Source organism: Pelomonas sp. Root1237 (assembly GCF_001425055.1).
Classification (GTDB): domain Bacteria; phylum Pseudomonadota; class Gammaproteobacteria; order Burkholderiales; family Burkholderiaceae_C; genus Pelomonas.
This window is the reverse complement of record NZ_LMDK01000001.1, coordinates 316,954-374,624: the sequence shown is the minus strand read 5'-3', so window position 1 is coordinate 374,624 and position 57,671 is coordinate 316,954. Positions and strand designations below refer to the sequence as shown.

Genomic DNA, 57,671 nt, shown 5'->3' with positions numbered 1-57,671 from the left:
CAGCTGGCTGCTCATGGCTGGCGCAGTATGGATGCTGTTGAAGCGATTTGACGCCACCAAGGCCTGTCGCCTCTGGGGCCTGCTCGCGTTTTCAGTGATGTCGCCCATCTATGGCGGCGGCTGGGTATTCAGCTACGGCGAGCCATTTGTCACCGCGCGCAGCTTTGCCGAACCCTTGCTGCTCTGGAGTTTGGTGGCATTGCTGGCGAATCAAAAAGGCGCTGCCTTGGCATTGCAAATGTTGGCAGTGGTGTTTCATCCACTGATGACATTGCCCATCCTGGCGTTGAGCTGGTGCTATCTCGCCGCGGCCGACCGCCGCTGGTTGTGGCTTCTCTGTGCGATTCCCATCGCCCCCATACTGAGCGTGGCAGGCGTCTCTCCGTGGAATGGATTGCTGAAGGCCTATGACCCGTACTGGTGGTCGTTGGTAGACACAGGCAACAGTGAGGTGGCTCTGGGCAACTGGACGCTCGCCGATGGTTTTACCGTTGTGCTGGATCTCGGCGTCCTCGTCTCTTCAGCCCGGCTTCGCCCTTCCGATGCCTGGACACGACTGCTTTTTGCAGTCGTCATCACGACTGTGGGATTGCTGAGCCTCGCAGCGTTCGGGGTGGATGCCTGGCATTCGGTGCTTCTTACACAGTTGCAGGTCTGGCGTGCACATTGGATTGCCCACCTGATGGCCATGGCGCTGGCGCCGTGGTTGATTGCCAGACTTTGGCAACTTGGGGGGCTTTGGAAAGCAAGTTCCTGCGCCCTCGCACTTGCATTGCTCAACTCGCATATCGGAACCTCTCACGGTGGCGCAACGCTGCTGCTTTGGGCGCTAACCTCGGCGGCGGCATGGCGCTTGCGCCACGTCTCGCGCACCACGATTGTTCTGTCATGCTCAACCATCCTGCTTTGCACCATAGGCCTGTCCGTCTACCAACTGGACGACTTGCTGCAACAACAGGCTTGGCAGTTTCCCAATGCCGGCTGGGGCGATCGATTCATCAAGTTTGCGGCCTTCCCAACGGTGGTCGCGCCGTGCTTTGCAGCCTTGCTGTTCGTGGCAAGCAGGCGGCAGTCAGGAGCACTGCTCGCGGCAAGCGCCAGCGCTTTGCTGGTACTCGCATCGTTGATGAGCTGGGATCAAAGGCCCGACCTCGTGAGGGCCGTTGAATCACCTCCGACGTCCGTCCATCCCTTCAACGCGCACATCCCCATACAAGCAACCGTCTACTGGCCAAACCAACTGGTTCCGGTGTGGGGGCTGCTTGAGCGATCCAGCCATTACTCCCAGCAGCAAGGGGCGGGCGTGCTATTCAACCGAGATACCGCGTTGATATACGGACCTCGCCGGGAGGCATATCGTTTGATCGACGAGGATCGCAAGAAATGCAGGGCTGGTGCCGTGCTAGGCAGGGATCGTGTCGCTCTCTCTTACTGCGACATGCCCACGGAACAACGACTGGTGACCCTGTGCCTTCAACCAGACGCACCCGATTTTCTTGTCCTCATGAATCGACTCAAGCCGCAGCCTCTTGCCACTTGGCAACCGCCAGCTCAACGGGACCTGCCGCAAACCTACGTGCTCTACACCTGCTCTCAGCTGACTGCTCACCAAGCCTGACATGCCCCCGACATTGCGAGAGCTTCTGATCTATTCAGTGGCCAGTGCTGCGGCGCTGGTGCTGGACACCTCGGTGTTCACATTGAGCTTGCACGCGGGCATCAATGTGCCCATCTCCGCGTGCCTGGGGTTCAGTCTGGGCCTCATGTTGGTCTACACCCTCAGTACACGGCATGCATTTACCCAGCATCGCCTTAGCAACCGCAGCAACGAGTTCTGGTTGTTTGCAATGATCGGCATGGCAGGCCTGCTGCTGACCGAAGTGCTGCTGTGGTTCCTGGTCCAGCGGCTCGGACTTTTTCCGTTGCCGGCGAAGCTCGCCACGGCTTGCGTCGTCTTCTTGTTCAACTTCGTAACGCGCAAGGCATTGTTGTTCACGGCCCGCAGTGCGGCATTCAGCGCGCCGCAATGACACAGCCTCGCACCCTCATCATCGGCGCCGGCCCCGCGGGCCTCACCGCAGGCCTGGAGCTGCTGCGCGCTGGCTACCCCCAGGTCACCATCCTCGAAGCCACCGACGCCATCGGCGGAATTTCCAAGACGGTCAACTACAAGGGCAACCGCATCGACATCGGCGGGCACCGCTTCTTCTCCAAGTCCGACTGGGTGATGGATTGGTGGCGCGACGTGCTGCCGGTGGCCAGGCCTGAAAACGGCGGCGATGCACTGCTGGCCTACCAGGGCCAGCAGCGCCTGCTGGGCAGCCACCAGGCCACGGCTAGCGAAGCGGACGAAACGGTGATGCTGATCCGCAGCCGCCAGTCGCGCATCTATTTCGGCGGCAAGTTCTTCGACTACCCGCTCAAGCCCGGCATGGGGCTGGTGCGCAACATGGGCCTGGCGCGCTGCCTGCAGTTCGCCGGCAGCTACATGGCCGCCGCAGCCCGCCCGATCCGGCCTGAAAAGACGCTGGAAGACTTCTTCATCAACCGCTTCGGGCGTCAGCTCTATCTGCAGTTCTTCAAGGACTACACCGAGAAGGTCTGGGGCGTGCCCTGCCGCGACATCAGCGCCGACTGGGGTGCACAGCGCATCAAGAGCCTGTCCATCGGCAGCGCCGCCAAGCAGGCGCTCAAGAAGATCGTCACCGGCACCACCGACACCCAGCACACCTCGCTGATCGAGAGCTTCCTCTACCCCAAGTACGGCCCCGGCCAGATGTGGGAAACGGCTGCGGCCGAGTTCGAGCGCTGCGGTGGCCGGCTGCTGCGCGGCTGGACGGTCGACGAGATTCACCGCCAGGACAGCAAGGTCGAGCGTGTCGTCGCCCGCGACGCAGCCGGCGAACATCAAAGCTTCGACGCCAGTGCGGTCGTCTCGACGATGCCCATCCGCGAACTCGCCCAGGCCCTGCGCCCTGCGCCCGATGCGCCGGCCCTGGCCATTGCTTCTGGCCTCGAGTACCGCGACTTCATCACCGTCGGCTTGCTCTACCGCCGCATGAGCCCCAAGGTAGCAGGCAAGGCACGCCATGTGAGCGACAACTGGATCTATATCCAAGAGCCTGGCGTCAAGGTCGGCCGCGTGCAGGTCTTCAACAACTGGAGCCCCTATATGGTGGCCGACCCGGAAACCGTCTGGCTCGGCCTGGAGTTCTTCGCCCGCGATGACGATTCGCTGTGGGCCATGAGCGAGGAGGCCCTCAAGGCGCTGGCCGTGCGCGAGATGCAGCTACTGGGCCTGGCCGACGAGGCCGAACTGCTGGACGCCACCGTGCTGCGCCAGCCGAAGGCCTATCCAGGCTATTTCGGCGCCGCCTTCCAGCGCTTCGATGAACTGCGTGGCTGGCTGGACGGGCTGGACAACCTCTACCTGTGCGGCCGCAACGGCATGCACCGCTACAACAACCAGGACCACTCCATGCTGTCCGCGCGCCTGGCCGCGCAGGCCATCCTCAACGGCGGCGCCTGCCGCGATGCGATCTGGGCCGTCAACATCGACGACGACTATCACGAGGAAGCGCCGACGAAGAACTGAGGCTGGCCCATGCCATCATCCGCGCCCATGTCGTCCCAGAGCACCCCCTTCGCTGAGGCCCCCGCCACGCCACTCGGCCTCGTTCTCGCCGCCGCCCTGCCACCGCTGCTGGCCTTCAACCAGACGCCCGCAGCCACGCTTTACAACCAGTTGCTGGCGCTTGCCGGCTGGGGTCTGGTCCTGGTGCTGTGGGCTCCTGCCACGCCAGGCTGGCGCGCCGGGCTGAAAAGCCCCGCTGCCATGGCGCTGGCGCTGCTGCTGGCCGCGCCGATGAGCTCCGTCGTGTGGCGTGCCCTGCCGCTGTCGCTGGGCCTGGGCGCCACGGCCATCATCGGTGCCGGCCTGGCCGTACTGCTGGTGGCGCAAGGGCTGTCGACCCAGTCCCGCCAACTCGCCGCCGAAGCCTTCTGCTGGGGACTGCTGATCACGGGTCTGTTGACGGTCGCAGTCTGCATCGTGCAGGTCTTCCTCCCGGCGGGCGCCGACGGCAACTTCATCGCTCGTTCAGGCGTGGTGGGCAGCGCGGTAGGCAATCTGCGCCAGCCCAACCACCTGGCCAGCCTGATGATGTGGTCGTCCATCGCTGCCGTCTTCATCACGGAAAAGCGCGGCTGGCGGCCGGCGCTGGCGCCACTGCTGTTTGCCTTTGTCTTCACCATCGTGCTCAGCGCCTCTCGCACCGGCTATGTCGGCATCGCGCTGCTGGCCTTATGGGGCGTGGTGGATCGCAGCCTTTCGCGCAGCGCAAGACTGTGTCTGCTGGCCACGCCGTTGATGCTGGGCGTCAGCTGGTGGGGCATGTCGTTGTGGTCGGCCGAAAGCGGCCATGCCTTCCGCGCCGCTTCGCGGCTGTCGGAGGGTGCCGGCTCGCCGTCGCGGCTGGCCATCCTGCGCGACGCCTGGGCGCTGACAACGGCCAACCCGCTGCTGGGTGTTGGCTGGGGGGAGTTCAACTTCGCATGGAGCCTGACGCCATTCCCGGACCGCCCCATCGCCTTCTTCGACCACACGCACAACATCGCGTCGCAGCTCGCCGTCGAGCTGGGCCTGCCCTGGGCCGGCGCGGTGCTGCTGCTGCTGGCCTGGGCGCTGTGGAAGGCGTGGCGCAGCCCCTCCGAGAAGGCAGAAGACACGCCGCTGCGCCGCATGGCACTGATGATCGTGCTGACCATCGCCTTGCACAGCCTGGTCGAGTACCCGCTCTGGTACGCCTATTTCCTGCTGCCGGCCTGCTTTGCACTTGGCCTCGCTCTCCCTGCCGAAGCGCCGGCCAAGCCGGCGGGCGCCACGCCCTGGCGGATGATCGGCGGCCTGCTGATCGCCGGCAGCGCCTTCGCGGTGTGGGACTACCAGCGCGTCGTCGCCATCTACATGCCCAGCGAGGATGCCATGCCGCTGGGCGCTCGCATCGCCGATGGCCAGCGCTCGCTGTTCTTCAGCCACCAGGCGGACTACGCGGCCGCCACCAGCCAACCCCCCGGGCCGTTCGCGCTGGAGGCTGCACGCCGCACGGCCTTCAACCTCATTGACGCACGACTGCTGATGCACTGGTCGCAGTCGCTGGAAAAGACCGGCGACGTGCAAGGCGCGCGCTTCCTTGCCGACCGCCTGCGTGAGTTCCGCAACCCGACCGGGGACAACTGGTTCGCCGCCTGCGAGAACACGGCCTCGGCACCCGCCATGTCGCAATGCCTGCCGGCTTCAGCCGTCATCGATTGGCGGACACTGCGTTGAGAGACAAGGGGCCCGTGACCTTTGCGTCAGGCGATCGCGCCATCCGTTGCTTGGTTGTCGCGACATTGACGCTGGCATGTGCCGCACCGGTCATTACCCGGCTGTCGCGCATGGAGGGCATGCCGTTCGAGAGCTATCCCATCTACGAGCGGCTGTTTGCCTTCAATGACGTCTGGCAGTCACTGGCGATGCTCGCTGCACTGGCGGTGGCGCTGGCCTCGCAGCCGCTGCGCGAGATGGCATCGCGTTTGGCGGCGTGGATGAGTGAACGCCCGGTGCGGACCTCGCTGCTGTGTTTTCTTGGTCTGGCCTTGGGCGCCCAGTTGGTCTATCGAGCCCATCCGCTGTCGATGGACGAGTACGTGCCCTGGATGCAGGCCCACGCGCTGGCCAAAGGACAGGGTGCGCTGCACTACCCACCAGCGCTGCTTGATGCCATCGTGCCGCTGGAGTTCCAGGGTTCCTTCGTTCTCGTCGACCACGCCAGCGGCGCTGCCACATCGGTCTACTGGCCTGGTTTGGCTTTGCTGTTGACGCCGCTGGTGGCACTTGACCTCGGCTGGTGCCTGAATCCCGCCTTCGGCGCATTGACCCTGCTGCTGCTGCACCATCTCGCCCGTGATGCAGCCGGTGATGCACGAGCCGGTGGCTGGGCAATGTTGACAGCCTTGGCCTCGCCACAGTTCGTCGTGAACGCGATGTCCTGGTATGCGATGCCGGGCGAGCTGGCGCTGAATCTGCTTTTCCTGTGGTTGTTGTTGCAGCCACGACGTCGCGCCGCCTTCGCCGCAGGGTTCGTTGGCGGTTTGTGCCTGGTCATGCACAACCCCGTGCCGCATGCCTTGATGGCTGCACCCTGTCTTGTCTGGCTGGCTATGGACCGCAGCCGCTGGACGCGGCTGCTAGGGGTACTGGTGGGCTATTTGCCGCTGGGGGTAGGCCTGGGCCTGGGTTGGTGGCTGCTGAAGTCAGGCTTCGGCGACATCGTGACACACGCCGCAGCGCCCCACGGGCTGCTGGAAGTTTTCGGCCGCGTCCTCGTCTGGCCCGATTCGACGCTGCTAACAGCACGTTGGCAGGCCATCTGGAAGATGTGGATCTGGGCCAGTCCGGGCCTGCTGTTGCTGCCACTGATGCCACGGGCACGCCCGCTCGCGGAGCGCCTGCTACTCGTTGCCTTCGTGCTGACCTTCGCCTTCTATCTGTTCGTGCGCTTCGATCAGGGCCACGGCTGGGGCTTTCGCTACATGCATCCGGTCTGGGGTGCGCTGCCCGTTGCGGCCGGCCTATGGCTACTCGGCGCGCAGGGCTGGGCCCGGCAATGGGGGACGGCCACGCTCGCTGCCGGCCTTTTGGCGATGCCGGTCTTCCTGTGGCAGACCCAAGCCAGCATCGACCGGGCGCTGTCCTTTCGCATCGCGCCCGAAGGTCCCGGCGACTGGGTGGTGTTTGTTTCACAGACGACGGGCCGATACCGCGGCGACCTGGTGCAGAACGCCGACAGCCCCGCGCCGCGCCTGACGCTGATCAGCCGGGGCGAGCGTGCAGATCGCACGCTGATGGCACGACATTTCCCCGACGCAGTCGAAGTGATGCAAGACTCTCGCGGCTCGGCCTGGCGCCTGCCGGCAGGCCGGCTTTCGGGCGCTAACGCGCCCTAGCCTGTTCAGGGCCGAATGACGACTTCAATCTGTCTCAATCCGACGCTTTGCCACATGAACCCAGCGCAGGTGGTGCGCCATGCTGAGGACGCCATTCATGACTTCCAACTCCACGCATCCTTCTAACGCGAGAGGTCTGATTGACCGGCTCAGCACCAGCGCATACCGCCGCAGCATCCTGGACGGCATCACCGCAGCACTCAAGGATTCTTCACCGGTGAACCAGGCGCTCGACTTCGGGGCGGGCGACGGCTTCTTCGCTGCGAACCTGCCACAGCTGACCGCCATCGAGCAGGTGACGCCGATCGACGTGGTCGAGCGCATCTCCAGCTGGGTGAAGCCAATGCTCTACGACGGCGGCAGGCTGCCATTCGACGATCGCAGCTTCGATCTCTGCTACGCCATCGACGTGTTGCATCACTGCCCGGATCCGCTTGCCGCGCTGGCCGAGATGATGCGTTGCACGCGGCGCTACCTGCTCATCAAGGACCACAACCACAACGGGCCGCTGGGTCGGGTCGTGCTGGCCGTACTCGACGAGTTGGGCAACCGCCGGTTCGGCATCCCCTCTCCGCAGCACTATCAGCAGCGCTGGGCCTGGGTGGACTGGATAGAGTCCCAAGGCTTCGTGCGCCGGCACTGGTCTCACCCAATGGCCTGCCACCGCGGCGTGCTGGCGTCGACAAACTCGCTGCAGTTTCTCGGGCTATGGGCCCGCCAGCATGACTGAGCTCAGGCTGCACCCCAAGCTCGGCCGTCACGCAGTCGTCGGAGCGGGCTGCGCGCTTCTCAGCATTGGCCTCGTTCACATCGGCACTGCCGTGTTGCACTGGCAATACCTCGCGGCGGCGTGGCTGACTTGCTTCACCACGATTCCGATCAGCTACTTCCTGCACCGCCGCTACACCTTCAGCGTGGCCAATCGTGCCGGTTGGGCCGAGTTCGGCCGGTTTCTCGGCCAGCAGTTCCTGCAGTTTTGTGCGGGTCTGGTGCTGCTGGCGATCGGCGTCGAATGGCTCGATCTGAATCCGACACTGGCCATGGTCGCCGCGACTGCTGTCCTTTGGCTGTTTTCATTTCTTGTCCAATCGCGCTGGGTATTCCGCGCTGAGTTGCAGGCCAGACGCTGATGAGTGCCTTGCGCGTGTTGCAGATCAGCGCGTTTTTTCCCGCGCATGGCGGTGGTATCGAGATAGTGGCCGGCGCACTCGCGACCAGGCTGCCCAACGCTGGTGTCGCAGTGCACTGGATGGCCGGTGGCCCGCGCGAGGAATGGCCCGACAGGTGGCCGGGTGCGACATTGGATTGCGAGCCGGCATGGGACCCGCTCGGGCGGCGTCTTGGCCTACCCTTCCCCATTTGGGGGGCCGCCAGTTTCGGGCGGCTGTGGCGGCGCGTCGGCCAACATGATGTCGTGCACGTGCACGACTTTCTCTACCTGCCGACGCTGGCCGCGATGCTGTTCGCGGCGCTGCGACGCAGGCCCGTCGTGTTGACCCAGCATATCGGCTCGATTCCCTACCGCTCGCGCTTTGCGCGCGGCCTGCTGACGCTGCTGAACCGCAGCCTTGGCGCCTTCGTGTTGCGCAGGGTGGCGCAAGTCGTGTTCGTTGGACTGCCGGTGCAGCACCACTTTGAGCGCTTCGTACACTTTCGTCGCGCACCACGCTTGATTCCAAACGGCGTGGACCATGCCCTCTTCTACCCTCGCCTGGCCGCGTCGGAAGGGCCGCTGCGCATGCTGTTCGTTGGCCGCTTCGTCGAGAAAAAGGGCCTGCCCTTGTTGCGACAATGCCTCGATCTGCCAGGCGCCTCGTGGACCTTTGTCGGCGACGGCCCACTGGCGCCGCAAGGCGGCCCCCGAGTACAGCTGACCGGCCGCCTGAATGCCGGCCAAGTGGCCCAACAGTTGCGTGAAGCCGACCTGCTGGTGTTGCCGAGCACCGGCGAAGGCTTCCCACTGGTCGTACAGGAGGCGCTGGCCAGCGGAACGCCGGTCCTCGTCAGCACCGAAGTGTTTGAGGCTTTTCCCGGCGTGGATGAAGGCTGCGTCTTCCACGTTGAGCTGCGCAACGGCGCGCCGGAGCGCGCATTGCGCGAGCGCCTGAGCCAACTGCTGGCGCAGCCCGAGCGCCTGCGGAAGGCCCGCGTTGCGGCGGTCGAGCTGTCGCGCCAGTGGGATTGGGACACCACCGTGCAGCGCTATGTCGACCTGTATCACGGCCTCGCCCGGCCCGCTGCGAAACCCACGACGTCTTCATGAGCGCTCCCCTCGAACTGACCATCCTCATGCCTTGCCTGAACGAGGCGCTGACCGTGGGCCAATGCGTACGACAGGCGCGCGCCTTCCTCGCGGCAAGTGGCATTCAGGGTGAGGTCGTGGTGGCAGACAACGGCTCCAGCGACGGCAGTCGCGAGTTGGCCGAGGCCGAGGGTGCGCGGGTCGTGGCCGTGCCTGAGCGCGGCTATGGCGCGGCGCTGCAGAGCGGCATCGCAGCCGCGCAAGGGCGCTTTGTCATCATGGGCGACTCAGACTGCAGCTACGACTTCTCGCGCCTGGACGCCTTCGTCGCCGCGCTGCGCAGTGGTCAGCAGCTGGTCATGGGCAACCGCTTTTCTGGTGGCATCGCGCCAGGCGCCATGCCCAGGCTGCACCGCTACCTTGGCAACCCGGTGCTCAGCTTCATCGGGCGCCTCTTCTTCAGAAGCCCGGTGCGCGATTTCCACTGCGGCCTGCGCGGCTTCGACCGCATTGCGATGTTGCGCCTCGGATTGCAGTCGCCCGGAATGGAATTCGCCAGCGAGATGGTCGTCAAGGCAACATTGCACGGACTGCACATTGCCGAAGTGCCGACAACGCTCTCCCCCGACGGCCGCGATCGGCCGCCTCACCTGCGAAGTTGGCGCGATGGCTGGCGCCATCTGCGTTTTCTGCTACTGCACGCGCCGGCGTGGCTCTTCATGTACCCCGGCCTCGCGCTATTCCTGCTGGGTACTGCGGCAAGCGTCGCACTTGGCATCGGCCCGGTGCCACTTGGCTTCGCAACCCTGGATGTGCACAGCATGCTGTATGCAGCGGCATTTGCGTGCCTCGGCCTGCAAATGCTGCTGTTTGCCGGGACCTGCTCATTGCATGCAGTGCGCATAGGCGTATTGCCCCAGTTGCCAAAGGGCCTCGGCTGGGTTCATCGAGTTCAGCTGGAGTCCGCCCTGCTGCTGGCACTGGCGCTATTTCTCGTCGGGCTCGGGTTTGCGTGCGCGAGCGTTTGGCTGTGGTGGCACCAATCGCGCTTCGGAGCTGCCAACCCGGCGCAGCTGATGCGCGCCGTCATCCCCGGCGCCACTTTCATTCTCGCCGCCGGCCAGATAGCGATGAGCGCCTTCATGTTCGAGTTCATCCGCATGGCGCCGCAGCGCCCGAGTCAAGGCTGAGCCCAGTCGCCGCTCTTGCCGCCCTGCTTCTGCAGCACCCGCACGTTGCCGATGACCATGCCGCGGTCCGCGGCCTTGCACATGTCGTAGATGGTCAGCAGGCCGACCTGCACGGCGCACAGCGCCTCCATCTCGACGCCGGTGCGGCCCAGCGTCTCGACCTGGGCGCGGCACAGCACGCGGCCGCCGGCTTCGTCCAGATCGAAGTCCACCGCAACGCGAGTGATCGGCAGCGGGTGACACAGTGGCACAAGGTCGGCGCAGCGCTTTGCGCCCTGGATCGCCGCGATGCGTGCCACGCCCAGCACATCGCCCTTCTTGGCCGTGCCGCTGGCGATCAATGCAAAGGTCGCCGGCTGCATACGAATCTCGCCTGCGGCGACGGCGACACGGTGGGTCTCGGCCTTGGCCGACACATCGACCATGTGCGCCTGGCCCTGGGCGTCGAAGTGAGTCAGCGGGGTCGACATACCAAGAAACATTCAGGAAACCGAGTTGCAGGCATCATAGACAGCCGGCTCCCGCCGGCCGGAGTCTCTGTTCGATGAAGAAGTCACCCGCCTCCCGCGCCCTGCTGACCCTGCTTGCGGCCGCCTGCCTCATCACCACCAGCCCGATCCGGGCCCAGGTCAACCTGCCCGCCCTGGGTGACTCGGTCTCGCAGGATCTCGATGTCGTGGCCGAGCGGCAGCTCGGCGAGCGCTACATGCGCATGATCCGCATCGACCCCGCGTGCGTGCAGGACCCCATCCTGCAGGAGTACATGGCCGGCATCTTCGAACCGCTGGTGGCCGCGTCGCGCAAACTCGGCCATATCGGCGAAGACATCCAGACCCGCTTCGCCTGGGAAAGCTTCCTCGTCGAGGACAAGAGCGTCAACGCCTTTGCGCTGCCGGGCGGCTTCGTTGGTACCCACCTGGGGCTCATCGCGATGACGGTGTCACGCGACGAGCTGGCCTCGGTGCTGGCGCACGAGATCTCGCACGTGACGCAGCGCCACATCGCGCGACGCATTGCCGGTGACTCCAAGAACAGCATGGTCGCCATCGCGGGCCTGCTGCTGGGCGTGCTGGCCGCGTCGCGCGGCAACATCGACCTGGCCAATGCCGGCATCGTCGGCGGCCAGGCGGCGGCCACGCAGTTGTCGCTGAACTTCTCGCGCGACATGGAGCGCGAGGCCGACCGCGTCGGCTTCAACGTGCTCGTCGAGGCCGGTTTCGCGGGCAGCGGCATGGTCAGCATGTTCGAGCGCATGGAGCAGGCTTATCACCTGATGGACAACGGCGCCTTCCCCTACCTGCGCTCCCATCCGCTGACGAGTGAGCGCATCGGCGACGCACGCACGCGCCTGGCCCTCGAACCGTTCGCGCGCCCGCGGGGCCTCGCCGAGCATGCGCTGATGGCAGCGCGTTCGCGTGTGCTGATGGACCCCCGCGTCGAGGCCTGGAAGGTACTGGAGAACTACGACGCCGGCGCCCGCAACATCCGCGAGAGCGGCGGCTACGAACAGCTCGGGGCGCGCTATGCCGCGGCGCTGGCGTCCATCAAGCTGCGCAACTTCGACCGCGCAGAGGCCACGCTGCGCAGTGCGGAGGTGACGTTGGAGCTCGTCAACCCCAGCCCCGCCGAGACGGTGGCCGCCAGGCGGCAACTGACCTATCTGCGTGCCGAGCTCGCGCAGGCCCGCGGCCGCCCGATGGAGGGCACCGCCGCGCTGGACACGCTGTCAGGCGAGAAATCCCGCCCCATGCTGATGCAGCGCGTGGGCCTGGCGCTGGCGGCCGGCCCGGGGTCGCCAGCCCTGCGCGAGGCCGCGGATGCACTGCAGACCCATGTCAGCCTGGAGCCGCGGGACTCCCTGGCCTGGGCCCAGCTCGCACTGATCTGGCAGAAGCTGGGCCAGCCGCTGCGGGCCGTGCGGGCCCAGGCCGAGGTGCATGCCGCCGCCGGCGACTTGAACGGTGCCATCGACCGCATGCGCTCAGGCCTGCGCCAGTCACGCGGGCCGGATGCCGACCAGGTCGAAGCCTCCGTCATCGACGCCCGGCTGCGCGCCCTGGTCTATGAGCGCCAGTCGCTCCTGGGCGAGATGTACCGCGGCCGCTACATCCCGCCGGACGTCGAACTGCCAAATTAAGCGGCCTGCAAACGCTGCTCTTCCTGGTACAGCGCGAACTCCTCGCGCAGCGCCCGTGCCACCGCCTCGCGCTGGCCGATGCGGCGGTGATAGACCTTGACCGCGGGCCATCCGCCCAAGTCCACGCCGGCATAGGGCGCCCAGTTCAATACGACGGCGAGGTAGATGTCGGCGATGCCATAGCTGCCCTCCAGATATTCGTGCTGCTGCAGATGCGCTTGCAGGACGCCCAGGCGCAACGCCGCCTTGTCCATCGAATAGGCCTTCACGTCGGCGCTGGCCTTGGGATCGAGCAGCGGCACGAAGACGGCCTTGTGCAGTTCGGTGCCGATGAAGCCCAGCCATTGCCGCACACGGGCGCGCGCATCGGCTTCGGCGGGCAGCAGGCCGGCCGCCGGGAAGGCCTCGGCCAGATATTGCAGCACCGCGGCGTTCTCGTTCAGCAGCCAGCCCTCGGGGGTGTGCAGCGCCGGCACCTGCCCCATCGGGTTGACCTGCCAGTAGTCGCGGCCGTCCAGCGTGCGCTTGGCCTTGCCGTCCACCTGCGTGAAACGCGCATCGGCACCCACTTCGTACAGCACGGTGCGGCTCGCCAGCGAACAGGCCATGGGGGAAAAGAACAGCTCCATCAAGATCTCCAACAGTGTTTTTGTACTGTATTGAATAGAATTCACTGTCGTCAATGAATTTCATGCGCCGTGGTACAAAAATCTGAAGATGAGGCCAAGCCACCCCCGCGCCCTCGCGGGCGGCCACGCAGCTTCGACACCGAGGCCACGCTCGCGCAGGCCACGCTGGCCTTCTGGCAGCGCGGCTATGCAGCGACGTCGTTGGATGACCTGAGCCATGCCACGGGCCTGAACCGGCCCAGCCTGTATGGCGCCTTCGGGGACAAGCACGCCCTCTATCTGCTGGCGCTGCGCCTGTATACCGAGCAATCCAATGCCGCCATCGCCGCGGCGTTGGCGGACCGTTCGCTACGCGATGGCCTGCTGCGCGTCTACGAGTTGGCGCTGCAGCTCTACTACCCGCCCGACGAGGCCGCGCGGGGTTGCCTGCTGATTGGCACGGCGGCCACCGAGGCGCCGCGGGACGAAGCCATTCGCCAGCAGCTCGGCGATTCGCTGCGCGGTTTCAACACCGCTTTCGAGGCGCGGCTGCAGCGGGCAGTGAACGACGGCGAGCTGCCGCGCGGCACCGATGTCGCGATGCGCGCCCAGCTCGCATCGGCGGTGCTGCATTCGATGGCACTGCGCGCCCGCGCTGGCGATGCGCGCGAGGAACTGGCCGCCTTCGCGGCCGCGAGCCTGGACTTCGTCTGCCGCTGACGCGTCAGTGATCCATTTCGCGTTTGCGGCACCCGGAATTTGCGGGCCGAGCGCTGGGCCGCTCCCGAGCCGGCCCGCCTAGGGCGATGTGCTTGCCGGTCAATCCGGCAAGTATCGCCGTCCCCTGGGGGGACCGACTGGACTCGCCGGCGTTCAGCAAGGAGAGGCTGGGCGAGGGGCCCCGTCTCAGTCGCCAGGGAAGACGCGCTCGACGACGACGTCGATGACCATGCCGCACAGGCTGTAGATCAGCGAGCCGATCAGCGCGGCGGCAAAGCCCGTCACGGCCAGGCCATCCAGCACCGTGGCGGCCATCCAGAACATCAGCGCGTTGATGATGAAGAGGAAGAGGCCCAGGCTGAGCACCGTCACCGGCAGCGTCAACAGCACGAGGATGGGCCGCAGCAGCGTGTTCAGCAAGCCCAGTACGAAGGCCGCAATCAATGCAGACGTGAAGCTCTTGACGATGACGCCGGGGTAGAGGTGAGCCACCAGCAGCAGGGCGCCAGCGAGCAGCAGCCAACGAACGAGGATCTTGGTCATGGCCGCGAGCATATCGGGCCACCGCCAGAGCGGTGTCGCATGACTGCAGCATCGCGATGCCGCATCAAATAGGAATCGTTCGCATTCGTGTTAAGATTTTTTCATCGAACACGGTCCTGTCTCGCTCGTGAAGCCCGCCCTCGCCTTTGTTGCCTCCAATTCGGCCCTTCCCGCGCCGGTCGCCGTCCCATCGCGACCGGCGGTGGTGCTGCCGTTGCGAGTGCCGGAACCGCGGCTCAGCTTTGCCGAGATGGGGCGCCCGTCGCGCAGCCGGCGCCTGTTGCTGGTGGGCATCGCGGCGCTGCATCTGCTGGGGCTGTGGGGCCTGAGCCAGGTGCAGGATGTGCACCGCACGGTGGCACGCCTGGCACCCGTCGTCGTGCGCCTGGTGGCACCGGCCGAACCGCCCAAGCCGCTGCCACCGCCCCCGGTGGCGATGCCGGAGCTGAAGGCGCCGGCGCTGACGATGGTGGATCCACCGCTGATCGCCGTCGCGGCGGCGCCCGCGCCCTCTCCCGTCGTTGCGGCTCTGCCGCCGCCGCCACCGACGGTCGTTCCGGTGCAGGCGGCGCCGACACCTGTCATTGCGATCACGCCGCCACCCGCACCGCAGATCAAGCAGATCCCCGCCAGTGCGGTGCGCTATCTGAAAGAGCCGCGCATGACGGTGCCGCTGATGTCCAAGCGGCTGCACGAGTCCGGCGTCGTGCACCTGCGCGTCATCGTCGACGTGCGCGGCCAGCCGCGTGAGATCACCCTGGCGAAGTCCTCGGGCTTCGCCCGCCTGGACGAGCAGGCGCTGCAGGACATGCGCAGTGCCCGCTTCGCGCCGTACACCGAGAACGGGCAGCCCGTCGAGTGGGAGGTCATCGCGCCGATGTCCTACGAAGTCGACCGCTGACCCCACCTCCTTTCCCTGAGTAGCCATGCCGTGGGCGGCGCCTTGCGCCGCCGTGGGCAAAGCCATGCCCATTCAACACGATCCCTCGGAGAAATCCATGTCCCGCAAGAACAAATCGAACAAGTCGAAGACGCAGGCGCTGCTACCCCTGGGCGCGCTGGCCGCCGGCTTCGGCCTGGCCACGGCCACCCTGGCCCAGACCGCGCCCACACAGAAAGCGCCCGCCAAGGAAGAAAGCGTGCTGCCCACCGTGCGCGCCAAGGCCACTGCCGAGCCGCAAGGCAAGGACGGCTACCAGGCCACCGAGACGCGCATCGGCAAGGGCAAGCAGGACATCCGCGACATCCCGCAGTCCCTGACCATCGTCACCGAGAAGCTCATCGACGACCGCAACCTCGACAACGTCAAGGAAGTGTTGAAGAACACCGCCGGCATCACCTTCCAGGCGGCCGAAGGCGGCGAGGAAGACATCAAGATCCACGGCATCTCGCTGCAGAGCACCGGTGACATCTTCATCGACGGCATGCGCGACCCGGCCTTCTACGACCGCGACACCTTCTTCCTCGACAAGGTCGAGCTGCTGCGCGGCTCCGGTGCGCTGATGTTCGGCCGCGGCTCCAGCGGCGGCGCGGTCAACCAGGTCACCAAGCAGGCTGTGCTGGCCGACCAGAACGAGATCAACGTCGGCGCCTACAGCCACGGCGGCCTGCGCGTCACCGGCGACTTCAACAAGCGCAGCGGCGAGACGACGGCCTGGCGCATCGGCACCATGGTCAACCGCGCCGACAACGACGGCTCGGGCAACATGATCAACAAGGCCGGGCTGGCCGGCTCGGTGCGCACGGGCATTGGCGAAGACGACGAGTTCGCCCTCACGCTGTACGCCCTGGACAACAACAACGGCATGAACTACGGCATGCCGTGGATCAAGCCCACGCCGACCGCTCCGAGCAGCGCCACGACGCTGCTGCCGCTGGCACCAACCGCCTACTTCGGGCTGGCCAGCGACCGCAACAAGGGCACGGCCAACTACGTGATGGGCTCGCACACGCACCGCTTCAGCCCCAACGTCGAGCTGGTCACCAAGGCCCGCTATGCGTCCTACACGCGTGACCAGCGCGCCGGCACGGTGCGCTTCGCGGCTGCAGCCCTGCAGCCGGGCGGCATTGCCGCGTCACTGGCGACCTTCGGCCCCAACACCGTGCTGGCCCGCGGCACCCAGCTGAAGATCCAGGATCTGCAGACCATCACCGTGCAGAGCGACCTGAGCGCCAGGTTCAAGGCCGCCGGCATGGAGCACCATGTCATGACCGGCGTGGACTTCGCCCAGGAGAAGAAGCAGGTCTACAACGACAGCCCCGGCTTGACGGCAGCTCAGCGTGCGGCCTTCTACGCGGCGCTGGGCCTCACCAAGCCCAGCACGCTGGCCGGCACGCCCGACGATGGTGCCGGCATCGACGAGTCGCGCCGCCAACCTCTGAAGGCGAGCGAGTACACCTCCCGCTCTGCCGGCGCCTACGTGCAGGACATGGTGTCACTCACGCCGCACTGGAAGCTGCTCGCCGGCCTGCGCTACGACAAGCTCAAGGGCGACTACGACAACTTCAACTACAGCTACAACGCCACCGGCACGCCGGGCTACGACAAGATCGCTCGCTCAACGACCGACAGCTACCGGATGAACGTATCGGAGTGGAGCAAGCGCGCCGCCGTGCTGTTCCAGCCGAATGCCCAGCTGTCCTTCCACCTGATGGGCGCGACGTCCTTCAACACCTCGGGCGACACCTACTCGCTGAGCGCCACCAACGCCAACATCCCGCCCGAGAAGTCGGTGAACATCGAGCTGGGCGGCCAGTACGACAGCGCCGACGGCAGGCTGACGACGCGTTTCGGCATCTTCCGCGCCACCAAGCTGCACGAGCGCAATACCGACCCGCTGAGCAATCTGGTCGTGCTGTCCGGCAAGCGCCACGCCCAGGGCATCGACGTCGACATCACCGGCCGCATCACGCCGGAATGGGAAGTCTTCGGCACCTTCACCTGGATGCCGACGGCCATCATCGACGTCGGTGCCGAAGGCGCGGAAGGCGAGGGCACGCGCCCGTCGCTGACGCCGCGCTACTCCGGCAGCTTGTGGACGACCTACAAGATCACGCCGCAATGGCGCGTTGGCGGCGGCTTCAACGCTCGCAGCGGCCAGCAGCCCAACCGCAACCCCGGCTTCTACGCGCCCAAGTTCATCATCGGCAACCTGATGGCCGAATACACCGTCGTCGAGGACGCGCTGCTGTTCCGCCTCAACGTCGACAATGTGACCAACAAGCGCTACGCCGACACCCTCTACACGGGCCACTACATCCCGGGCAAGGGCCGCGTCGTCGCGCTGACGGGCACCTACAAGTTCTAACCTCCTCCCAAAAGGCCCGCGCCACGCCATGCTGCTGAAGATCCCCCAGATCCTCGACGCTGCCGGCGTGGCCCGGGCCCGCGAACTGCTGGCCATCGCTCCGTGGGCCGATGGCCGCAGCACTGCCGGCCGCCAGGCCGCGCAGGTCAAGAACAACGAACAGCTGCAGCCCCTGAGCGAGAAAGATCGCGAACAGCACCGCGAGCTGCAGACGCTGGTGTTGCAGGCGCTGGAGAAGCACCCGGTGTTCTTCTCCGCCACGCTCCCGAAGCGCGTGCTGCCGCCGCTGTTCAACCGCTATGCCGGTGCCAGCAATGCTTACGGCAGCCATGTCGACCAGGCCGTGCGCTATCTGCCCGGTGGGGTGCAGCGCGTGCGCACCGACATCTCCTGCACCCTGTTCCTCAGCGCACCGGCCGACTACGACGGTGGTGAGCTCGTCATCGAACACGCCTTCGGCGAGCAGCGCGTCAAGCTCGCCGAAGGCGACCTCGTCGTCTATCCCGGCAGCAGCGTGCACCGCGTCGAGCCCGTCACGCGCGGCGAGCGGCTGGCCAGCTTCTTCTGGATCGAGAGCATGGTGCGTGGCGACGAACAGCGCCGCCTGCTCTATGAGATGGACATGAGCCTGATGAAGCTGCGCGGCGAGCTGGGCGAAACGCCCGAACTGGTGCAGCTCACCGGCACGTATCACAACCTCTTGCGGATGTGGGCCGACACGTGACTGCGCCTCGCATCGAGTCGTTGCCGGACGGCCTCGCCAACCTGGCAGATTTCGAATCGCACGCCCAGACCCGCGTCGATGCCAAGGCCTGGGCCTATCTGAACGGCGGCGCGGCCGACGAGATCACGCTGCGCGCCAACCGCGCGGCCTGGGACGCCATCAAGCTGCAGCCCCGCGTGCTGCGCGACCTCTCCGGCGGCCACACGCGCGTGACGCTGCTCGGCCGCGAGCTGCGCCACCCCATCCTGCTGGCGCCCATCGCCTACCAGCGCCTTTTTCATGCCGACGGCGAGCTGGCCATCGCCCACGCCGCCGCCGCCCAGCAGGCCGGCCTCATCCTCAGCGCCCAGGCCAGCATGACGATGGAAGAGGTCGCCGCACCGATGCTGGCCGACCCGAGTGCCGGCCCGCTGTGGTTCCAGCTCTACTGGCGTGACGACCGCGACTTCATGCGTGCGCTGCTCCAGCGCATCGAAGCCACCGGCTACCAGGCCCTGGTGCTCACCGTTGATGCACCCGTGCACGGCGCGCGCGACCGTGAGCGCCGCATCGGCTTCAAGCTGCCCGATGACATCCGCGCGGTGAACCTCGGCGGCGTCAAGAAGCCGCTGAACCTGCAGCCCGGCCAGAGCGCGCTCTTCGACGGCCTGATGCCGCGCGCCGCCACCTGGCGTGAGATCGACTGGCTGCGCGCCGAGAGCCGGCTGCCGCTGCTGCTCAAGGGCGTCACGCACACCGACGATGCGCGTGAAGCCCTGGCCCGCGGCGTGACCGGCTTCATCGTCTCCAACCACGGCGGCCGCACGCTGGACACGCTGCCGCCCACCGCCGAACTGCTGCCACCGCTGCGGGCCGCCCTCGGGCCCGACGTGCCGCTGCTCGTCGACGGCGGCATCCGCCGCGGCACCGATGTGCTCAAGGCCATGGCCCTGGGTGCCAACGCCGTGCTGCTCGGCCGCCCCTACGTTCATGCCCTCGCCGCCAGCGGTGCGCTGGGCGTGGCGCATGCGCTGCGCCTGCTGCGCGACGAACTCGAGATCGCCATGGCGCTCTCCGGCTGCAAGACTCTCGCCGACGCCGGCCCGGCGCTGCTCTGGCCAGGCAACTCCCGTTGAAAGGCTCACCATGAAATTCCTCGCCTCCCTTCTCCTCGCTTTCACCGCCTCCGCCGCCTTCGCTCACGGCAACGTCTCCTGCCCCGCCGTGCCCAAGGAAGAGAAGAAGCCGCAGATGGAACTCCAGAAAAAACTCGAAGGCGAAGGCTGGAAGGTCCGCAAGGTCCAGAACTACAACGGCTGCTACGAGGTTTACGGCTTCGATGGCGCCGGCAAGAAGGCCGAGGCCTTCTTCAATCCCAAGACCTTCGAGCGCGTCTATCCGGAAGGCGAGCAGCCCGCCGAGAAGAAGTAGATCAGCATGCGCGTGCGCGTCTGGGACGGCCTTGTGCGCCTGCTGCACTGGACGCTGGCGGCCGCCGTCGCGACCGCGTGGATCAGCGGGCACTGGCCGCCCAGCCACTTCGACGCCTGGCACCACACTGCCGGCTATGTCGCGGGCGCGGCCGTGATGCTGCGGCTGGCCTGGGGCTTCGTTGGCCACGGCTATGCGCGCCTCGCCCAGTTCGTGCGCCGGCCGCGCACGGTGCTGGCCTATGCCCGCGCGATGCGCGCCGGGCGCGAGCGGCGCTACGTCGGCCATAACCCGCTGGGCGGATGGATGGTGCTGGCGCTGTGGTCCACGGCCGCCTTGCTGACGCTCAGTGGCTGGCTCTACACGACCGACTGGCTGTGGGGCTACGAATGGCTGTCGGACCTGCACGCGATGCTCGCCTGGCTCGTCGCGACCCTGGTCGTTGGCCATCTCGGCGGCGTCCTTTTGACGAGTTGGCGGCATCGCGAGAACCTCGTCAGCGCCATGTTCAGCGGCATGAAGCGCGCGCCCGGCAGCGACGACATCGCCTGACTGCAAGGCCCGTGAAGGCCCAAGTGATGCGGCCTAGCGACAAGCAGGGCCTCAAAGGCCCGATTTCATGGGCCTTTGCGGGTCATCCCCTCTATGAAAGCCTTCTCTTCCCCTAGGGAGCGCAGTACCATCGCCGCCGCAGGGTGCTAGAGAGTATTGAAGGCTTACGCGGCCTTCACCCGGACCCGGCACATCAACAACCTTTGATGGAGTGAATCGACATGGCAACTGCGAAGAAGGCCGCGCCCGCGAAGAAGGCGGCGGCACCGGCTAAGAAGGCCGCACCGGCGAAGAAGGCAGCAGCGCCCGCAAAGGCGCCTGCAGCAAAGAAGGCAGCTCCGGCCAAAAAAGCCGCAGCACCTGCGAAGAAGGCAGCTCCGGCCAAAAAAGCCGCAGCACCCGCCAAGAAGCGCACGCCCAACGCCGCCTTCATGAAGGCCCTCACCCCCAGCGCCGCTCTTGCGGCCATCGTCGGCGCAGCTCCCCTGCCGCGCACCGATGTGACCAAGAAGGTCTGGGAATACATCAAGAAGAACAAGCTGCAGGATGAGCTGCAGAAGCGTGTCATCAACGCCGACGCCAAGCTGAAGGAAATCTTCGGCAAGGCCAAGGCCGACATGTTCGAGATGACCAAGCTGATCAACAGCCACCTGAAGTGAAGCGGCGCCGCGCAAGCGGCCTCGTCAACACAAGCCCGGTTCTGCCGGGCTTTTTTTCGTCCATATCAGCTAGGACCGTGGCACAGCGGGTTCGCGGCTCTTGCCGCTGCGGGCCGAGCGCCGGGCCTGCCATGGGCCAGAGGCCCATGTCCTTCGAAGAGCAGCCGCTCCGTCGGCTGCGCGGTCTGCAAGACCGATCAGGCTTGCCCGCGTCCAGCGAGGCCAGACTGGGCGAGGGGCGCCCACTTCAGCCCAGCAGCTTGTGCAAGCCGGCCTGAAGGATCGGTACGTCGATGGGTTTGAGCCAGTAGTCGTCGAAGCCCGCCGCGCGGGCGGCGCGCACGAGGGCACCCGGGTTGTCGGCCGAGAGCGCAACCCAGCGCGCGCTCAAAGCTGCGGCCAGGCTGGCGTCCGCGGCCACGCGTTCGCGCAACTCCAGGCCGGTCATGTCGGGCAGGTTCATGTCGACCAACACCAGCGCCGGCTGGCATTCGGCCAGGGCCGCCAGGGCCTCGGCGCCTGTCTCGACCATGCGCAGCTCCCAGCCCTGCAGCAGCCGGAACACCTCCTCCATCAGGATCAGGTGGATGCGGTCGTCTTCGACGTAAAGCACCAGCGGCGCGGCGCGATCGGGCATGGAGGGTTCGGGGGGACTGCGGGAGGCGGTCGGCACGATAGCAGCAATGGCGGGCCGGACCAGCAAGCGATGACGGGCAATCGTTTTCAGCCTTTTGCGTGATTTATCTCACCCGACGACCACCCCCTCTTTGCGGGTCTTCAACGCGGACAAACCCTAGCCTTCCCTAATACTAGGGACATGCGCCTGGTTCGGGCGCTTCCCTTTTGCGGGCCTTCCGATGTCCTTGATCGCCACCCTCGCCCTCGCCGTTTCTGCCGGCTCCACGCTGCCCCAGTGCAGTTGGGACCGCCCCGGCGCCAATCCATTCATGGGCGACGTGGTCGCGGCCGTCGATCGCTACCAGGACATCCCCACCGCGACGCGCGAGAAGCTCAAGGCCCGCATGAAGGCGCGCAGCTATGACGACATTGCCGTCATCGGGCGCGATGCCATCACAGGCAAGGCGAGCTACGCACCCGAGATTCGCGACATGCATTTCGGCCCCGGCGCCGTCTGCCGCACGGTGACGCGCAGCAAGTGGACGGCGACGACGCAGGAGCGCGGCCTCGTCTATTGCGAGGACGGCCAGTGCATCCTGGTGCCCACCGTCTGCCGCAACGTCAGCCGCATCCGCCGCCTGGACAAGCCCAGCGCCGTGGCACCGGCCCACGCCAGCAACGTCGCCTCGTCGACTCGTGAGGGCGAAGAAACTGCGCCACTGGAATTCGAGGCCCCGGGCGCCGGCCCCGCAGCCGCAGCGCCGGACAGCTTTGCCACCGCATCCGGCGTGTCAGCGCTGTCGAGTTCGCCCGCTCAGGGCGGCAGCCTGCTGGCGGGCGGCGGCGCCAGCGGCCCTGCCAACGCCGGCGGTGGTGGGGCTCCCGGCCTCGTCAACCTCGGCATGCCCGCCCTGCCGCCCGGCACGATTCGCCCGGCCGACGGCCCCATTGATCTGCCCCACACGCCGGCCGTGCCCGAACCCGGCACCTGGGCCATGATTGCCCTGGGCCTGCTCGTCATCATCTTCCGCGCGAGGCAGCGCAGGCGCTGAAGCCCCTCGTCCGGCCTCGCCCTTGCTGAACGCGGGCGAGTCCAGCCGGTCCCCCGAGGGGACGGCGATGCTTGCCGGGTCGACCGGCAAGCACATCGCCATTTCGGGCCGGCTTGGGAGCGGCCCGGCGCTCGGCCCGCAGGTGCGGCTCGTCAGCGCCGGAGCAAGGGCGCCAGATAGCGCCCCGTGTGGCTGGCCTCACAGGCCGCCACGTCCTCCGGCGTGCCCGCCACCAGGAGCGTGCCGCCGCCGGCGCCGCCTTCCGGCCCCATGTCGATGAGCCAGTCGGCCGTCTTGATGACGTCCAGGTTGTGCTCGATGACGACGATGGTGTTGCCCGCGTCGCGCAGCTGGTGCAGCACCTTCATCAGCAGCGCGATGTCGGCGAAGTGCAGGCCGGTGGTCGGCTCGTCCAGGATGTAGAGAGTGCGCCCCGTGTCGCGCTTGGAGAGCTCCAGCGCCAGCTTGACGCGCTGGGCCTCGCCACCGGACAGCGTCGTCGCACTCTGGCCCAGCTTCACATAGCCCAGGCCCACGTCCAGCAGCGTCTGCAGCTTGCGCGCCAGCGCCGGCACGGCGTTGAACAGCTCGTAGGCGTCCTCCACCGTCATGTTCAGCACCTGGGTGATGTTCTTGCCCTTGTAGAGCACCTCCAGCGTCTCGCGGTTGTAGCGCCGGCCCTGGCAGACGTCGCAGGGCACGTACACATCCGGCAGGAAGTGCATCTCCACCTTCAGCACGCCGTCGCCCTGGCAGGCCTCGCAGCGGCCGCCGGCCACGTTGAAGCTGAAGCGCCCCGGGCCGTAGCCGCGTTCGCGCGCGGTGTTCATCTCGGCGAACAGCTCGCGGATGGGCGTGAACAGGCCGGTGTAGGTGGCGGGGTTGGAGCGCGGCGTGCGGCCGATGGGTGACTGGTCGACGTTGATGACCTTGTCAAAGGCGTCCAGGCCCTCGATCTCGTCATAGGGCGCCGGGTCGGCGTGGCTGCTGTAGAGCTTCTTGGCGACGGCCGTGTAGAGCGTGTCGTTGACCAGCGTGCTCTTGCCGGAGCCCGACACACCGGTCACACAGGTGAACAGGCCCACCGGGATCTCGACCGTCACGCCCTTGAGGTTGTTGCCGCGCGCATTGACGATGCGCAACCGGGACTCCTGCACGGGCTTGTGCCGCTCGGCGGGCACCTCGATGCGTGCCACGCCGCTGAGGTACTGGCCCGTCAAGGAATTCGGGTTGGCCGCCACCTGATCAGGCGTGCCCTGGGCCATGACCTGGCCGCCATGCACGCCGGCGCCGGGGCCGAGGTCCAACACCCAGTCGGCGGCGCGGATGGCGTCCTCGTCGTGCTCCACCACCAGCACCGAATTGCCCAGGTCGCGCAGCCGCCGCAGCGTCGCGATCAGCCTGTCGTTGTCGCGCTGATGCAGGCCGATGCTGGGCTCGTCCAGCACATACATGACGCCGGTCAGGCCCGAGCCGATCTGGCTGGCCAGGCGGATGCGCTGGGCCTCGCCGCCGGACAGCGTCTCGGCGCTGCGGTCCAGGCTCAGGTAGTTCAGGCCGACGTCGTTGAGGAAACGCAGCCGCGACGCGATCTCGCGAATGACCTTGTCGCCGATCTCGGCCTTGTTGCCCTTGAGCTTGAGCGTCTCGAAATAGTCCAGGCACTCGCGCAGCGTCGAATGCTCGACCTCGAAGATTGGCCGGCCGCGCACGCCCGCCGGCGCATCGGCTGGCTGCAGCACGACATGCCGTGCTTCACGGCGCAGCCGCGAACCCTCGCAGGCCGTGCAGGGCTTGGCGGCCATGTAGCGGGCCAGGTCCTCGCGCACGGCGGCTGAATCGGTCTCCTTGTAGCGCCGCTGCAGGTTGGGCAGGATGCCCTCGAAGGGATGCTGGCGCTTGACCGAGCGCTTCTTGCCCGCGGCCGTCTCGGCCTGGTAGACGAAGCTGATGTCCTCGGTACCCGAGCCGCGCAGCAGCACCTCCTGGGCGGTGGCCGGCAGGCTGTCCCACGGGGCCTCGACGTCGAACTTGTAGTGCGCCGCCACCGACTCCAGCAGCGAGAAGGTGTAGGGGTTGCGCCGGTCCCAGCCCTTCACCGCGCCACTGGCCAGCGACAACGTCGGGAAGGCGACGACCCGGTCGGCGTCGAACACCGTCACCTGGCCCAGGCCCTCGCAGCTCGGGCAGGCGCCCACCGGCGAGTTGAAGGAGAACAGGCGCGGCTCCAGCTCGGGCAGCGAATAGGAGCAGACCGGGCAGGCGAACTTGCTGGAGAACAGCGTCGTCTGCTCGCTGTCCATGTTCATCACCAGGGCCCGCCCGTCGGCCAGGCGCAGCGCCGCCTCGAAGCTCTCGGCCAGGCGCTGGCGCAGGCTGTCCGCCGAGTCATGGCGCAGCTTGATGCGGTCGATGACGACGTCGATGTCGTGCTTCTCGGCCTTCTTCAGCGCCGGAATGTCGGGTGCCTCCACCGTGGCGCCGTCGACGCGAAAGCGCACATAACCCTGGGCCTGCAGGTCGGCGAACAGCTCGACGAACTCGCCCTTGCGGTCGCGCACCACCGGCGCCAGCAGCATCAGCTTGGCCTCGTCCGGCATGGCCAGCACGGCGTCCACCATCTGGCTGACCGACTGCGCCTCCAGCGGCAGGTCGTGGTCGGGGCAGAAGGGCGTGCCGGCGCGGGCATAGAGCAGGCGCAGATAGTCGTGGATCTCGGTGACCGTGCCGACGGTCGAGCGCGGGTTGTGCGACGTTGCCTTCTGTTCGATGGAGATCGCGGGGGACAGGCCCTCGATGATGTCCACGTCGGGCTTGTCCATGAGCTGCAGGAACTGCCGCGCGTAGCTGGACAGGCTCTCCACATAACGCCGCTGGCCCTCGGCATACAGGGTGTCGAAGGCGAGCGACGACTTGCCCGACCCGGACAGCCCCGTGATGACCACCAGCGCATGGCGCGGCAGGTCGACGTCGATGTTCTTCAGGTTGTGCGTGCGCGCACCGCGCACGCGGATGAATCGGGATTCAGGAGGCGCGGGCAAATCCGGGAGGGCCATGGCAGTTTTCACAAGCGAACCGGACATGATAGGCCGCCACAATCTGGCGCGTCCAAACCACGCTACCGCACATGAAGTACCGCCTCGCCGCTGCCCTGCTTGCAGCCGCCACCGCGCTGGGTGCCAGCACGGGCGTCAGTGCCGCAGAGCCGCCGCCCGCCGCCGCCTTCTTCAAACGCGCGGCGGTGCGCGCGCCCAAGCTCAGCCCCAGCGGCCGCTTTCTCGCCATCCAGGCCGCCGGCAAGGGTGACCGCATCTGGCTGGCCGTGCTGGACCTGCAGACCATGCAGCCGCCCAAATTCATCGCCGGCTTCAATGACGCTGACATCTCGACCCACCATTGGATCAGCGAGGACAGGCTGGTGTTCGACGTGTCCGACTCTCCGGACGGCACCACGCGCGTCAACGGCCAGGGCCTGTGGGCGGTCGACCGGGAAGGCGCCAACCTCCGCCAGCTGATCAAGACCGACAAGCCCTTCGTCACCACGGCGACGCTGATCAACGATCGGCGGCTGGACTTCAACTGGGTGCTGCACAGCGTGCCGCCGGGGCTGGACGGCGGCGAGGTCATCGTCCTGCGCCGGCCTTGGTCGAACGAACGCGAGGCCACGGGCGTGCAACTGGCGCGGCTGGACACCCGCACCGGGCTCACGCGCACGCTCAGCGCGGGCATGCCCGACCACACCAGGAATTGGCTGCTCGACTGGCGCGGCGAACCCCGCGTCATCGACACCGAGCACCAGGGCCGCAGCCAGCTGTTCAGCCGCGACGATGCGGGCCGCTGGCAGCCCTGGTACGACGACGACCCCCACGCGCGCAAGCACCCGTGGCCGATCTGGGCCGGGCCGGACGGCCTGATGCTGGGCGAACGCGGCTACGGCGGCTATGACGCCGTCTTCCGCGTCGACCCCAAGACCGGCAACGCGGACGGGGAACCGCTGATCTCCACGCCCGGCTACGACTTCGAAGGCCGCCTCGTCACCGAGCCCGGTACCGGCCGGCTGCTGGGCGTGCGCTTTGAAACCGACGCGCCCGGCACCGTGTGGCTGGACAAGACGATGAAGGCCGCCCAAGCCGACATCGACGCTCGCCTGCCTGGCAGCGTCAACCTGATCGAATGCCTGCGCTGCGTGCAAGCCAGCCACTTCATCGTCACCTCGCTGTCCGACGTGCGCCCGCCGCTGTACTACCTGTACGAGACGGCCGAGAAGCAGCTGCAGTCGCTGGCCGGCACCCGCACCGACCTGCCGGCCGCCGCCATGGGACAGCGCGACTACCACCGCATCAAGGCCCGCGACGGCCTGGAGCTGCCGGTGCTGGTCACGCAGCCGGCCGGCGGCGTCAAGGGCGCCACGCCTACCGTCGTGCTGGTGCATGGCGGGCCTTATGTCCGCGGCACCCACTGGTCATGGTCACCCTATGCCCAGTTCCTCGCCAGCCGCGGCTACCTCGTGCTGGAACCGGAATTCCGCGGCAGCACCGGCTACGGCTTCAAGCACTTCAAGGCCGGCTGGAAGCAATGGGGCCTGGCCATGCAGGACGACCTCGCCGACACCCTGGCCTGGGCCGTGAAACAGGGCTGGGCCGACCCCAAGCGCGCCTGCATCATGGGCGCCAGCTATGGCGGCTACGCCGCCATGATGGCCGCCGTCACGCAGCAGGACCTGTTCAAGTGCGCCGTCAACTGGGTGGGCGTGACCGACATCGGCCTGCTGAGCAGCATCAGCTGGAGCGACATGTCCGACGAGTGGAAGGATTACGGCATGAAGCGCCTCGTGGCCGACCCGGACAGCGACGCCGAGCAGATGCGCAAGACCTCGCCGCTGGCGCGCGCCAGCGAGATCCGCATGCCGCTGCTGATGGCCTACGGCGGCGAGGACCGGCGCGTGCCGCTGAAGCACGGCACCGAGATGAAGGCCGCGCTGCGCGCCGACCAGCCGCTGGAATGGGTGGTCTACCCCGACGAAGGCCACGGCTGGTTCAACCTGAAGACCAACGAAGACTTCTGGGGGCGCGTCGAGCGCTTCCTGGCCAAGAACCTGGCGGCGAAGAACTAGCGGTTTGTCGCGGCCGCATGCAGCTCGCGGCCCGCGTCTGGCGATTCATCGCAGCGCCATGGCGGCGCCCGTGTCCAGTGACGAAACTGCTTCCATCGACACAGCAAACCCGCTGAACGAAACCCCAAGGAAGCATCATGAAAGCCACCGTCCTGATCCAAGCCGCCGCCGTCGCCGCCTTCGTGTTCACCGCCTTCGCCGCCAGCGCCGCCCCCCAAGAAGTCACCAAGCTGCCCCGCGTCGTCATCACCGGCAAGGCCACGCAGGAAGTCGCCCAACTGCCGCGCGTCGTCATCACCGGCTACGCCGTGCGTGAAGTCGCCCAGCTGCCGCGCGTGACCATCACCGGACACCGCGTCTGAGTCCCACATGAGGATTCAAATGACCCAGGAACACCGAGCCGAGTCGCCGGTGCAGCAGGCCGGCGGCCCAGGCTGTGCCGACGACTCGGCTTGGCGTGAAAAAATCACGCGTCTGTGAAAGACAATCCAGGCTTCTGATTGGAGCCTGCTTGTGAAAGAAGAGCTGCGCAAACGCCGGTCCTGGCTGGATGGCTTCATGGCTTATCCAGCACCGGCCGGCCTGAGCGAAACCGCACTGCGCGAGAACATCATCCTGCTCGACCAGGCGCTCTACACGCTGTGGGGCCTGGGCGACAACCTGATCTACGCCTGGACACCCGAGCCGCGCGGCCTGCGCGTGCTGGTCGCGCCGCACCAGATGCTGACCGAGTACACGCTGGGTGACGGCACCTCGCCGCTGACCGAGGTGACGCGGCGCACGCGGCTGCTGGACAACCTGCTGTCCAACCAGGAGCACCTCGAAAAGCAGGCCTTCGACAGCGTGGCCGCCGCGCTGAGTGTGGTGCCCAAGCTCATCGAGCTGCCCTTCAACCCCGAGCGGGGCCTGGGCCTGCCGCTGATCGCGGCCATCGCGGCGCGCTACGGCATCCGCCTCGTCGAGGACCGCGCCGTCATCCTGTTCGACGCGGTCGGCTTCTCGCTGCTGACGCCGCTGCAGCAGGTGGTGCAGCTCAACAGCCTGTCCTGCTCGGTCAACGCGGCCTACGCCAAGTTGCTGGACCGCGAGATCAACATCAACTTCGCCCGCACAACGACCGGCGACGGTTTCTACATCTGGAACCGCATGCGTGGCGTCGAGGCCAATGTCGAGCTGTACCAGCTGATGCAGTTCATCCTCGCCGACAACGCGCTGGCGCTCGAGCGCGCGACGCGCCCCGAGTCGGTGCCCAAGCTGCGCGCGTGCTTTCACGTCGGCTCGCACTACGAGTTCTACCAATCCGAAGGCCTCAACCCCACGTCCTTCAGCTATTTGGTCGGCCAGGTCACGATCGAGCTCGCCCGCATGATCGAGCGCGCCGAACCGGGCCAGATCCTGGTCGGCAAATTCAACACGCTGATGCACGACGAGGTCAACGGCGAGGACGTGCACATCGACAGCCTGGACTTCGTCGAGCGCACGCGGGCGCCGCTGCGCAGCCTCAATGGCCTGAAGCTCGCCGGCTCCGAGGTCGACGAGATCGCCTGCTACCTGACCGGCCGGCGCGACTCGACCGGGCTTTGGGGCATCAGCGAATACCACATGGCCGACAAGCACGGCTTGATCCACCGCGTCTACAACGCCAAGATCAACATCCATCGCCGCAACGGCGAGCCCATCTATCTCGGCCTGCGCGAGGAAGACCTGCCTCCCGACGCGCCGCGCACCGTGGCGGACACGGATTTCGTGCCGCTGCAAGGTTGACGACGGTCAACAGGCGACAAGAGCTAGAGCAGAGCCCCCAGAACGGCCTGTTCATGCGGTCAGCTCCGAAGCGCAACGGCTAGGATGACCAGCGCCGTGACCGAGTCCTCCGCGCCCTTCGCTGCCCCCCCTGCGCCTGTCGGCCAGCGCCGACTGCTAACCCTGCTGTTCGCCGACCTCAGCGGCTCCACTGCCATGGCCGAGTGGATGGAGGCCGAGCACTATGCGGCGATGCTCGGGGGCTTGCGCGCGCTGTACGAGCGCATCGTGCCCCACCACGGCGGCGTCATCGCCCGCATCCAGGGCGATGGCATGCTGGCCGTCTTCGGCCACCCCGACGTGCGCGAGGACGACGGCCGCCGCGCCACCGAGGCCGCGCTGGAACTGCACGCCGCCGTGCGCGAGCTGCTGCCGCCCGGCCCCCGCCCCGCCGACTTCCCCGGCCTGGCCCTGCACAGCGGCATCCACGCCGGCATCGTCCTCGTCAACGATGGCGACCAGATGCGTGGCCGCTTCGAGCTGCTCGGCAACGCACCCAATATCGCGGCCCGCCTGTCCGAGGCCGCCAAGCGTGACGAGATCATCGCCAGCGAAGAGAGCCTGGGCCTGCAGAGCCAGTTTTTCGACACCGGCCCGCGCTTCTCGCTGCAGCTGAGGGGCCGTGCGACGCCGCTGGCCGCCTACCGTGTGTTCGGCCGCGCACCGGTGGGCCGGCGCTTCGAGGCCAGCATGCGCCGCGGCCTCGCCCCCTTCGTCGGCCGCGGTGGCGAGCTGGCAACCCTGGAGGCCACGCTCGCTCGCGCGCTGCAGGGCGGCACGCTTTGGCTGGGCATCCGCGCCGGCGCGGGCGTGGGCAAGACCCGGCTCACCGAGGAATTCCTGCGCCACGCCCAGGACCAGGCCGTCCAGATCCACCGCGGCTATTGCGAGAGCTACCTCAGCGCCGAGCCGCTGCAGCCCTTTTTGCAGATGCTGCGCGCCATGGACATGCATGACGGCGGCCTGCACGACGCACCGCCCGAACTCTTCGCCGCCCAGCACAGCCAGCCCGGCCAGCGTGCCGACGCCCTGCTGACCCTGCTGCTCGCGTTGGCGCGGCGCATGCCCCAGCTCGTCTTCATCGACGACCTGCAATGGGCCGACGACGCCTCACTGCGCCTGCTGCATCGGCTGCGCGCCGCTGCCGATCGTGAGCGCCTGCCGCTGCTGCTGCTGACCGCCAGCCGGCCGCAGCCCGCCTTGCCGGGGGCCAACGACGGCGATGCCGACCTCATCGAGTTGCCGCCGCTGACCGAGACCGAGGCCGCCCGCGCCGTGCAGCAGCTGCTGCCGCAGATCGACCCCTTCATCGCCGCCGAGGTGCAGCGCCACGCCGGCGGCAATCCCCTCTTCATCGAGGAGCTCTGCCACGCCGCGGCCGACACGGGTGAAGGCCTGGTCGCCGGGCCGAGCAGCTCGGCCTGGCTGGCCGCCCTCGTCGAATCCCGCGTCGGCCGCCTGCCGCCCGAGCAGGCCCAGCTGGTGCGCGTGGCGGCCGTCATCGGCAATGTCATCCCGTCCTGGCTGCTGCAGGCGTTGTCCGGCTGCGGGGAGCAGCACCCCGCCGTGCAGGCTTTGGCGGCCCAGGACTTCATCTTCCCGGACCAACGCCCCGGCCATCTGCGCTTCAAGCACGGCATCACGCGCGACGTCGTCTACGAGGCCACCGGCCTGCACCAACGCCAGGCCCTGCACCGGCGCATCAGCGTCGAACTGGCAGAACACGGTGGCCAGGACCTGCACGAACAGCTGGCCTATCACGACGCCGCCGCCAACGACTGGCCGGCCGCCGCCCACCACGCCGAAGCGGCCGGTGACCAGGCCCTGGCCGCCTCGGCACTGGACCGGGCCAAGAAGCAGTTCCGCGCCGCCCTGGCCGCGCTGGAGTTCCTTCCCGACGATGCGGAGCGCCGGCGCCGCTGGGTTGGCATCGCCCAGCGCCTGGGCATGGCCTGCGTCTTCGACGCCTCCCAGGACGACCTGCGCGTGCTCCGCCATGCCGCCACCCTGGCCAAGGCCGAAGCCGAGCCCGGCCTCATCGCCCGCACCGAATACTGGCTTTCCTATGTCGGCTACGCCCTGGGTGAGACGCGCGACAGCCTGCGCCATGCGCGCGCTGCCGTCGAGACGGCCCAGGACTGCGGCGACCATGCGCTGCTCGCCCAGCTGCCCGGCACCGTCGGCCAGCTGCAGGCCGCCGCGGCCGACTACGCCAACGCCCTGCCCATGCTGGACCTGGCCATCGCCCGCCAGCGGGCGCGCGCCCGCAAGAGCGCGGTCAACCAGATCGGCCTGTCCTTCTCGCTGTGCTGCCGCGCCTATGTGCTGGCCGACCAGGGCCATTTCGACCAGGCCCACGAGATCTTTGCCGAGGCCCTGACGCCCTTCGATGGCAGCGGCCATGCGGTCGAAGCCAGCATCCAGGGCTGGCGCGCCGCCGTGCTGCTGTGGCAGGGCCGCTGGGCCGAGGCGCGCGAGGCCGCCCTCGTTGCCCACCGCGTCGGCGCCCAGGTGCGCAGCATGTTCACCTGCGCCATGGGCCACGCGGCCGGCGCGTATGGCGCCTGGATGCAGGAGGCCGACCCGACCGCGCGCCAGCACATCCTGGACGCCACCGCCTGGCTGGCGCCGCGCGGCGGCGGCCTGTACAGCAGCTTCCAGCACGGCTGGCTGGCCGACATCCTGGCCACCCAGGGCGACGCCGGCGCGGCCCGCCACCACGTCGCGCTGGCCCTCAAGCGCGGCCGCCAGCATGACTGGATTGGCGGCGCCATGGCCTACCGCGCCGCCGCCCGGCTGGCAGCGCGCATGGGGGACAGCGAGCGCGCCAAACGCTATCTCGGCCTGGCCCGCGGCGCTGGCGAGCAGCGCAACTCGGCGCATGAAGCCGCCGTCACGGCGCTGCTGGAAGCCGAGCTGCGGCTGGACGACCGCTGGCAGACCGCACGGGACCGCGCCGGGCGGGAGTTCGAGCGCCTGGGCATGAGCGGCTTCCTGGAGCGGGCCCTCCAGCTCTGAGCGCAGCAAAGTCGCACTCATCGGCTACGTGAAACCACGTATCCATAAAAACAGAACGCTGTTTCATAGTTGCCTCGCGATGCGCGGCGATGCCGCACCGACCTGACGTCGCCGCGCCCCAGCGCGCGGATCGACCGGTAGTGACCTGACGTCGGCACCGGTTTTCTTCTCCCTTGCCCCGACAGCCTTCGTGGCGGCCGCTCCTCGGCCCCGACGACGGCCCGCTGCGCGCATCCGGACGGAAACCGCGCGCCCACACAACGACCGGAGACAAACAAACCATGATCACGAAGAAGCTCACACCCCCGCCCCTGCCCGTCATCCGCACCGCCGGCACGGCCCTGTCGCTGCTGCTGGCCGCCTCGGCCGCCCACGCGGTGGACTGGCCCTCGGGCTATTCCAAATGCGCCGACGAAGGCGAGACCTGCAAGGTCGGCACCAGCACGCGTGCCGTGTCCTATGGCATCAAGGACAAATGGGTCATCAAGAACCTCAGCGGCAACATCGCCTGCACGACGGCCACCTTCGGCTCCGACCCCAACCCCGGCATCACAAAGAAATGCGCCATCGGCCCGGTGGCGTCGCCGGCGCCAACACCTGCTCCAACCCCCGCACCAACACCGGCGCCTACACCTGCTCCCACGCCGGCCCCTTCACCCGCTCCGACGCCAGCACCCGCTCCGGCCGGCAGCAGTGACGGCTATGCCGGCACCGTGACCGGAGGTGGAACCAAGACGGCGGTGACGGTCAGCACCGCCGCGGCGATGCAGGCCGCCCTCAATGCCTATGACGGCAGCTCCGGCCTGGTGCTGCGCTACACCGGCACGTTCGACTTCGGCGCCATCCCTGACGCCTGCACGCAGTGGCAAAAGCCCGCCGGCGCCATCGTCGAGATCAAGAACAAGAACAACGTGACCATCGAAGGCGCCAACGGCTCGGCCGCCAACTTCGGCCTGGCCATCAAGGCCGCGGCGCAGAACATCATCATCCGCAACATGACCATCGGCCTGCTGCCGGGCTCCATCGACGCCATCGGCATCGAAGGCCAGAGCGGCGGCATCCCGGGCTACATCTGGATCGACCACAACACCCTGTTCAGCAGCCTGAAGGAATGCAGCGGCGCCGGCGACCTGGAGTTCGACGGCCTCGTCGACAACAAGGCCGGCGCCCACCACATCACCTACTCGTACAACCACATCCATGACCACCACAAGGTCGGCCTGATCGGCTCCAGCGACAGCGACGCCAGCGACCGCTTCATCACCTTCCACCACAACTACTACAAGGATGTGGGCTCGCGCCTGCCGCTGCAGCGCGCCGGCTATACCCATCTGTACAACAACCTGTACAGCGGCCTGCTGACCTCGGGCGCCAACATCCGCATGGGCGGCTACTCGCTGATCGAGGGCAACTGGTTCGAGAACTCGCAGAACCCGGTGACCTCGCGCGACAGCCCGTCCATCGGCTACTGGCAGCTGCGCGGCAACAACATCACCAGCCCGGCCGACTTCGCAACCTATGGCATCACCTGGGTGGCCAGCGGCTCGTCACCGTCGCGCGATGCGACGGACTGGGCCAGCACCGCGACCTTCCCGCTCGGCATTCCCTACGGCTACACGCTGCAGGCGCCGTCGTGCGTGAAGCAGAAGCTGCCGGCGGCGGCGGGGGCGGGGACGGGGTTGGCGAAGGTCAGCTGCTGATGGCGTGGCCGGTCGGCGCCCCACAAAGCGAGCCGACCGGCCACCCGCTACCGTCATCCCCAGGTCATGCTCCACTCGACTCGGACATGGGGCCTGAGCTGCAGCTCGCAGAACTTGATGCGCTCATCGTTGAACGCCACGCGCAGAACTTCCCTGCCTCCAGCCGATTCGATGTGCCAGGTATGGGCCATCACCGAACTGAACCGCAGCCGCAGCAAATCGCCCTGCCACCATTCGACAGCGAACTCCATGTCATCCGGTGCAACGGTAGCGACGACCCGGTCGTCCCCGCGCAGCGTCGCGAATCTGGCACCGTAGTACCAACCTTCGGCGTGAGTCCACTCGGGCTCCGTCTCGAAGAACACCACATAGTCAAGAAGCTCGAGCCGATCGGTCATCCATTCTCTCCACCCCCATCGCCACCACCGTCGGCGCTCCCGTAAACCGCAGCACCCCCGCATCCAGCACCGCCGCGATCACCCCCAGCATGACGCCCATGCCCATGCCATAACCCGAGCAGGCATGCGGCGAGCGGCCCTGGGGGTCGGCGCAATCGCCACCGAAGGCGACGTGGTGGCGCAGCGGGTCTTGCTGGGTGGCCGAGCCCAGGCCGACGACGACGACGCGGCCGAGATCAATGTGCACCGTGCCCAGCTGGTGCGCCATCTTTGCCTTGCGCCAGACCTGGAAGGGCGTGGGGCGCCGGGTCAGCGTCGCGACCATCGTCGGGCGCAGCCGGGCCACGGCCTCGGCGTAGGGGCGCATCTGGGTCTGCGGATCGGGCACGACTTCGTGCCACAGCGGCTGCAGCTCCCACAGCTTGCGCGTCTGCACCCAGGCGGCCAGCACGGTGATCAGGTTGGCATGCGTGGTGGGCGGAAAGCCCAGCATGATGCCGGCCAGCGTGCATGCGGGCAGGTCGGGCGTGGCGTCGGGCAGGGCTCTGGCGGCGGCGACGATCTTCTGCGCCAAAGGCGGCAGCACGGTGCCCGGCTCGGCCAGCCAGGCCTCGACGGCGGCCGTGAAGCGGCGGCCGGCGGCGCGGCCCTCGGCCTGCACCGCCTCGGTCGGGTAGGGGCCGAAGACATGGCGCGAGACCTTGAAGAGATCGCGCGGGCAACGCGCGGCCGCTCCTTGAGCCGGCGCCTCGGCATGGAACTCGGTGCCCCAGATGTGGCGCCCGTCGGGCTGGCCGAACCAGAGCTGGCAGAGCTTGGCCAGCACGCCCTCGCTCAAGCGCTCGAAGTCCAGCGGCGTGTCGGTGGGCAGGTCCTTGGGTTTCTGCGAAGCCGGAAAAGCGTTCAGCAGCCCATGGGCCTCTTCCTTCAGCTTCGCCAGGCCGGCCTTGGCGACCTGGTAGGCGGTGGCATAGCAATCAGCCTCGCTGAAGGCCTCGATGGCCGCATTGATGATGGGCGCCAGTGCTCGATGACCGCTGCTTTCGTCCTGACCCAGAAAGCCCAGGCCGATGGAGTCGTGCATGCGCTCGCCGTAGCCGCTGACGGAGTAGCGGTCGGGGGCGTTCCTCAGCACCTCGCAGACGCGCTCGGGCGCGCCCACCAGCACGCCATAGGCCGTGTCGACGACGCCACCAGGCTGGGCGCGCACCCAGGCCCAGGCGGCATCGCGGGTGTTGGTGTCTTCCAGCCAGAGTTGCATGGCCGCCTTGTCCTGCAGGTCGGGCACGCGCTCGGGCACCGGCGTGGGAGGCGGCAGCGGCAGAGGCAGCTCGGTCAGGCAAGGCAGGGATTTCAGCGCGGCGATGGAGGGCACGAAAAAGTACGCGCCCCATTGCAGCGTGACGAAGGGCTCGGGGCCGAGGTCGATCTCGTAGGGCTTGCCGGCGTGCTCGAAGGGGAAGAGGCGCGGGCCGCCGCTGCCGTCGACGACGCCCAGCAGCGGGTCGCTCTGCGCCGCATAGCCGCCGCTCGCGTTGCCGCCGGCCACCCAGCGCTGCACCACTTCAAACTGCTCGGCCAGATGGGCGTTGTAGGCCATGAAGACCAGGCCGCGGTCCTCGTCGTCCGGGGCATCGGCATGCACCGGCGCGCCATAGCTCATGCCGCGGCGCAGGATGCGCGGCATGCGGTTCCTGGAGAAGGCCGTGCCGGCCAGGTCGCGCGGGTTGGTGCGGCGGATGTGGGCGTGGAAGGGGCAGGCCGAGCCTTGCGCGTCCTTGGCGAAGTTGAAGTCGTTGCTGCTGCCGGATGCCTCGGGCGCCGCGAGCGGCCGGCCGTCCTGCCAGCGGCCCATCAGCTTGGCAAGCACCAGCTCGTGGTCCAGGCCGATCTTCCTGGCCTCCTGGTAGGTGCGCTTGGCAAAGCGGCCGGTGTACTGGCGCAGCTTGCGCACGACCAGGAAGCTGCCGCGGTCCAGCAGCGCATCGGGCTGCTCGGGCACGGTGTAGCCCTTGTCGCGCTCGGTGGGGAAGCCTTGCAACACCTCGCCGTACTTGACCTTGTCGTCCCAGGCCAGGCCCGTGGGCGGTGCGTCGTCCGGCGTCGGCACAGGCTGGCTGATGCCGTCCTTGAAGCCGAAGTGCTCCTTGTCGGCGGCGTTGCTGCGCATGGGCTCGATGGCCATCAGCGCCAGGCCCGTGTTGACGGTCAGCGCTTCAGCCAGTTCATGCAGGCGCTTGTCGTCAGCGGCCGTGAAGTTCTCGCCCGGCTCGGCGGCCGCAAAGCGCAGCTGCACGAGGACATGGGCGTTGGCGGGGTCAATGCGGTCGATCTTGTTGACATGAGGCGCCAGCACCCAGTGCGAAGGGTGGTTGTGGCGCACGTCGCCCAGCAGGCCGGCGCGCGCGGCCATGCCTTCCTTGAAGGCCTGCGGGAAGCGTTCCAGGCGCGAAGCCGGGACGCCCAGCGCCCTCAGGCCTGACAGGGTCAGCGCCACCTGGCGCCAGACGGCGAGCTGGGCGCCGTCTTCGTTGTCACGCTGCACCGACGCCGTGCTGAGCCAGGCGACAGCCTGGGCCGGCTGGGCCACGCGCAGCAGCACCAGGCCGCCGCGGTTGCCGGGCGGTTTGCTCAGCAGGCAGCACTGCAGGTCGCCCGGCAGCAGCGACAGCTCGCGCGCCCGGACTGAGGGCTCGGGCAGCGGCTGCTCGAACCAGGCCAGCATCTCGTGATGGCGCTGGCGCAGCTGGCCGCCGGCGGTCTTGCCGCCGTCCTTGGGAAACTGTTCAGCCGTGCCCAGCTCGCGCAGCTCGAACAGCACATCGTGGGTGGCGCGCAGCAGGCAGTCGCGGTCGGGCGCCCCGGCGCCGAAGTAGCGCTGCAGCGTGTACAGGCCCGCCAGCGGCAGCAGGCCGCGCGCCGCCATCGCGAAGCGCTCCTTGTCGCCAGCGGGCAGCGGCGGCGTCTCGCCGGAGGCCGGCGCGCGCAGGCGGTTGAATTCCAGCTCGTTGGCACGGCCGCGCTGGGCGGCCTCCAGCCGGGCGAGGTATTCGCCATCGCCGACGCTGCGGCCGGAGGCGATGAACAGGAAGTCGGCCGAGATCTCGTGCTCGCGCACCCAGCGCGCATAGGTCTCGAAGCTGCAGTCACGCGACAGCGTGTAGGCCTCGGTGTGGCAGAGCATCAGATCCAGCGTGGAGCCGAGCTGGTCCCAGATCACCCGCATATAGGGCTCCCAGCCGCCGTCGAAGCAGACGTTGAGCAGCAGCCGGTCGGGCGCTCCGTCCTTGCCGTCGACGATGCTCCAGCGGAAGGAATGGACGATGCGCCAACGGGCGACGATGTCGGTATAGGGCGAGGCCGGCGCGCTGGACTCGCGCGAGCCCAGGCGCAGGCCGTTGAGCGTCTTCAGCACCCTGCGCAGGCGGTCCACATAGGTGACGACCTCGAGCGCGTCGACAAAGCCGCGCTTGATGTCAGCCAGCAAGTTGAGGTCGGTGATGCCGCCGAGCTGAACGTCGTTGCCCCGTGCCATGACTCTTCTCCCTAGCTTTTAGGGGAGAAGTATCCCGGCACCGCATGACGCCGGGGACAGGGTCGGCCCTCAGGTTTAAGGAGGGATTCCGTTGATCCCTGCCGGACGCATTTCATCCGCGAAAAGCCGCAACCTATCGCAAACCCTTAGATCGGATGACCCCTCAAGAACACACTGGCGGCACACCAGAGAGAAAGAAGTCCGCCATGAACCGCATCAGCACCACCACCGCCGCCGCCCGCACCCGCCTGCAAGCCGTCAGCGCCGCCATCCTCGTCGCCCTGGTCGCCCTGACCGGCGCTACCTGGATGACGCTCACCGTGCCGGCCGAAGCGCCCGAAGTCGTCAAGCTGGACCGCGTGGTCATCAGTGGCGTGAGCACCCCGGAGCCGACGATTGCCCAGCTGCCCCGCGTCGTCATCGAAGGCCGCCGCACGCCGGATGCGACGCAAGTTGCCAGCGCCGAACTGACGGCCGCCGTCCGCTAAGCGGGCCGAGCGCCGGGCCGCTCCCTAGCCGGCCCGCACTGGCGATGTGCGTGGGGCTCAACGCCATACGCATCGCCGTCCCCTCGGGGACCGGCCAGACTGGCCTGCCTTCAGCAAGGCGAGACTGGACGAGGGGCTAACGCCCCAACACGCGAAGGATCTCCCGGCCGTAGGCTTCGAGCTTCTTCGCCCCCACGCCGCTGATCTCCCCCAGTTCGGCCAGGTCCCCCGGCAGGACGCGGGCCATCTCCGCCAGCGTCGTGTTCTGGAAGATCACATAGGCCGGCAGGCCATGCTCCTTGGCCACCTCGGAGCGCCAGGCCTTCAGCGCCTCGAAGCGCTCGTGGCCCTCGGCGTCCAGGCCGAGTGCCGGATCGGCCTTCGGCTTCGCGCCGCCACGGGCGGTCTTTGACTTGCCGCGCGGCTTCTTCTCCTCGGCCTCGCGCAGGCGCAACTCCACCTCACCCTTGAGCACCGCCCGGGCGCTGTCCTGCAGGGCCAGCGTGTTGAACTCGCCCTCGGCGGCCACATGGCCCAGCGAGATCAGCTGGCGCAGCACGGCACGCCACTGCTGCTCGGACAGGTCGGCGCCGCAGGCCCAGGTCGACAGGTTCTCGTGGCCGTATTGCTTGGTCTTGTCGGTCGCCTTGCCGCGCAGCACGTCGATCAGGTGGCCGGCGCCGAAACGCTCGCCGCGCTGGTGGAAGCGGTAGATGCAGCTCAGCAGCTTGCGTGCCGCCTCGGTGCCGTCCCAGGTCTGCGGCGGGTTCAAGCAGTTGTCGCAGTTGCCACAGGGCGTTGACGCTTCGCCGAAGTAGCCCAGCAGCCGCACGCGCCGGCAGTCAGTCGCCTCGGCCAGCGCCAGCAACGCATCCAGCTTGCCGCGCTGGCCCTGCTTGAAGACCTCGTCGGCCGGGCTGTCGTCGATCATGCGGCGCTGGTTGACGACGTCGGCCAGGCCATAGGTCATCCAGGCCTCGGCCGGCGCGCCATCGCGGCCGGCGCGGCCGGTCTCCTGGTAGTAGCTCTCGATGTTCTTGGGCAGGTCCAGGTGGGCGACGAAGCGCACATCGGGCTTGTCGATGCCCATGCCGAAGGCGATGGTGGCGACCATGACGATGCCGTCCTCGCGCAGGAACCGGTCCTGGTGGCGGCGGCGCACGTCGGCGTCCAGGCCGGCGTGGTACGGCAGGGCCTTGATGCCCTCGCTCTCCAGCCACACCGCTGTCTCGTCGACCTTCTTGCGGCTCTGGCAGTAGACGATGCCGGCTTCGCCCTCGTGCTCGTCGTTGATGAAGCGCAGCAGCTGGTCGCGCGGCGAGGTCGTCTTTTCCGCGATCAGGTAGCGGATGTTGGGCCGGTCGAAGCTGCTGATGAAAACGCGGGCGTCCTGCAGTTGCAGCCGCTGGATGATGTCGGCCCGCGTCAGGTCGTCGGCGGTGGCCGTCAGCGCGATGCGCGGCACATCGGGGAAGCGCTCGTGCAGCAGACTGAGCTGCAGATACTCGGAGCGGAAGTCATGCCCCCACTGGCTGACGCAATGCGCCTCGTCGATGGCGAACATCGACAGCAGGCCGCGTTCGTGCAGCGACGCGAGCTGGGCCAGGAAGCGCGGCGTCGTCAGGCGCTCGGGCGCGGCATAGAGCAGAGTCAGCCGCCCGCTCATCATCTCGCGCTCGATGCGGCTGGCCTCCTCGCCGGTCTGGCTGGAGTTCAGGAAGGCGGCGTGCACGCCGGCCTCCTCCAGCGCGCCGACCTGGTCGTGCATCAGCGCGATCAGCGGGCTGACGACGATGGCCACACCCTGCTGGCGCGTGTGGCGCACGATGGCGGGCACCTGGTAGCACAGGCTTTTGCCACCACCGGTGGGCATCAGCACCAGCGCGTCGCCGCCGGCAGCCACCTGCTCGACGATGTCGGCCTGCTGGCCGCGGAAGGCGGTGTAGCCGAAGACTGCTGACAGGACCTGGTGAGCTGCGGATTGCAGGTCGTCGGTGGGGCTTGGAAGATGCAGGGGCGGATTCATTCAACCCGCATTGTCCCAGGAGCCTTCCGATGACCACACCCGCCGAGTTGCGTGAGCGACTGATCCGCAATTTCAACGATGCGCCGCGCGAGCGCTTCCTGCGCGCACCGCGCTACGACAGCGAGACCGCCTCGATGACCAAAGGCACGGCCGCCCAGCAGATGGGCGCCAGCTTCGACATCGTCGCGCCCGGCCAGCAGAGCTGCCCCTATCACTACCACTACGCCGAGGAGGAGATGTTCATCGTCGTCCAGGGCCAGGGCACGCTGCGTGTGGCCGGCGAGTTGGTGCCCATCAAGGCCGGCGACGTCATCTCCATCCCGGCGGGGCCGGAGTACCCGCACCACATCATCAACACCTCGGACGCGCCGCTGCACTACCTGTCCATCAGCACCCAGAAGGAGCCGGAGATCTGCGTCTACCCGGACTCGGGCAAGGTCGGCAGCTTTGCGCCGGGGCTGCGCCTGTTGCAGCGCAAGGAAGCGGGGCTGGATTACTGGGACGGCGAGGCATGAATCGGTCGAGGCCGGAGCTGCCCCGGACGTTCCGGGTCAGGTCCAGCCCCGAAGTCATCAGTAGTGCGGCGGCAGCTCGTCACGCAAGCCGCGCATGCCGTCCGGCTCGGCCGCCGTGGCGCGGTTGCGCAGCTCGACGAGCTCGCGCACCAGTCGGTCGATCTGCTCCTGCTGGCGCACGACGACCTGGTTGAGCTGCTCGACCGTGTCTTCGGCGAAGCTGGCCTTGATCTCGAGGTCGGTGATGCGTTGTTCGAGGGCTTGCAAGGTGTCCATGACGATATGGTGGCGCATTTCGGCGGGGTTGCGGGCCGAGTTGGGCGACGTACGCGCGCGGTGGAGCGGCTGGTTTGCGGCGGCGGAAATCGGCACAGCCTGAGCAAGCCTTCGGAAAGCGGCCGCTCAACGTTTGAACTTATCGGTAGTCACAATGGGCGACGCCCGCTTTCGCCTGTCCGTGCGATGGAAGGGCTAGGCACCATCGTCTTCCTCACAAGACAGGTACTCAGCTACTTGGCCAACGCCTTCCACTTCAAATCCAACTTTCTGGGCCACCCTCCCGGGGCCCGCACTTTCGGGGATGGGAAGAATGAACCTGATGTCGAGGCTGGTCTGCGCCAGCATGTGTTTGTTTGCCGGCACTGCCTTGGCAGCCGGCAACACGGCGAACGCCGCAACATGGAAGCTCATCTTCAACGGCAAGGATCTCAGCGGCTGGTCGGCGCACTACGCATCCAAGGTCAGCGCCGATACGCCGGCCGCGTCCAGCATCTTCGAAGTGAAGAATGGCGAGATCCACGCGTATCCCACGCACGTGGCGGGCACGCCCCAGCCGTTCGCGTACGTCGTCACCGACGCTGACTTCAAGGACTACGTGATCAGCCTCGAATACAAATGGGGCAATAAGAAGTTTCCGCCGCGGCTTCACGAAGTGCGCGATGCGGGCCTGCTGTATCACGTGTATCGCGTGCGGCCGTCAGACTGGCCGGCGAGTGCCGAAGCCCAAATCCAGGAAGGCGACACCGGAGATTCGTGGGCGATATCGACGCAAGCCTCGAGCTTCGTCGATCCGAAGACCGGCCGTTATGCACTGCCCGAAAACGGCGGTGTCCCCATCACGGGCGGCGAGAACGAGGGCTACCACCGTACGCGCCACGGGCGTGTCAACGAGCGTCCGGGCTGGAACACGCTCGAAGTCATCGTGCACGGCGATCGCGCCACACACGTCGTCAACGGCGTCGTGAACATGCGCGTCAGCGAACTCAAGTCCTGGGATGCCGGCACGAGCAGCTGGGTCAAACTCGACCACGGCAAGATCGTGCTTCAAGCTGAAGGCGCCGAGGTTTTCTATCGCAACATCAAGGTTCGGGCGCTCACGGAGACCGACGACATGCTGCCTGCGCCTGCACTCAGCGAGGTATGGTTCCCGGTTCCACCCAAGGTGACGCCGGGCGCGGCGCCAGGTGCCGCACCGTCGGACGCCATCGTGCTGTTCGACGGCAGGAGCCTCGACGCATGGAAAAGCGCGAACACCGGGGCAGCCGCGGGCTGGAAAATTGACAACGGCGAATTGGTGGTCGGCCCGGGCACCGGCGACATCCAGACCCAACAGTCCTTTGGTGACGTTCAACTGCACCTGGAGTGGCGCGCGCCCAAACTTCCCGCCGACAAAGTGAGTCAGGATCGCGCCAACAGCGGCGTATTCCTGCAGGATGTCTACGAGGTTCAGATTCTCGACAACTTCGAGAACCCGACCTACGTGAACGGCATGGTGGGGTCGATCTACAAGCAGTTCCCGCCGCTCGTCAATGCCACTTGGCCAGCCGAGAACTGGAACACTTACGACATCATCTACGCCGCGCCGCGCTTCGCGGCTGACGGTTCGCTCATTTCACCGGCGCGACTTACGGTGTTGTTGAATGGCGTGCTGGTGCAGAACAACTCCGCGCTCAAGGGCGGCACCACCTACATCGGTACGCCCAGCTATCGAGCACATGCCGAAATGCCGCTGCGCCTGCAGGATCATGGGCATCTGGTCCGGTACCGCAACATCTGGGTGCGCAAGCTTTGATGGGGACGTTGCTGGTTTCCTGACAAGAGGGAGACCGGTTCGAAGTGCCCTGTTCTGCCCGGTACTGCCGTCCTCGGGCTACTCACCGAAGTGGTGAACGGCGCAAAGTGCGCAAGGTGTTGAGGCATCGAGACTTTCAATGAGTCGCGAGCGGTCAACTGCCGGATCTAGGTTCAATGACCGTTGCCGCTGGTATCGGCCATTAGGTCGCGAAATCTGGGTGACAGCAGCCAGCCTGAAGCACGCGCCTGTTTACGCTCGCTGACGCCCGCGATCCAGCGCGGCGGCCGCCATGCTGCCTATGTGCCTAAACACCGCGCTATGGCGCCATCTGAAACTCGACCCGCGCCCAGTGCCCCAGCCCATCCATGACAGTGAGCCGGTGCGCGCCCGCGCGCTCCACGTGCAGCGTCTGTGCCGCGCCAGCCGTCGTGCTGGCCGCCATCCATTGACCATCAAGCAGCCACGTCAGCCCCTGCTGCGCGCCGATCGCCTGCAGCTTCAGCACGACCTCGCGCTGGCCCGGCGCCGGGCGCAGCACCGTGCCCGGCTCCAGGCCCACGACGCGCAGCCGGTTGGCTGCCAGCTGCTGGCTGGCGCAGCCCGGTCGCCAGGCCAGGCGCTCCAGCGGGTGGCGCTGCTCGGCATCGAGGAAAGGCCCGAGCAGCGCAGGCCAGCGCACAGCCTCAAAACGCTCGGCCTCGGGCGCGCAACCGGGTTGCACGCGCTGGCCCGCCGCCACCCAGACAGGCTCTGCCAGCGGCCCCGGTCGCAGCCGGTCGGGCAACGTCGGCGGCACGGCGCCGTCCAGCGTCCAGGCGATGCGACGCTGCAGGCACAGCGCGGGCTCGGTGGCGGCTTCGGCCAGGCCCATCGGCCAGCAGATGGGCACGGCCGCCACGCTGTCGGGCCGGCGGCGCGGCGCGAGCTGCTGGCGGGCCTCGTCGGGGCCCAGCGCCGCCGCCAGGTCGCGCAGCAACGGTGCCGCCGAGTTGGCGCCAAAGTGGCCGGGGTTGGGTGTGCCGTCGGGCCGGCCTATCCACACGCCGAAGGTGTAGCGGTCCGTCACACCCAGGGCCCAGGCGTCGCGAAAGCCAAAGCTCGTGCCCGTCTTCCACGCCACGCGCTGGCCGCTTTCGCGGAAGGGCGAGCCGGGCCGGCCGCCGTTCTCCAGGATCTCGCGCACGATGTAGGCGGCGCCCTCGCTCATCAGCCGCGCCTCCTTCAGCGGCTCGTCGGGCATCAACCGCGGCCGGGCCGCGATGCCGCCGCGCGCCAGCGCCGTGTAGGCGCCGACTAGCTCCTCCAGCGAGGTGCTGCCGCCGCCGAGGATGAGGCTCAAATTGGGCGCCGCATTGGCCGGCATGCGCAGCCTCAGGCCCGCGTGGCGCAGCCGGCCGGCAAAGCGCTCGGGGCCGAGGCGGTCCAGCAGGTCCACCGCAGGCACATTGAGTGAGCGCTGCAGCGCCTCGCTGACGCTGACGGGGCCCGAGAAATCGGCCTGGAAGTTGCCCGGCGCATAGCCGCCGAAGTTCTGCGGCGCGTCGATGAGCAGGCTTTCGGAATGGATCAGCCCTTCGTCCAGCGCCATGCCGTAGAGAAAGGGCTTGAGCGTCGAGCCCGGCGAGCGCTTCGCGCGCACCATATCCACGTGCGCCCCGCGGCGCGCGTCTGTGAAGTCGGCCGAGCCGACATAGCCACGCACTTCCAGCGTGCGGTTGTCGACGACGAGGGCCGCGAGCGACACGGCATCGGGCAGGCTGTTGAGCCGGTCCGTCAGCAACTGCTCCAGCCGCGCCTGCAGGCCGGCGTCCAGCGTGGTCTGGATCGTCGCTGCCGTCTGACCGTGGCGTTTGGCATCCTGGCGCAAGCGCTCGGCCGCCAAGGGTGCCAGCCAGCGCGCGCGCAGCGGTGGCGCAAAGACGCGCTCCTGCTTGGCGTCGGCCACGTCGGCCGCGCTCCAGATGCCCAGCGTCTGCATGCGCGTCAGCACCTTGTCGCGCGCCGTCTGCGCAGCGGCAACGGCGCGGTCCGGCCGCAGCCGTGTCGGTGACTGCGGCAGCGCGACGAGCAGCGCGGCCTCGGCCTTGGACAGGTCCGCCGCGCCCTTGCCCAGGTAGGCCCGGCTGGCCGTCTCCACGCCCTCCAGCGGCCCGCCCATGGGCGCGAGGTTCAGGTAGAGAGTCAGGATCTCCTGCTTGCTGCAGTGCAGCTCCAGCTGCAGCGCACGCGCGATCTGGCGCAGCTTGGCGGGAATGGTCCGGCCCGCCGCTCGCTCGTCCACCAGCCGCGCGACCTGCATGGTCAGCGTCGACCCGCCCGACACGATGCGCCCATGCCGCGCCCACTGCCAGGCCGCGCGCACCAGGGCCACCGGGTTCACGCCCGGGTGCCAGCGAAACCAGCGGTCCTCGTAATGCAGCAGCGCTTCGGTGTAGTTCGGCGACACGGCCTCGGGCGTCGTCGGGTGGCGCTGCGCACCGTCGTCACCCGGCCAGGCGCGCAGCGGCGTGCCGTCGGCGGCCAGCACGGTCAGCGTCGGCGAGTCGCTGGCAGGCGTGGGCAGCGGGCAGGCGAAGTCCAGCACCAGCACGACGGCGAGCAGGCCGGCAAGCGTGAGTTCGATGTGTCGACGGGTGATGCGCATCGGCATGCCGAAGACGATAGCCGAACCTACCCCCTAGCTTGCATTGCATCCAGACTGCCCGCGCTGCGTAGAGACAAGGCCGCAGCGCTGGTTGTGTCCATCTGTTTGCGGTTCCACCCACGACCCGTCCAACAGGAGATGCCATGAAACTGCCCACCCGCGCGCCGACCCTCGCGCTCATCACCGCCAGCGTCCTCGCCGGCCTGGCCGCTTTGCCGGCCCAGGCCTCCAGCCACCGCGAGGCCCCGTCGATTGGCGGCATGCCGCGTGTCGATGGCACCGACTTCTACCTGTTCAACAGCTACGAAGGCGTGGCCGCCAACGGCAGCGGCGGCCGTGCCGGCTATGTGACGCTGATCGCCAACTACCTGCCGCTGCAGGATGCCTATGGCGGCCCCAACTACTTCAAGCTGGACCCGAACGCGATCTACGAGATCCACATCGACAACAACGGCGATGCGAAGGAAGACATCACCTTCCAGTTCAAGTTCATGAACACGCTCAAGGGCATCACCCTGCCCATCGGCAACCAGGTCGTGCCCATTCCGCTGACCCAGGCCGGCACGGTGAGCGCGCCCAATGCCGCAGCCCTCAACGTCAACGAGAAGTTCGCCCTGACCCTGATCCGCGGCGACCGCCGCACCGGCACGGCCAGCCCAGTAGCCAACCCGGCCGGCGGCACCTGGTTCGACAAGCCGGTGGACAACATCGGCACCAAGACGATTGCCGACTACCCGGCCTATGCCGCCCAGCACATCTACAGCGTCAGCCTGCCCGGCTGCGGCTTCCCGGCCAAGGTCTTTGTCGGCCAGCGCCAGGAGGCCTTCGCGGTCAATCTCGGCCCCATCTTCGACCTCGTCAATGCCGACGTGGGCGTCATCACCAACCGCAGCCTGATCAACGCGGCGGCGGTCAATTCCATCCAGGACAAGAACGTCACCTCGCTCGCGCTGGAGGTGCACAAGAGCTGCCTCACGCAGGGCAACGAGACCGTCATCGGCGGCTGGACAACGGCCAGCGTGCGCCAGAGCCAGATCGTCAACGCCGCACCGCCCAGCGGCTACGACACGGCCGTGAAGACCGGCGGCGCCTGGGTGCAGGTCTCGCGCCTGGGCAACCCACTGGTCAACGAGGTCGTCATCGGCCTGGCCGACAAGGACAGGTTCAACGCCTCGGTGCCCACGGGCGACGGCCAGTTCGCCACCTATGTCACCAACCCGACGCTGCCGGCCCTGCTGTCGGCCGTGCTGCCCATCGGCAACGCCGCCCCCACCAACCTGCCGCGCCTGGACCTGGTGACCACCTTCCTGACCGGCATCCCCGGCGTCAACCAGCCGGCCAATGTGGTGGGCTCGGAGATGCTGCGCCTGAACACGGCCATCGCGCCGCGGCCGTTTGCGATGCAGAACCGCCTGGGCATCGTCGGCACACTGCGCGATGGTGAGAACCCGCCCGACCTGGCCGGCTTCCCCAATGGCCGCCGGCCCAAGGATGACGTCGTCGACGTGTCGCTGGCCGCCGTCATGGGTGGCCTGTGCTGGCTGAACAACGGCGGCGCGCTGTTCGGCCCGGCCTGCACCCGCGCCGTGGTGCCGCTGGGCGCCACCTCGCTGGAGCTGCACGACGGCGTCGACCAGGCCGTGGTGCCGCTGCTGCCCGGCTTCCCCTACCTCAACACGCCCAAGCCAGGCGCGAAGTGAACCCTTCCAGGAGCAACGCCATGAATCGATTCCTCGGCGCCGTGGCCCTCGCGGCCGCGATGTGCAGCGGTGGGGCGGCACACGCCGGCCTCATCACCTTCGACAACCCCGGTGTGATCGACATCGACAACAACACCGGCATCGCCACGTACGGCGAGGCGGGCTTCGTCATCAGCGGGCCGGCCACCAGCTTCCTGCCGCTGGACGGCGCGATGGTGGGCGGCTTCGACACGACGCCCTTCATGCTCAGCCTGCTCGGCGGCGGTGGCTTCGGGCTGCAGTCGCTGGACGTGGCGGCCTACGACCTGGGCTTCGGTCCAGGCACCCTCGCTTTGGTCGGCCTGCTGGGCGGCACGCAGGTGGCCTCGCTCAGCGTCGACCTGGCCAACCCGGGCAGCGTGGTGTTCGACAGCAGCTGGGCCAACTTGACGTCGGTCAGCTTCTCTGCCAGCGGCGGCTTTGCGCTCGACAACATCAGCTCGGTGCCAGAGCCGGGCAGCTTTGCGTTGGCGGGCGCCGGGCTGCTGTTGATCGGGGTGGCTCGCCGGCGGCGGCGCTGATCGGCGCGGCAAGGGTTGGGGCCGGCCGCGTTGTCTGGACGAGCCGGCGCAAACGCACGGCTTGAGCTTTCTCGTTGACCCATATATTCTGGTCAACCTGACCAGAATTGGAGCGCAACGTGAACCCAGCGAAACCCGAAAGACCAGCCAACCCAAGGCACTGGGTATTGCAGGACGCCAAGGCCCGCTTCAGCGAGCTGGTGCGGCGCGTCCACAGCGAGGGGCCGCAACACGTCACCGTGCACGGCCGGGACGAGGTGGTGGTCATCACCCTGCAAGACTTCCGCCGCCTGCAGGGTGAGCGCACCGGGCGCGACCTCATCGAGGTCATGCAGGCCTCGCCGTGGCGCGATGTCGATCTCGACGTGAGCCGCTCGCCCATGCCCGTGAGGGATGTGGAGCTGTGACCGGTTACCTGCTGGACACCAACGTCATCTCCGAGCTACGCAAGCCCCGGCCCGAGCTTCGCGTGCTGGAGTTCGTGGCCGCGCAGGCGCTGGAGAACCTCTACATCAGCACGGTGACGCTGGCGGAAATCCGCTTCGGCATCGAACGAGTCCCCGATGCCGGCCGCCGTGCCGAACTGAGCGCCTGGCTCACGCACAAGGTGAGGCCGATGTTCGAGCACCGCGTGCTGCCCGTATCGGAAGACGTGATGCTGGTGTGGCGCCTGCTTGTGGACGCCGGGCGCAAGGCCGGGCACACCTTCTCCCAACCCGACCTGATCATTGCCGCCACCGCAGCCCACCACGGGCTCACCGTGGTGACGCGGGACGTTTCGGAGTTCGAACACGCCAAGGTCCCGGTGCTGAACCCCTGGTGATAGCGGTCGAATCTCGCCGGACGACGAGCTAGCGAGCGCTGGACGCCGCCCGCGCCGCACGCACCTGCTGAAGTTCGGCCTTCAGCCACTGCGCGCTCTCCACCGGCGCCTTGCCGGCACAGCGCACCAGATACGGCTTGCCGCTCATGCTGCTGGTGGCCGCGCCGCGTTCGATGAACTGCTCGGCCGTCTGCACCATGTCCTTGCCTTCGAGGACCTCCAGCTTCTTCAGCAGATGCGCCCTAGCCTCGGCGCCGGCATACCAGCTGCCGTTGCGGTTGAACTCGCAGCCGGAGGCCTGCAGCCGCGTCAGCAGCGCGTCGACCTCGGCGCGAGCGACGGGTGGCAGCGGTGCGGCGTGGGCCAGGCCGGCGGCCAGCGAAAGCAGAAGGGTGAAGGCAGTGCGCATGAGCCGGATGCTACGAGGACAAACACGTGTCCGACCATAGCGGCCGCGAGGGTAAAACTGCCTCATGAACGACACCTCGCAACGCTGGCAGGTCCACCCCGAAGTCGCACGCGCCGAGACGCTGGACAAGGCCTTCTACCTCGACCCCGCCGCGCAGCGCCTGCAGTACGAGCGTGTGCTCGCGCGCAGCTGGCAGTGGCTTGCTGACCTGCAGGGCGTGCGGGCGCCGGGCAGCCTGCAGCCGGAGACGCTGCTGCCAGGCAGCCTGAACGAGCCCCTGCTGCTGTCGCGCGACGCGGCAGGTGCGTTGCGCTGCCTCAGTAACGTCTGCACCCACCGCGGCAACCTGCTCGTGCAGCAGCCTTGCCAGGACGCGGCGCAGATCCGCTGCGGCTATCACTCGCGTCGCTTCGAGCTGGACGGCCGCATGACCTTCATGCCCGAGTTCCAGCAGGCGCTGGACTTCCCCCGCCCCTGCGACAACCTGCCGCAGCTGCCGCTGCAGGACTGGGGCGGCCAGGGCTTTGTCGCGCTGGAAGACCCGCTGGACAGCTTCAACGCCTTCTTCGGCCCGGCCATGCAGCGCATGCACTGGCTGCCGCTGCAGGACTTCCGCCTCGACGCCAGCCGCAGCCGCGACTACGAGTTTGACGCCCACTGGGCGCTCTACGTCGAGAACTACCTCGAAGGCCTGCACATCCCCTTCGTGCACCCGGGCCTCACGCAGACGCTGGACCTGAGCCAGTACCGCTACGAGCTGCACGAATGGAGCAACCTTCAGCTCGCGGTGGCGCGGGCCGATGAGACTGCCTTCGAACTGCCAGCGGAGGCGGCGGAGTACGGCCAGCGCATCGCCGCCTACTACTGGTGGGTGTTCCCCAACCTGATGCTGAACTTCTACCCGTGGGGGCTGTCGCTGAACCAGGTCACGCCCATCGGCCCGGCTCGAACGCGGGTGCGCTTTCGCAGCTATGTGTGGAAGCCCGAACTGCTGGGCAGCGGCGCCGGCGGCGCGCTGGACAAGGTCGAGATGGAGGACGAGGCCGTCGTCATGACGGTGCAGCAGGGGCTGCGGTCACGGTTCTATCAACACGGGCGCTACTCGCCGACGAGGGAGCAGGGGGTGCACCACTTTCATCGGTTGATAGCGCGTGCGATGGGGGATTGAAACAGCATTGCAATCGTCATCGGCTCTGCGGCGAAAACACCCTCTCGATCAAGTCGATCACCTGTTCTTCCGCCTTCGGGCAATCGGCGCGGCCGGACTGGAAATCCAAGAAATAGAGAGTGTCCGATGCCATGATCTGGCCCGACCTCCGGTCTGCAATTCGCACAGACGCGCTTGAAAGCGATCGAAGGCTACTCCCGGCGACTTGGCCGGCGGGCTCGTTTCGCCCACTACAAGTTCGTAGCGCGCCGCAGGCTCCTGAATTTGCGTGTAGACCAGGGCCTCGCAAGCAGACGATCGAAAGAAGCTTGGTGGCTGTACCGACTGGCGTCCTTCGATGAAGGCCAATCCCAAACGTCGGCACCGTTGCACGTCACTTTGCAGCAACCGGATCAAGGTATCCGCTCTGAAACGCGACAGTTTCTGGACAAACGCGGGATCTGCACTCACAAGCAAGGTTCGAGCACCAGAGGAGGGAAGCTCTCCAGGAGGAACCGTGGAAAGCACCTGCAGTTGTCGGCTCTTGCAGAACTGCGAATAGGCTCGATCCGCAGCAACCTGCTCATCGATGACGCGGCGATTGCGGGCATCTCGTTGGGCTCTCTCCTGTTCGCCGGGCATCTCGATACGCCGCCACACCCAAGCTGGCGGCAACACCAGCAAAGCGAAGGCTGCAATGAGCGCCCACCGAGATCGAAAGCCCATTGCAGCCAATACGACCAAGGCGATCAGGTACAGCAGCACCGGGCCGACTAAGCCGCCCACACCGATTGGATCGGATGTACCGGCCCAGGAAGCCTCTCCGAGCGTTGTCAACGTTGCTGCGACGACCACACGGCTGATGCCACCCTTGGCTGTGCCCCGCATGCCGACGGTGAGTCTCACTTCTTGTCCACCACCGTAATCTCCCCCTCCGCCTTCCCAATCCCCCTCACCTCCGGCCGATACATGTCCTCCGCAAACGTCGCCGGCACCACGTACTTGCCCGGCGCCACGGCGCGCACGAGGTAGAAGACGTCCAGCGTCTGCCCCAGCGCCGCGGCGGCGACGAAGCGGTCGTCGCGGTACTCCATGTGGACGATACGTTCGTTGGCGTTGGCCTGGGCGATGTTGACCCCCTCCACCGTGAACTCGCCGGCCTTGGGGCCTTGGCTGAGGTTGAGGTTCTCGATCTCGAAGCCCGCTGGGATGCGGTCCACGATCAGGCCGTCCTTGATGGACTGCGGCGCCTTCACGCGCAGGCGCACGACGAACATCTCGCCGGTGGTGAACTGCCGTGCCGTCACCGGCTTGCCGTCAGTCGTGAACATGGCGCGCTCGACCGAGATGCGGTCGCTGGTCGGCGCCAGTGGCTTGGTCGGGTAGCCCTGGGCGGTCACGTCGAGGTACAGCGGCGCCGCGCCCTCGTTCTTCAGCGCGATGCCCGACTTGAGCTTGGCGAGCTCGAAGCTCTGCTGGCCCACGCCGCTGCCGGTCCAGGCGTCGGCCTTGGCGCCCACGTTCAACGCTGTCTTCCAACCGTCGTCCTTGCCTGCGCCGTTGGTGGCGGCCTGCACGGCCAGGAAGAGGGCCAGGCGCTCCTGCGTCGAGTAGTAGTTGCGGCGGCTGAAGTCGTCGGACAGGTCGAACAGCAGGTTCTCGCGCTTCTCGTGCGCGACCTTGTGGCGCAGCAGCAGCGCGTAGGCCAGCGCACGGTCGCGCACGCGTGAGCCGTAGTCGCCCAGCCACTGGCTCCACCAGTAGTTGTTGGGGTCGTCGGGCTGGTAGCCGTAGCCGCGCTGCATCGCGTCGTCCAGGGCCGCCTTGGCGCGGCCTTCGTCGCCCATCAGCTTCAGCGCCAGGCTCAGCTGAACCAGCGGCAGCGGCGACAGCGCATGGCTGCGGTACTGGTCGTGCAGGGTGCGCAGCGTGGCCAGCGGCGCCTTCTGCTCGCGCGCCAGGATGTAGCCGGCGTGCGCGGCCTCGGCAAAGCGCTGGTGGGCGATGCGCAGGGTCTCGGCGTCGCGCCAGTCGGCGATGCGGCCCTTGTCGTCGCGCTTGGGCTCCTTGGCCGGCGTGGTCTGCTGGGCCGGGGCGCGCTGGAACTGCTCCAGCAGGTTGTCCAGCGAGCGCTTGAGCATGGCCTCGGGCACGGCAAAGCCGGCGTCGCGCGAGTCCTGCAGGAAGCCGGTCACATAGGCGCTCAGCCACCCCTCGTACGGGCTGCTGGACGCCCACAGGCCATAGCCGCCCTTGGGTTGCTGCATGCTGGCCAGGCGAGCGAAGGCGCTGTCCAACCGTTTCGCGCGTTCTTCCCGAGGGACTGGCGTCATGCCCCAGCGCTTGGCGGCCTCGTCGTCGATGAAGACCAGCGGGTAGGCGCTGGACGTCGTCTGCTCCAGGCAGCCATAGGGGTACATCAAGAGGCCCTTGACCTGGTCCTTGATGTCGATGGGCGGCGTGTTGGACACACTCAGCGCCACACTGGCCGTGCCGGCCCAGAAGGCGTCGAGCAGTGCCTTGTCCAGCGTCTGCGTGGCGCCGGGCTCCAAGCGGATGCGCCGGCTCTCGCGCACCAGTGGCGTGATGGGCTGCACCTGCAGCGCCGCCTCGCGCGTGATGCTCAGCGGCCCCGCCGTCACCTTGACCTCGATGGGCGCCAAGCCCGAGGCATCCAGGGCCTCGGCCTGGAAGCGCAGGATCTGGCGCTGCTTGTCGGCCAGCTTGAGGCTCTCGGCGCCGCCGGTGATCTTCAGCGGCCCGCTGGACGTGACCGACACCTTCACGTCTTGCGCGGCGCCGCTGAGGTTGGTCACATCGAGAGCGATGGTCGCCTTGTCCCCCGGCGACACAAAGCGCGGCATGTTCAGCTCGGCCACCAATGGCGCGGCAACAACCGTCTCCGCCTGGGCCGACGCATAGCTGTCCGCACTCGACACCACCGCCATCACGCGCAGCGTGCCGTTGAAGTCCGGCAGCTTCAGGTTGATGGTCGCCTCGCCCTTGGCATCCAGCTGCACCGGGCCGCTGAACAGGTCCACCAGCAGCACCTTGCGCGGCATGGACTGCGAATCGCGCTTGCCGGCGTCGCCGCCGAAACGCTGCTTGGCCACATTGCCTTCCATCTTCTCGATGAGGCGGCCATAGAGGTCCAGCATGTCGGCGCCGTAGCGATGCTTGCCGAAGAAGAAGTCCTGCGGATCGGGTGTCTTGTAGTTGGTGATGTTCAGGATGCCGACGTCCACCGCCGAGACGGTGACGATGGCGGGTTTGCCGGCCAGGGCCGGCACCTTGACGCTGACGGGCAGCGACACCGACGGCTGCGTCTTGGCCGGTACGGTCAGTGCCAGCTTGGGCTTGCGGTCCTCGCGGTTCAGCGGCAGGTGCACCAGGCCCAGCGCGCGGGCCGGCGTCACCTTGTCGCCCTGGCTGCCGGGGCGGAAGGCGGCCACCGTGATGTAGAGGTCGTGGCGGGCCCAGCTGGCATCGACGGGGATGTCGATGTCCGTGCCGCTGGCCTTCACGCCGATGCGCTTGGTCCACAACACGCGGTCGCCTTCGACGGTGACGATGGCCTCGCCGTCATGCGGTGGCTTGATGGCCAGCTTGGCCACGTCGCCCGGCTTGAAGGGCGCACCCTGCAGCTTGAGTTGCACGCGGTCGGGCCGGTTGCCGATGTCGTCGGCGTCCTGGGCGCCATAGCCGGCGTAGAAGCCATAACGCATCGTCAGGCCGGTGTCGGGGTCTTTCACCTCCAGGCGGTAGCGGCCCCAGCGCACGGGCAGTGCGATCTTGGTGCGGGCCGTCAGCGCCAGGCTGCGCGCCTCCACCAGCTCCTCGTTGACGTTGAAGCCCGAGTTCCAGCCACGGCCGTCGTCATAACGCCAATACCACTGGCGCTCCTCGTAGATGAGCTTGAGCTGCACTTCCTTGCTCGGCTTGAAGTTGCCGCTCGAGTCGACGCGCGCCAGCTCGAACTCGGCCAGGCCGTTCTCGGCCGACACATTGCGGTCGAACAGCGGCCGCGCGCCGACCAGCACGGGCGCCGGCCACCACGTGCGCTCGATGGCGCGCACGACCGGCCGGCCGCCGGACTCCAGCAGGCTGAAGGCCGCGCGAACGCGCATCGGCGACTTGCGCTCACCGAATGCCGTCGCGATCTTCATGCTGGCCTTGCCTTCGGCGTCCAGCTCCTGCTCTTCCAGGTCCTGCCGGTTCTTGGCCTTGTCGTCGGCCAGGTCGCCAAAGATGAAGCCGGGCAGCTTGGCCGGCAGCGGCATCAGGAGGCGCTCGGAATAGGCGCTGCCCTGCAGCCGGTTGCCGCCGGCGGGTGCGCCGTAGAGGTAGTCGCCCTGGGCCTGCACCGTGATGCCGCCGTCACCGTTGAGGGTGCCCTCGGGCGCGGTCAGCGTGAGCTTCATGCGCTCGGGCAGGAACTCCTCGACCTTGAAGGCCCATTGCGCATCGGGTTGCTTGGCACCGGGGTCGACGCGGGCCTGGATGGTCCAGCCACCGGTGGGTGCGTCGGCCGGCAAGGTGATGCCTTGCTGGTAGTAGCCGGTGCCCGTCTTGCCCGGCTGCACCAACTGCTCGACGAGTTTGCTGCCGTCGGGCTTCTTGACCGTCAGCGTGATGGGCAAGGGCTTGGGCAAAGGCTTGCCGTCGGCGTCTCGCGCCAGCACCGAGACCTGGAAGTTCTCGCCCGGCCGATACAGGTCGCGGCCGGCGTAAACGAACAGCTTGTTGCTGCGCGAGGGGTGGCCGGTGGCGTCGAACTCGCTCAGGTCCAGCGCCGCGTCGCGCAGCGACAGGATGGACATCTCCTTGCCTTTGCGCGCCAGCACGGCGCGGGCCTTGTCACTGCGGCCGGTGAACACGGCGTGGCCGTCGCCATCGGTCTGCGCCTGGGCCAGCGCCTTGCCGTTCTCATCGACCAGGCTGAGCTCCACCCCTGACAGCGCTCCGCCGCTCTTCAGGGACGTGGCGAACACATCCATCTGCTCGGCATGCCGGCGCAGGTGCAGGCCGACGTCGGTGACGTAGTAATGCGTGACCTGGTAGTCCCAGCCGAAGCGGCCGGGCTGGTTCATGATGGCCACGTAGATGCCGGGCTCCTGCAGCTCCTTGATGCCTTCCACGGGCAGGAAGCTGACGTTGCGGCGGTTGGGCCGCGCGTCGGTCGTGAAGCGGCCGAGGTAGACGCTGTCGCTCATGGCGCGCAGCTCGTCCAGCACCCAGCCGCCCACGGTGCCCTTCAGGCGCCGCTGGTTGTCGTTGTACCCGTCGTAGTAGTAGCCGCCCTCGCCGTCCTCTTCGCCAGAGTTCACCTGGCGCTCGCGCCGGCCGCTGACCTGTTCCAGAAAGGCCGGCAGCGAGGCCGGCTTGATACGCAGGAACTGCACATCCACTTCGGGCGTGTTGATGGTCACGACCGGCAGGCCGCCGTTCTGGCCGGCCGGCAGCACCAGGCCGCGGCTGGCGAAGTAGTAGCTGTCGGGCATGGTCTCGCTGACAGCCTCGCACTTCTGCGCGGTCGCGAGCTTGGCGCCGGTTTTCGCCCCCAGCTGGGCGTTGAACGCGAAGCGAAAGCTGCGGTCCGGTGTCACGAAGGGCAGGTAGAGCACGCGGGGGTTGTCGCCCAGCACCCAGCGGGCGGCCAGCGGCTTGAAGCTGGCGTCCGGCGCCGGCTCCTTCTTGCCGTCGGTGGTGGTTGGCGCGGCGCCTTCCTGCGCGCTGACGAGGGCGCCGAAGTCCTGCTTGCTGTCCAGCGGCTGCGTGAAGCTCAGCGCGATGGCCGGCGAGCCGTCGAAGAGTCGGGCCTTGCAGTCCAGCAGCGCAAAGGCCGCCTGCTCGCCACCGATCTCGGCGCTGCTGGGCAGGGCCGGTTGCCCGAGCTTTTGCGACGCCCACCAGCCGCCGCCCACCACCGCCACCACACCCACCAGGGCCGTGACGGCCTTCTTCCACGCAACCATCGAATTCCTCCCCGCAATTTGGCGAGGAGTTTAGGTAGCGATCAGCGGCTGTCCACGGAAGGTTTCTTCTCGCCGCGGGCGCTGATCGAACCCTTGGTGCCGCGGTTCGTCATCAATAGGTAGCTCGCCGTCCTAGGGGGATCGGCGCCACATCGATTGACCCTCCCCAAGCGCAGGCGTAGAAAAGCCTCGGCCCGCAGTTCGCCGGGCGGTCAAGGAGTGGCTTCATGAAATTCCGGCATCTTCTGGTGGGCCTGACCGCCCTCGGCTGCGCCTTCGCAGCATCCGCAGGCTCGACCATCGCCAGGACGTCGGCCAGCGCGCTTGGCACGCAATTCGACCCGCCCGTGGACGATTTCGACAGCGGCACGTTCAGCGCCTCGTCATCAGCCGCCGGCAACGGCGCTGGCGGCACGGCTGATGCGTCGGTGGCCCTGGGTGTCATCAAGCTCTACGCCTCCAGCTTCGCCGGCGCCGGCAACCACCTGGGCACCGCCTTTGCCGAAGGCGCGTACGGGGAGGACATCACAATCAGCTCGGCCGGTCTCAACGGTACGCAGGCGCGCGTCACCATGGGTGTCACGCTGCAAGGCATGATCGACCCGACCGGGGGCGGCTATTCCTCGGTGAACTTCTCTTTGAACGGAGCCGGTTTCCTCGGCAGCTGGGGCGCCCACTCGAACCCTGCATTCCCGGGCGGGTTCCCAGTCGACTTCGTCAGCGCCGTGGCTGGCGGCCCGCTGTACTACTCGGGCATCCACAACATCAAAATCACCATCACGCTGGGCACGCCCTTCACCTTCACGGAGCGGCTGACGGTGTCTGCGGGCAAGATCGACTGCTTGAGCGACCCACAATGCAGCACCAGCGAAGCAGCCTCGGTCACTGCCGATTTCGGCCACTCTTCGTACTGGAACGGCATCTCGGCGATCTCGCTGCTCGACCCCAACACCGGCCTGTACGTGCCTGCGGACATGTCGCTGTTCACGA

At 67.6% G+C, this 57,671-nt stretch carries 46 protein-coding genes (2 of these 46 only partly in view); 33 read left to right on the top strand and 13 right to left on the bottom strand.

Features of this window, described 5'->3' with window-relative positions; translation table 11 throughout:
- From ASC91_RS01680 to ASC91_RS01640, 9 genes are all read left to right on the top strand, one after another.
- A protein-coding gene (locus ASC91_RS01680; protein ID WP_056191452.1) for a hypothetical protein crosses the window boundary here: on the top strand, window positions 1–1,618 show its 3' portion. The gene continues 266 nt to the left of window position 1, outside the view; the window shows 1,618 of its 1,884 coding nt (coding positions 267–1,884); its start codon lies beyond the left edge, outside the window; it ends in the stop codon at window positions 1,616–1,618.
- 1 nt (window position 1,619) lies between these two features.
- Window positions 1,620–2,030: a GtrA family protein gene (locus ASC91_RS01675; protein ID WP_056191450.1), complete on the top strand. Its 411-nt coding sequence runs from the start codon at window positions 1,620–1,622 to the stop codon at window positions 2,028–2,030.
- Window positions 2,027–3,595, top strand: a complete 1,569-nt coding sequence (locus ASC91_RS01670; RefSeq protein ID WP_056191448.1) for an NAD(P)/FAD-dependent oxidoreductase — start codon at window positions 2,027–2,029, stop codon at window positions 3,593–3,595. The genes ASC91_RS01675 and ASC91_RS01670 overlap by 4 nt, the downstream gene beginning before the upstream one ends.
- A gap of 27 nt (window positions 3,596–3,622) precedes the next feature.
- Window positions 3,623–5,329 carry a PglL family O-oligosaccharyltransferase gene (locus tag ASC91_RS01665; RefSeq protein ID WP_056191446.1) on the top strand — a complete coding sequence of 569 codons (1,707 nt, stop codon included), beginning with the start codon at window positions 3,623–3,625 and terminating at the stop codon, window positions 5,327–5,329.
- Between the two features lie 14 nt (window positions 5,330–5,343).
- A complete protein-coding gene (locus ASC91_RS01660; protein ID WP_157281017.1) occupies window positions 5,344–6,990 on the top strand; it encodes a hypothetical protein in 1,647 nt (548 codons plus the stop codon).
- A 97-nt stretch (window positions 6,991–7,087) separates the two neighbouring features.
- A complete protein-coding gene (locus ASC91_RS01655) occupies window positions 7,088–7,720 on the top strand; it encodes a class I SAM-dependent methyltransferase (protein ID WP_162247723.1) in 633 nt (210 codons plus the stop codon).
- Complete coding sequence (locus ASC91_RS01650) at window positions 7,713–8,120, top strand: GtrA family protein (RefSeq protein ID WP_056191441.1); 408 nt, start codon at window positions 7,713–7,715, stop codon at window positions 8,118–8,120. The genes ASC91_RS01655 and ASC91_RS01650 overlap by 8 nt, the downstream gene beginning before the upstream one ends.
- Complete coding sequence (locus ASC91_RS01645; protein ID WP_082532333.1) at window positions 8,120–9,253, top strand: glycosyltransferase family 4 protein; 1,134 nt, start codon at window positions 8,120–8,122, stop codon at window positions 9,251–9,253. The genes ASC91_RS01650 and ASC91_RS01645 overlap by 1 nt, the downstream gene beginning before the upstream one ends.
- Complete coding sequence (locus tag ASC91_RS01640; RefSeq protein ID WP_056191437.1) at window positions 9,250–10,422, top strand: glycosyltransferase family 2 protein; 1,173 nt, start codon at window positions 9,250–9,252, stop codon at window positions 10,420–10,422. The genes ASC91_RS01645 and ASC91_RS01640 overlap by 4 nt, the downstream gene beginning before the upstream one ends.
- Here ASC91_RS01640 and moaC read toward each other — a convergent pair.
- Window positions 10,413–10,892, bottom strand: coding sequence for a cyclic pyranopterin monophosphate synthase MoaC (moaC, locus tag ASC91_RS01635; protein ID WP_056191435.1), 480 nt, complete (start codon window positions 10,890–10,892; stop codon window positions 10,413–10,415). The genes ASC91_RS01640 and moaC overlap by 10 nt on opposite strands.
- Window positions 10,893–10,966: 74 nt before the next feature.
- On the opposite strand from moaC, the gene ASC91_RS01630 reads away from it, so the two are divergent.
- The gene (locus tag ASC91_RS01630; protein WP_056191432.1) at window positions 10,967–12,559 is read left to right on the top strand and encodes a M48 family metalloprotease; all 1,593 of its coding nucleotides are present in this window, start codon (window positions 10,967–10,969) and stop codon (window positions 12,557–12,559) included.
- On the opposite strand, the gene ASC91_RS01625 is transcribed toward ASC91_RS01630, so the two are convergent.
- Window positions 12,556–13,188: a glutathione binding-like protein gene (locus ASC91_RS01625; RefSeq protein ID WP_056192561.1), complete on the bottom strand. Its 633-nt coding sequence runs from the start codon at window positions 13,186–13,188 to the stop codon at window positions 12,556–12,558. The genes ASC91_RS01630 and ASC91_RS01625 overlap by 4 nt on opposite strands.
- Before the next feature lie 69 nt (window positions 13,189–13,257).
- On the opposite strand from ASC91_RS01625, the gene ASC91_RS01620 reads away from it, so the two are divergent.
- Window positions 13,258–13,887, top strand: a complete 630-nt coding sequence (locus tag ASC91_RS01620; RefSeq protein ID WP_056191430.1) for a TetR/AcrR family transcriptional regulator — start codon at window positions 13,258–13,260, stop codon at window positions 13,885–13,887.
- Window positions 13,888–14,073: 186 nt separating this feature from the next.
- Here the strand turns inward: ASC91_RS01620 and ASC91_RS01615 are convergent, their stop codons facing one another.
- The gene (locus tag ASC91_RS01615) at window positions 14,074–14,430 is read right to left on the bottom strand and encodes a phage holin family protein (RefSeq protein ID WP_235531772.1); all 357 of its coding nucleotides are present in this window, start codon (window positions 14,428–14,430) and stop codon (window positions 14,074–14,076) included.
- Window positions 14,431–14,557: 127 nt separating this feature from the next.
- On the opposite strand from ASC91_RS01615, the gene ASC91_RS01610 reads away from it, so the two are divergent.
- The 7 genes from ASC91_RS01610 (at window position 14,558) to ASC91_RS01580 (ending at window position 21,083) form a co-directional block, all read left to right on the top strand.
- Window positions 14,558–15,331, top strand: a complete 774-nt coding sequence (locus ASC91_RS01610) for an energy transducer TonB (protein ID WP_162247722.1) — start codon at window positions 14,558–14,560, stop codon at window positions 15,329–15,331.
- A 97-nt stretch (window positions 15,332–15,428) separates the two neighbouring features.
- Window positions 15,429–17,738 (top strand): TonB-dependent siderophore receptor, encoded by a 2,310-nt coding sequence (locus ASC91_RS01605; protein ID WP_056191423.1) that lies wholly within the window; start codon window positions 15,429–15,431, stop codon window positions 17,736–17,738.
- A gap of 28 nt (window positions 17,739–17,766) precedes the next feature.
- Entirely contained in the window at window positions 17,767–18,462 is a 696-nt protein-coding gene (locus tag ASC91_RS01600) for a Fe2+-dependent dioxygenase (protein ID WP_056191422.1), read from the top strand.
- Window positions 18,459–19,577 (top strand): alpha-hydroxy acid oxidase, encoded by a 1,119-nt coding sequence (locus ASC91_RS01595; RefSeq protein WP_056191420.1) that lies wholly within the window; start codon window positions 18,459–18,461, stop codon window positions 19,575–19,577. Before ASC91_RS01600 ends, ASC91_RS01595 begins: the two co-directional genes overlap by 4 nt.
- Before the next feature lie 10 nt (window positions 19,578–19,587).
- Window positions 19,588–19,872: a PepSY domain-containing protein gene (locus ASC91_RS01590; protein WP_056191418.1), complete on the top strand. Its 285-nt coding sequence runs from the start codon at window positions 19,588–19,590 to the stop codon at window positions 19,870–19,872.
- Window positions 19,873–19,878: 6 nt separating this feature from the next.
- Window positions 19,879–20,424 carry a cytochrome b/b6 domain-containing protein gene (locus tag ASC91_RS01585; protein WP_200955200.1) on the top strand — a complete coding sequence of 182 codons (546 nt, stop codon included), beginning with the start codon at window positions 19,879–19,881 and terminating at the stop codon, window positions 20,422–20,424.
- A 221-nt stretch (window positions 20,425–20,645) separates the two neighbouring features.
- Window positions 20,646–21,083 carry an SWIB/MDM2 domain-containing protein gene (locus ASC91_RS01580; protein WP_056191416.1) on the top strand — a complete coding sequence of 146 codons (438 nt, stop codon included), beginning with the start codon at window positions 20,646–20,648 and terminating at the stop codon, window positions 21,081–21,083.
- Between the two features lie 247 nt (window positions 21,084–21,330).
- On the opposite strand, the gene ASC91_RS01575 is transcribed toward ASC91_RS01580, so the two are convergent.
- Window positions 21,331–21,720, bottom strand: a complete 390-nt coding sequence (locus ASC91_RS01575; protein WP_056191414.1) for a response regulator — start codon at window positions 21,718–21,720, stop codon at window positions 21,331–21,333.
- Window positions 21,721–21,940: 220 nt separating this feature from the next.
- On the opposite strand from ASC91_RS01575, the gene ASC91_RS01570 reads away from it, so the two are divergent.
- Window positions 21,941–22,753, top strand: a complete 813-nt coding sequence (locus tag ASC91_RS01570; RefSeq protein ID WP_056191411.1) for an MHFG family PEP-CTERM protein — start codon at window positions 21,941–21,943, stop codon at window positions 22,751–22,753.
- Between the two features lie 152 nt (window positions 22,754–22,905).
- Here the strand turns inward: ASC91_RS01570 and uvrA are convergent, their stop codons facing one another.
- Complete coding sequence (gene uvrA, locus ASC91_RS01565; RefSeq protein WP_056191409.1) at window positions 22,906–25,809, bottom strand: excinuclease ABC subunit UvrA; 2,904 nt, start codon at window positions 25,807–25,809, stop codon at window positions 22,906–22,908.
- A gap of 71 nt (window positions 25,810–25,880) precedes the next feature.
- On the opposite strand from uvrA, the gene ASC91_RS01560 reads away from it, so the two are divergent.
- From ASC91_RS01560 to ASC91_RS01540, 5 genes are all read left to right on the top strand, one after another.
- Complete coding sequence (locus ASC91_RS01560) at window positions 25,881–27,866, top strand: S9 family peptidase (RefSeq protein WP_056191407.1); 1,986 nt, start codon at window positions 25,881–25,883, stop codon at window positions 27,864–27,866.
- A 137-nt stretch (window positions 27,867–28,003) separates the two neighbouring features.
- Entirely contained in the window at window positions 28,004–28,228 is a 225-nt protein-coding gene (locus ASC91_RS01555) for a hypothetical protein (protein ID WP_056191405.1), read from the top strand.
- A gap of 151 nt (window positions 28,229–28,379) precedes the next feature.
- A complete protein-coding gene (locus tag ASC91_RS01550) occupies window positions 28,380–29,630 on the top strand; it encodes a hypothetical protein (RefSeq protein ID WP_056191403.1) in 1,251 nt (416 codons plus the stop codon).
- A gap of 96 nt (window positions 29,631–29,726) precedes the next feature.
- A complete protein-coding gene (locus tag ASC91_RS01545) occupies window positions 29,727–32,687 on the top strand; it encodes an AAA family ATPase (protein WP_162247721.1) in 2,961 nt (986 codons plus the stop codon).
- Between the two features lie 281 nt (window positions 32,688–32,968).
- Window positions 32,969–34,387 (top strand): polysaccharide lyase family 1 protein, encoded by a 1,419-nt coding sequence (locus ASC91_RS01540; protein ID WP_082532331.1) that lies wholly within the window; start codon window positions 32,969–32,971, stop codon window positions 34,385–34,387.
- Window positions 34,388–34,440: 53 nt separating this feature from the next.
- Here the strand turns inward: ASC91_RS01540 and ASC91_RS01535 are convergent, their stop codons facing one another.
- Entirely contained in the window at window positions 34,441–34,785 is a 345-nt protein-coding gene (locus ASC91_RS01535) for a hypothetical protein (protein WP_056191399.1), read from the bottom strand.
- A complete protein-coding gene (locus ASC91_RS01530) occupies window positions 34,760–38,320 on the bottom strand; it encodes a Dyp-type peroxidase (protein WP_056191397.1) in 3,561 nt (1,186 codons plus the stop codon). Before ASC91_RS01530 ends, ASC91_RS01535 begins: the two co-directional genes overlap by 26 nt.
- A gap of 206 nt (window positions 38,321–38,526) precedes the next feature.
- On the opposite strand from ASC91_RS01530, the gene ASC91_RS01525 reads away from it, so the two are divergent.
- Window positions 38,527–38,808: a hypothetical protein gene (locus tag ASC91_RS01525; protein WP_056191395.1), complete on the top strand. Its 282-nt coding sequence runs from the start codon at window positions 38,527–38,529 to the stop codon at window positions 38,806–38,808.
- A 136-nt stretch (window positions 38,809–38,944) separates the two neighbouring features.
- Here the strand turns inward: ASC91_RS01525 and recQ are convergent, their stop codons facing one another.
- Window positions 38,945–40,834, bottom strand: a complete 1,890-nt coding sequence (gene recQ, locus ASC91_RS01520; RefSeq protein WP_056191393.1) for a DNA helicase RecQ — start codon at window positions 40,832–40,834, stop codon at window positions 38,945–38,947.
- 29 nt (window positions 40,835–40,863) lie between these two features.
- Here recQ and ASC91_RS01515 point away from each other — a divergent pair, with 29 nt between their 5' ends.
- A complete protein-coding gene (locus ASC91_RS01515) occupies window positions 40,864–41,349 on the top strand; it encodes a cupin domain-containing protein (protein WP_056191391.1) in 486 nt (161 codons plus the stop codon).
- Window positions 41,350–41,406: 57 nt separating this feature from the next.
- On the opposite strand, the gene ASC91_RS01510 is transcribed toward ASC91_RS01515, so the two are convergent.
- Window positions 41,407–41,625 carry a SlyX family protein gene (locus ASC91_RS01510; protein ID WP_056192555.1) on the bottom strand — a complete coding sequence of 73 codons (219 nt, stop codon included), beginning with the start codon at window positions 41,623–41,625 and terminating at the stop codon, window positions 41,407–41,409.
- Between the two features lie 313 nt (window positions 41,626–41,938).
- Here ASC91_RS01510 and ASC91_RS01505 point away from each other — a divergent pair, with 313 nt between their 5' ends.
- Window positions 41,939–43,420, top strand: a complete 1,482-nt coding sequence (locus ASC91_RS01505; RefSeq protein WP_056191389.1) for a DUF1080 domain-containing protein — start codon at window positions 41,939–41,941, stop codon at window positions 43,418–43,420.
- A gap of 319 nt (window positions 43,421–43,739) precedes the next feature.
- Here ASC91_RS01505 and pbpC read toward each other — a convergent pair whose 3' ends face one another.
- Complete coding sequence (pbpC, locus tag ASC91_RS01500; protein ID WP_056192551.1) at window positions 43,740–46,067, bottom strand: penicillin-binding protein 1C; 2,328 nt, start codon at window positions 46,065–46,067, stop codon at window positions 43,740–43,742.
- Between the two features lie 143 nt (window positions 46,068–46,210).
- Between pbpC and ASC91_RS01495 the strand changes: the two genes are divergently transcribed.
- The 4 genes from ASC91_RS01495 to ASC91_RS01480 all read left to right on the top strand — a co-directional run bounded on the left by ASC91_RS01495 (window position 46,211) and on the right by ASC91_RS01480 (window position 49,150).
- Complete coding sequence (locus ASC91_RS01495; protein WP_056191388.1) at window positions 46,211–47,767, top strand: DUF4331 domain-containing protein; 1,557 nt, start codon at window positions 46,211–46,213, stop codon at window positions 47,765–47,767.
- 20 nt (window positions 47,768–47,787) lie between these two features.
- Window positions 47,788–48,327, top strand: a complete 540-nt coding sequence (locus tag ASC91_RS01490) for a PEP-CTERM sorting domain-containing protein (RefSeq protein ID WP_056191386.1) — start codon at window positions 47,788–47,790, stop codon at window positions 48,325–48,327.
- A gap of 119 nt (window positions 48,328–48,446) precedes the next feature.
- On the top strand, window positions 48,447–48,734 hold the full coding sequence (locus tag ASC91_RS01485) for a type II toxin-antitoxin system Phd/YefM family antitoxin (RefSeq protein WP_056192548.1): 288 nt from the start codon (window positions 48,447–48,449) through the stop codon (window positions 48,732–48,734).
- Window positions 48,731–49,150: a type II toxin-antitoxin system VapC family toxin gene (locus ASC91_RS01480; RefSeq protein WP_056191384.1), complete on the top strand. Its 420-nt coding sequence runs from the start codon at window positions 48,731–48,733 to the stop codon at window positions 49,148–49,150. The genes ASC91_RS01485 and ASC91_RS01480 overlap by 4 nt, the downstream gene beginning before the upstream one ends.
- A 28-nt stretch (window positions 49,151–49,178) precedes the next feature.
- Here the strand turns inward: ASC91_RS01480 and ASC91_RS01475 are convergent, their stop codons facing one another.
- Complete coding sequence (locus ASC91_RS01475; protein ID WP_056191382.1) at window positions 49,179–49,559, bottom strand: DUF5329 domain-containing protein; 381 nt, start codon at window positions 49,557–49,559, stop codon at window positions 49,179–49,181.
- Window positions 49,560–49,623: 64 nt separating this feature from the next.
- On the opposite strand from ASC91_RS01475, the gene ASC91_RS01470 reads away from it, so the two are divergent.
- Window positions 49,624–50,727 carry an SRPBCC family protein gene (locus tag ASC91_RS01470; protein ID WP_056191380.1) on the top strand — a complete coding sequence of 368 codons (1,104 nt, stop codon included), beginning with the start codon at window positions 49,624–49,626 and terminating at the stop codon, window positions 50,725–50,727.
- A gap of 57 nt (window positions 50,728–50,784) precedes the next feature.
- On the opposite strand, the gene ASC91_RS29145 is transcribed toward ASC91_RS01470, so the two are convergent.
- Both ASC91_RS29145 and ASC91_RS01465 read right to left on the bottom strand, forming a co-directional pair.
- Complete coding sequence (locus ASC91_RS29145; RefSeq protein WP_157281011.1) at window positions 50,785–51,612, bottom strand: hypothetical protein; 828 nt, start codon at window positions 51,610–51,612, stop codon at window positions 50,785–50,787.
- Window positions 51,609–56,681 (bottom strand): alpha-2-macroglobulin, encoded by a 5,073-nt coding sequence (locus ASC91_RS01465; protein WP_082532329.1) that lies wholly within the window; start codon window positions 56,679–56,681, stop codon window positions 51,609–51,611. The genes ASC91_RS29145 and ASC91_RS01465 overlap by 4 nt, the downstream gene beginning before the upstream one ends.
- Before the next feature lie 227 nt (window positions 56,682–56,908).
- On the opposite strand from ASC91_RS01465, the gene ASC91_RS01460 reads away from it, so the two are divergent.
- Window positions 56,909–57,671, top strand: partial view of a PEP-CTERM sorting domain-containing protein gene (locus ASC91_RS01460; protein WP_056191378.1) — the 5' portion only. It continues 137 nt past the right edge of the window; the window shows 763 of its 900 coding nt (coding positions 1–763); the start codon lies at window positions 56,909–56,911; its stop codon lies beyond the right edge, outside the window.

Excerpts from the sequence above, each read along its gene's own strand:
- ASC91_RS01640 (WP_056191437.1), top strand. The coding sequence starts at position 9,250 with ATGAGCGCTCCCCTCGAACTGACCATCCTCATGCCTTGCCTGAACGAG.
- ASC91_RS01615 (WP_235531772.1), bottom strand. The coding sequence starts at position 14,430 with ATGACCAAGATCCTCGTTCGTTGGCTGCTGCTCGCTGGCGCCCTGCTG.
- ASC91_RS01675 (WP_056191450.1), top strand. The coding sequence starts at position 1,620 with ATGCCCCCGACATTGCGAGAGCTTCTGATCTATTCAGTGGCCAGTGCT.
- ASC91_RS01470 (WP_056191380.1), top strand. The coding sequence starts at position 49,624 with ATGAACGACACCTCGCAACGCTGGCAGGTCCACCCCGAAGTCGCACGC.
- ASC91_RS01525 (WP_056191395.1), top strand. The coding sequence starts at position 38,527 with ATGAACCGCATCAGCACCACCACCGCCGCCGCCCGCACCCGCCTGCAA.
- ASC91_RS01645 (WP_082532333.1), top strand. The coding sequence starts at position 8,120 with ATGAGTGCCTTGCGCGTGTTGCAGATCAGCGCGTTTTTTCCCGCGCAT.
- ASC91_RS01625 (WP_056192561.1), bottom strand. The coding sequence starts at position 13,188 with ATGGAGCTGTTCTTTTCCCCCATGGCCTGTTCGCTGGCGAGCCGCACC.
- ASC91_RS01490 (WP_056191386.1), top strand. The coding sequence starts at position 47,788 with ATGAATCGATTCCTCGGCGCCGTGGCCCTCGCGGCCGCGATGTGCAGC.
- ASC91_RS01600 (WP_056191422.1), top strand. The coding sequence starts at position 17,767 with ATGCTGCTGAAGATCCCCCAGATCCTCGACGCTGCCGGCGTGGCCCGG.
- ASC91_RS01495 (WP_056191388.1), top strand. The coding sequence starts at position 46,211 with ATGAAACTGCCCACCCGCGCGCCGACCCTCGCGCTCATCACCGCCAGC.
- ASC91_RS01510 (WP_056192555.1), bottom strand. The coding sequence starts at position 41,625 with ATGGACACCTTGCAAGCCCTCGAACAACGCATCACCGACCTCGAGATC.
- uvrA (WP_056191409.1), bottom strand. The coding sequence starts at position 25,809 with ATGGCCCTCCCGGATTTGCCCGCGCCTCCTGAATCCCGATTCATCCGC.
- ASC91_RS01505 (WP_056191389.1), top strand. The coding sequence starts at position 41,939 with ATGAACCTGATGTCGAGGCTGGTCTGCGCCAGCATGTGTTTGTTTGCC.
- ASC91_RS01570 (WP_056191411.1), top strand. The coding sequence starts at position 21,941 with ATGTCCTTGATCGCCACCCTCGCCCTCGCCGTTTCTGCCGGCTCCACG.
- ASC91_RS01575 (WP_056191414.1), bottom strand. The coding sequence starts at position 21,720 with ATGCCCGATCGCGCCGCGCCGCTGGTGCTTTACGTCGAAGACGACCGC.
- ASC91_RS01585 (WP_200955200.1), top strand. The coding sequence starts at position 19,879 with ATGCGCGTGCGCGTCTGGGACGGCCTTGTGCGCCTGCTGCACTGGACG.
- ASC91_RS01605 (WP_056191423.1), top strand. The coding sequence starts at position 15,429 with ATGTCCCGCAAGAACAAATCGAACAAGTCGAAGACGCAGGCGCTGCTA.
- ASC91_RS01665 (WP_056191446.1), top strand. The coding sequence starts at position 3,623 with ATGTCGTCCCAGAGCACCCCCTTCGCTGAGGCCCCCGCCACGCCACTC.
- ASC91_RS01530 (WP_056191397.1), bottom strand. The coding sequence starts at position 38,320 with ATGGCACGGGGCAACGACGTTCAGCTCGGCGGCATCACCGACCTCAAC.
- recQ (WP_056191393.1), bottom strand. The coding sequence starts at position 40,834 with ATGAATCCGCCCCTGCATCTTCCAAGCCCCACCGACGACCTGCAATCC.
- ASC91_RS01535 (WP_056191399.1), bottom strand. The coding sequence starts at position 34,785 with ATGACCGATCGGCTCGAGCTTCTTGACTATGTGGTGTTCTTCGAGACG.
- ASC91_RS01540 (WP_082532331.1), top strand. The coding sequence starts at position 32,969 with ATGATCACGAAGAAGCTCACACCCCCGCCCCTGCCCGTCATCCGCACC.
- ASC91_RS01555 (WP_056191405.1), top strand. The coding sequence starts at position 28,004 with ATGAAAGCCACCGTCCTGATCCAAGCCGCCGCCGTCGCCGCCTTCGTG.
- ASC91_RS01655 (WP_162247723.1), top strand. The coding sequence starts at position 7,088 with ATGACTTCCAACTCCACGCATCCTTCTAACGCGAGAGGTCTGATTGAC.
- ASC91_RS01630 (WP_056191432.1), top strand. The coding sequence starts at position 10,967 with ATGAAGAAGTCACCCGCCTCCCGCGCCCTGCTGACCCTGCTTGCGGCC.
- ASC91_RS01590 (WP_056191418.1), top strand. The coding sequence starts at position 19,588 with ATGAAATTCCTCGCCTCCCTTCTCCTCGCTTTCACCGCCTCCGCCGCC.
- pbpC (WP_056192551.1), bottom strand. The coding sequence starts at position 46,067 with ATGCGCATCACCCGTCGACACATCGAACTCACGCTTGCCGGCCTGCTC.
- ASC91_RS01670 (WP_056191448.1), top strand. The coding sequence starts at position 2,027 with ATGACACAGCCTCGCACCCTCATCATCGGCGCCGGCCCCGCGGGCCTC.
- ASC91_RS01515 (WP_056191391.1), top strand. The coding sequence starts at position 40,864 with ATGACCACACCCGCCGAGTTGCGTGAGCGACTGATCCGCAATTTCAAC.
- ASC91_RS01475 (WP_056191382.1), bottom strand. The coding sequence starts at position 49,559 with ATGCGCACTGCCTTCACCCTTCTGCTTTCGCTGGCCGCCGGCCTGGCC.
- ASC91_RS01580 (WP_056191416.1), top strand. The coding sequence starts at position 20,646 with ATGGCAACTGCGAAGAAGGCCGCGCCCGCGAAGAAGGCGGCGGCACCG.
- ASC91_RS01465 (WP_082532329.1), bottom strand. The coding sequence starts at position 56,681 with ATGGTTGCGTGGAAGAAGGCCGTCACGGCCCTGGTGGGTGTGGTGGCG.
- ASC91_RS01560 (WP_056191407.1), top strand. The coding sequence starts at position 25,881 with ATGAAGTACCGCCTCGCCGCTGCCCTGCTTGCAGCCGCCACCGCGCTG.
- moaC (WP_056191435.1), bottom strand. The coding sequence starts at position 10,892 with ATGTCGACCCCGCTGACTCACTTCGACGCCCAGGGCCAGGCGCACATG.
- ASC91_RS01650 (WP_056191441.1), top strand. The coding sequence starts at position 7,713 with ATGACTGAGCTCAGGCTGCACCCCAAGCTCGGCCGTCACGCAGTCGTC.